Annotated in this window: 50 protein-coding genes, 3 tRNA genes and 1 pseudogene (1 of these 54 running past the window's edge); 26 read left to right on the top strand and 28 right to left on the bottom strand. The window is 62.9% G+C overall.

Annotation, left to right across the window (positions count from 1 at the left end; genetic code table 11):
- A protein-coding gene (locus tag QMK33_RS13460; protein ID WP_283565114.1) for a DUF5700 domain-containing putative Zn-dependent protease crosses the window boundary here: on the bottom strand, positions 1–649 show its 5' portion. 461 nt of this gene lie to the left of the window's left edge; only the first 649 of its 1,110 coding nucleotides appear in the window; its start codon is at positions 647–649; its stop codon lies off the left edge, out of view.
- 180 nt (positions 650–829) lie between these two features.
- Between QMK33_RS13460 and QMK33_RS13455 the strand changes: the two genes are divergently transcribed.
- Positions 830–2,716 (top strand): ABC transporter ATP-binding protein, encoded by a 1,887-nt coding sequence (locus QMK33_RS13455; RefSeq protein ID WP_283565113.1) that lies wholly within the window; start codon positions 830–832, stop codon positions 2,714–2,716.
- Between the two features lie 60 nt (positions 2,717–2,776).
- A complete protein-coding gene (locus QMK33_RS13450) occupies positions 2,777–3,295 on the top strand; it encodes a hypothetical protein (RefSeq protein ID WP_283565112.1) in 519 nt (172 codons plus the stop codon).
- A 17-nt stretch (positions 3,296–3,312) separates the two neighbouring features.
- On the opposite strand, the gene QMK33_RS13445 is transcribed toward QMK33_RS13450, so the two are convergent.
- Positions 3,313–3,642: a phage baseplate assembly protein V gene (locus tag QMK33_RS13445; protein WP_349361749.1), complete on the bottom strand. Its 330-nt coding sequence runs from the start codon at positions 3,640–3,642 to the stop codon at positions 3,313–3,315.
- A gap of 189 nt (positions 3,643–3,831) precedes the next feature.
- Between QMK33_RS13445 and QMK33_RS13440 the strand changes: the two genes are divergently transcribed.
- The 5 genes and pseudogenes from QMK33_RS13440 (at position 3,832) to QMK33_RS13420 (ending at position 7,949) form a co-directional block, all read left to right on the top strand.
- Entirely contained in the window at positions 3,832–4,008 is a 177-nt protein-coding gene (locus QMK33_RS13440; protein WP_283565110.1) for a hypothetical protein, read from the top strand.
- 232 nt (positions 4,009–4,240) lie between these two features.
- The gene (locus QMK33_RS13435; RefSeq protein WP_283565109.1) at positions 4,241–4,594 is read left to right on the top strand and encodes a hypothetical protein; all 354 of its coding nucleotides are present in this window, start codon (positions 4,241–4,243) and stop codon (positions 4,592–4,594) included.
- Between the two features lie 901 nt (positions 4,595–5,495).
- Positions 5,496–5,933, top strand: a pseudogene (gene tssD, locus QMK33_RS13430) (type VI secretion system tube protein TssD).
- Positions 5,934–6,248: 315 nt separating this feature from the next.
- Positions 6,249–7,403 (top strand): zinc-dependent alcohol dehydrogenase, encoded by a 1,155-nt coding sequence (locus QMK33_RS13425; protein WP_283565108.1) that lies wholly within the window; start codon positions 6,249–6,251, stop codon positions 7,401–7,403.
- A gap of 12 nt (positions 7,404–7,415) precedes the next feature.
- Complete coding sequence (locus QMK33_RS13420; RefSeq protein ID WP_283565107.1) at positions 7,416–7,949, top strand: hypothetical protein; 534 nt, start codon at positions 7,416–7,418, stop codon at positions 7,947–7,949.
- 179 nt (positions 7,950–8,128) lie between these two features.
- Here the strand turns inward: QMK33_RS13420 and QMK33_RS13415 are convergent, their stop codons facing one another.
- From QMK33_RS13415 to QMK33_RS13405, 3 genes are all read right to left on the bottom strand, one after another.
- Positions 8,129–8,743 carry a hypothetical protein gene (locus tag QMK33_RS13415; protein WP_283565106.1) on the bottom strand — a complete coding sequence of 205 codons (615 nt, stop codon included), beginning with the start codon at positions 8,741–8,743 and terminating at the stop codon, positions 8,129–8,131.
- A 122-nt stretch (positions 8,744–8,865) separates the two neighbouring features.
- A tRNA-Pro gene (locus tag QMK33_RS13410) sits at positions 8,866–8,939 on the bottom strand.
- 123 nt (positions 8,940–9,062) lie between these two features.
- Positions 9,063–9,136, bottom strand: a tRNA-Pro gene (locus tag QMK33_RS13405).
- Between the two features lie 219 nt (positions 9,137–9,355).
- On the opposite strand from QMK33_RS13405, the gene QMK33_RS13400 reads away from it, so the two are divergent.
- Entirely contained in the window at positions 9,356–9,817 is a 462-nt protein-coding gene (locus tag QMK33_RS13400; RefSeq protein WP_283565105.1) for a T9SS type A sorting domain-containing protein, read from the top strand.
- Positions 9,818–9,891: 74 nt separating this feature from the next.
- On the opposite strand, the gene QMK33_RS13395 is transcribed toward QMK33_RS13400, so the two are convergent.
- Complete coding sequence (locus QMK33_RS13395) at positions 9,892–11,688, bottom strand: ABC transporter ATP-binding protein (protein WP_283565104.1); 1,797 nt, start codon at positions 11,686–11,688, stop codon at positions 9,892–9,894.
- A gap of 157 nt (positions 11,689–11,845) precedes the next feature.
- Here QMK33_RS13395 and QMK33_RS13390 point away from each other — a divergent pair, with 157 nt between their 5' ends.
- From QMK33_RS13390 to coaE, 8 genes are all read left to right on the top strand, one after another.
- Positions 11,846–12,940, top strand: coding sequence for a Glu/Leu/Phe/Val family dehydrogenase (locus QMK33_RS13390; RefSeq protein ID WP_283565103.1), 1,095 nt, complete (start codon positions 11,846–11,848; stop codon positions 12,938–12,940).
- 140 nt (positions 12,941–13,080) lie between these two features.
- Positions 13,081–14,283: a transcription antitermination factor NusB gene (nusB, locus tag QMK33_RS13385; RefSeq protein WP_283565102.1), complete on the top strand. Its 1,203-nt coding sequence runs from the start codon at positions 13,081–13,083 to the stop codon at positions 14,281–14,283.
- A gap of 98 nt (positions 14,284–14,381) precedes the next feature.
- Positions 14,382–14,690 (top strand): YtxH domain-containing protein, encoded by a 309-nt coding sequence (locus tag QMK33_RS13380; RefSeq protein ID WP_283565101.1) that lies wholly within the window; start codon positions 14,382–14,384, stop codon positions 14,688–14,690.
- Between the two features lie 130 nt (positions 14,691–14,820).
- Positions 14,821–15,825 (top strand): isocitrate/isopropylmalate dehydrogenase family protein, encoded by a 1,005-nt coding sequence (locus tag QMK33_RS13375; protein ID WP_283565100.1) that lies wholly within the window; start codon positions 14,821–14,823, stop codon positions 15,823–15,825.
- Between the two features lie 63 nt (positions 15,826–15,888).
- Positions 15,889–16,398, top strand: a complete 510-nt coding sequence (locus tag QMK33_RS13370) for a DUF1573 domain-containing protein (RefSeq protein ID WP_283565099.1) — start codon at positions 15,889–15,891, stop codon at positions 16,396–16,398.
- A 96-nt stretch (positions 16,399–16,494) separates the two neighbouring features.
- Positions 16,495–16,821, top strand: coding sequence for a preprotein translocase subunit YajC (gene yajC, locus QMK33_RS13365; protein WP_283565098.1), 327 nt, complete (start codon positions 16,495–16,497; stop codon positions 16,819–16,821).
- 1 nt (position 16,822) lies between these two features.
- Positions 16,823–17,296: a hypothetical protein gene (locus QMK33_RS13360; RefSeq protein ID WP_283565097.1), complete on the top strand. Its 474-nt coding sequence runs from the start codon at positions 16,823–16,825 to the stop codon at positions 17,294–17,296.
- 59 nt (positions 17,297–17,355) lie between these two features.
- Entirely contained in the window at positions 17,356–17,949 is a 594-nt protein-coding gene (coaE, locus tag QMK33_RS13355; protein ID WP_283565096.1) for a dephospho-CoA kinase, read from the top strand.
- Positions 17,950–18,030: 81 nt separating this feature from the next.
- On the opposite strand, the gene QMK33_RS13350 is transcribed toward coaE, so the two are convergent.
- From QMK33_RS13350 to QMK33_RS13340, 3 genes are all read right to left on the bottom strand, one after another.
- The gene (locus QMK33_RS13350; protein ID WP_283565095.1) at positions 18,031–19,206 is read right to left on the bottom strand and encodes a hypothetical protein; all 1,176 of its coding nucleotides are present in this window, start codon (positions 19,204–19,206) and stop codon (positions 18,031–18,033) included.
- Between the two features lie 10 nt (positions 19,207–19,216).
- Positions 19,217–20,932: a hypothetical protein gene (locus tag QMK33_RS13345; RefSeq protein WP_283565094.1), complete on the bottom strand. Its 1,716-nt coding sequence runs from the start codon at positions 20,930–20,932 to the stop codon at positions 19,217–19,219.
- Between the two features lie 109 nt (positions 20,933–21,041).
- The gene (locus QMK33_RS13340) at positions 21,042–22,736 is read right to left on the bottom strand and encodes a hypothetical protein (protein WP_283565093.1); all 1,695 of its coding nucleotides are present in this window, start codon (positions 22,734–22,736) and stop codon (positions 21,042–21,044) included.
- Between the two features lie 103 nt (positions 22,737–22,839).
- Between QMK33_RS13340 and QMK33_RS13335 the strand changes: the two genes are divergently transcribed.
- Together QMK33_RS13335 and QMK33_RS13330 are read left to right on the top strand one after the other, a co-directional pair.
- A complete protein-coding gene (locus QMK33_RS13335; RefSeq protein ID WP_283565092.1) occupies positions 22,840–23,010 on the top strand; it encodes a hypothetical protein in 171 nt (56 codons plus the stop codon).
- A gap of 184 nt (positions 23,011–23,194) precedes the next feature.
- Complete coding sequence (locus QMK33_RS13330; RefSeq protein ID WP_283565091.1) at positions 23,195–23,950, top strand: LytR/AlgR family response regulator transcription factor; 756 nt, start codon at positions 23,195–23,197, stop codon at positions 23,948–23,950.
- A 13-nt stretch (positions 23,951–23,963) separates the two neighbouring features.
- Here QMK33_RS13330 and QMK33_RS13325 read toward each other — a convergent pair whose 3' ends face one another.
- Complete coding sequence (locus QMK33_RS13325) at positions 23,964–26,264, bottom strand: response regulator (protein ID WP_283565090.1); 2,301 nt, start codon at positions 26,262–26,264, stop codon at positions 23,964–23,966.
- A 711-nt stretch (positions 26,265–26,975) separates the two neighbouring features.
- Between QMK33_RS13325 and QMK33_RS13320 the strand changes: the two genes are divergently transcribed.
- The 3 genes from QMK33_RS13320 (at position 26,976) to QMK33_RS13310 (ending at position 29,075) form a co-directional block, all read left to right on the top strand.
- Positions 26,976–27,227, top strand: coding sequence for an antitoxin VbhA family protein (locus tag QMK33_RS13320; RefSeq protein ID WP_283565089.1), 252 nt, complete (start codon positions 26,976–26,978; stop codon positions 27,225–27,227).
- A 169-nt stretch (positions 27,228–27,396) separates the two neighbouring features.
- Positions 27,397–28,104: a Crp/Fnr family transcriptional regulator gene (locus QMK33_RS13315; protein ID WP_283565088.1), complete on the top strand. Its 708-nt coding sequence runs from the start codon at positions 27,397–27,399 to the stop codon at positions 28,102–28,104.
- A gap of 221 nt (positions 28,105–28,325) precedes the next feature.
- The gene (locus QMK33_RS13310; protein WP_283565087.1) at positions 28,326–29,075 is read left to right on the top strand and encodes a LuxR C-terminal-related transcriptional regulator; all 750 of its coding nucleotides are present in this window, start codon (positions 28,326–28,328) and stop codon (positions 29,073–29,075) included.
- Here QMK33_RS13310 and QMK33_RS13305 read toward each other — a convergent pair.
- From QMK33_RS13305 to QMK33_RS13295, 3 genes are all read right to left on the bottom strand, one after another.
- Positions 28,976–29,755, bottom strand: coding sequence for a TolB family protein (locus QMK33_RS13305; RefSeq protein WP_283565086.1), 780 nt, complete (start codon positions 29,753–29,755; stop codon positions 28,976–28,978). The genes QMK33_RS13310 and QMK33_RS13305 overlap by 100 nt on opposite strands.
- A 144-nt stretch (positions 29,756–29,899) precedes the next feature.
- On the bottom strand, positions 29,900–30,400 hold the full coding sequence (locus QMK33_RS13300; RefSeq protein WP_283565085.1) for a CsgE family curli-type amyloid fiber assembly protein: 501 nt from the start codon (positions 30,398–30,400) through the stop codon (positions 29,900–29,902).
- A gap of 464 nt (positions 30,401–30,864) precedes the next feature.
- A tRNA-Val gene (locus QMK33_RS13295) sits at positions 30,865–30,939 on the bottom strand.
- 272 nt (positions 30,940–31,211) lie between these two features.
- Here QMK33_RS13295 and QMK33_RS13290 point away from each other — a divergent pair.
- The gene (locus QMK33_RS13290; RefSeq protein ID WP_283565084.1) at positions 31,212–32,099 is read left to right on the top strand and encodes a TerB family tellurite resistance protein; all 888 of its coding nucleotides are present in this window, start codon (positions 31,212–31,214) and stop codon (positions 32,097–32,099) included.
- Between the two features lie 147 nt (positions 32,100–32,246).
- Here QMK33_RS13290 and ribD read toward each other — a convergent pair whose 3' ends face one another.
- The 3 genes from ribD to QMK33_RS13275 form a co-directional block, all read right to left on the bottom strand.
- Positions 32,247–33,308: a bifunctional diaminohydroxyphosphoribosylaminopyrimidine deaminase/5-amino-6-(5-phosphoribosylamino)uracil reductase RibD gene (gene ribD, locus QMK33_RS13285; protein WP_283565083.1), complete on the bottom strand. Its 1,062-nt coding sequence runs from the start codon at positions 33,306–33,308 to the stop codon at positions 32,247–32,249.
- Positions 33,309–33,455: 147 nt separating this feature from the next.
- Positions 33,456–34,232: a hypothetical protein gene (locus tag QMK33_RS13280; protein ID WP_283565082.1), complete on the bottom strand. Its 777-nt coding sequence runs from the start codon at positions 34,230–34,232 to the stop codon at positions 33,456–33,458.
- Between the two features lie 3 nt (positions 34,233–34,235).
- Complete coding sequence (locus QMK33_RS13275) at positions 34,236–35,300, bottom strand: DUF3103 family protein (protein WP_283565081.1); 1,065 nt, start codon at positions 35,298–35,300, stop codon at positions 34,236–34,238.
- Positions 35,301–35,841: 541 nt separating this feature from the next.
- Between QMK33_RS13275 and prmC the strand changes: the two genes are divergently transcribed.
- Positions 35,842–36,699: a peptide chain release factor N(5)-glutamine methyltransferase gene (gene prmC / locus QMK33_RS13270; protein ID WP_283565080.1), complete on the top strand. Its 858-nt coding sequence runs from the start codon at positions 35,842–35,844 to the stop codon at positions 36,697–36,699.
- 179 nt (positions 36,700–36,878) lie between these two features.
- On the top strand, positions 36,879–37,976 hold the full coding sequence (locus QMK33_RS13265; protein WP_283565079.1) for an alkene reductase: 1,098 nt from the start codon (positions 36,879–36,881) through the stop codon (positions 37,974–37,976).
- A 55-nt stretch (positions 37,977–38,031) separates the two neighbouring features.
- On the opposite strand, the gene QMK33_RS13260 is transcribed toward QMK33_RS13265, so the two are convergent.
- Positions 38,032–38,451 (bottom strand): SpoIIAA family protein, encoded by a 420-nt coding sequence (locus QMK33_RS13260; protein WP_283565078.1) that lies wholly within the window; start codon positions 38,449–38,451, stop codon positions 38,032–38,034.
- A 264-nt stretch (positions 38,452–38,715) separates the two neighbouring features.
- Here QMK33_RS13260 and QMK33_RS13255 point away from each other — a divergent pair, with 264 nt between their 5' ends.
- The gene (locus QMK33_RS13255) at positions 38,716–39,699 is read left to right on the top strand and encodes a hypothetical protein (protein WP_283565077.1); all 984 of its coding nucleotides are present in this window, start codon (positions 38,716–38,718) and stop codon (positions 39,697–39,699) included.
- 191 nt (positions 39,700–39,890) lie between these two features.
- Here the strand turns inward: QMK33_RS13255 and QMK33_RS13250 are convergent, their stop codons facing one another.
- Together QMK33_RS13250 and QMK33_RS13245 are read right to left on the bottom strand one after the other, a co-directional pair.
- Positions 39,891–41,483, bottom strand: coding sequence for an OmpP1/FadL family transporter (locus tag QMK33_RS13250; protein WP_283565076.1), 1,593 nt, complete (start codon positions 41,481–41,483; stop codon positions 39,891–39,893).
- Positions 41,484–41,578: 95 nt separating this feature from the next.
- A complete protein-coding gene (locus QMK33_RS13245) occupies positions 41,579–43,054 on the bottom strand; it encodes a hypothetical protein (RefSeq protein ID WP_283565075.1) in 1,476 nt (491 codons plus the stop codon).
- Between the two features lie 263 nt (positions 43,055–43,317).
- Here QMK33_RS13245 and proS point away from each other — a divergent pair, with 263 nt between their 5' ends.
- Positions 43,318–44,793, top strand: coding sequence for a proline--tRNA ligase (gene proS, locus QMK33_RS13240; protein ID WP_283565074.1), 1,476 nt, complete (start codon positions 43,318–43,320; stop codon positions 44,791–44,793).
- Positions 44,794–44,877: 84 nt separating this feature from the next.
- Here the strand turns inward: proS and QMK33_RS13235 are convergent, their stop codons facing one another.
- The 9 genes from QMK33_RS13235 to QMK33_RS13195 form a co-directional block, all read right to left on the bottom strand.
- Positions 44,878–45,840 carry a hypothetical protein gene (locus QMK33_RS13235; protein WP_283565073.1) on the bottom strand — a complete coding sequence of 321 codons (963 nt, stop codon included), beginning with the start codon at positions 45,838–45,840 and terminating at the stop codon, positions 44,878–44,880.
- A gap of 84 nt (positions 45,841–45,924) precedes the next feature.
- The gene (locus QMK33_RS13230) at positions 45,925–46,659 is read right to left on the bottom strand and encodes a hypothetical protein (RefSeq protein WP_283565072.1); all 735 of its coding nucleotides are present in this window, start codon (positions 46,657–46,659) and stop codon (positions 45,925–45,927) included.
- 797 nt (positions 46,660–47,456) lie between these two features.
- Complete coding sequence (locus QMK33_RS23500) at positions 47,457–47,807, bottom strand: RNA polymerase sigma factor (protein WP_349361747.1); 351 nt, start codon at positions 47,805–47,807, stop codon at positions 47,457–47,459.
- Positions 47,728–48,231 (bottom strand): RNA polymerase sigma factor, encoded by a 504-nt coding sequence (locus tag QMK33_RS13220; RefSeq protein ID WP_349361746.1) that lies wholly within the window; start codon positions 48,229–48,231, stop codon positions 47,728–47,730. The genes QMK33_RS23500 and QMK33_RS13220 overlap by 80 nt, the downstream gene beginning before the upstream one ends.
- Positions 48,232–48,408: 177 nt before the next feature.
- On the bottom strand, positions 48,409–50,196 hold the full coding sequence (locus QMK33_RS13215) for a hypothetical protein (RefSeq protein ID WP_283565071.1): 1,788 nt from the start codon (positions 50,194–50,196) through the stop codon (positions 48,409–48,411).
- A 39-nt stretch (positions 50,197–50,235) separates the two neighbouring features.
- On the bottom strand, positions 50,236–52,524 hold the full coding sequence (locus QMK33_RS13210) for a hypothetical protein (RefSeq protein WP_283565070.1): 2,289 nt from the start codon (positions 52,522–52,524) through the stop codon (positions 50,236–50,238).
- Positions 52,521–54,107: a BatA domain-containing protein gene (locus QMK33_RS13205; protein WP_283565069.1), complete on the bottom strand. Its 1,587-nt coding sequence runs from the start codon at positions 54,105–54,107 to the stop codon at positions 52,521–52,523. The genes QMK33_RS13210 and QMK33_RS13205 overlap by 4 nt, the downstream gene beginning before the upstream one ends.
- A 174-nt stretch (positions 54,108–54,281) precedes the next feature.
- Complete coding sequence (locus QMK33_RS13200) at positions 54,282–55,157, bottom strand: DUF58 domain-containing protein (RefSeq protein ID WP_283565068.1); 876 nt, start codon at positions 55,155–55,157, stop codon at positions 54,282–54,284.
- A gap of 76 nt (positions 55,158–55,233) precedes the next feature.
- Entirely contained in the window at positions 55,234–56,211 is a 978-nt protein-coding gene (locus QMK33_RS13195) for an AAA family ATPase (RefSeq protein WP_283565067.1), read from the bottom strand.
- Between the last annotated feature and the right edge of the window lie 104 nt (positions 56,212–56,315).

The following is a 56,315-nucleotide window of genomic DNA, read 5'->3' as shown; positions in this document are numbered from 1 at the left end:
ACAGCAGGCCCTCATCGGCCGGGTCTTCGGTGCCCGTGTTTATAGCAGTGCGTAGCTGGTGGTGCATTTCGTGCGCCTCCAGAATGCCCGGCCACTGGGAGTTGTCGCGGGCGCTGCGCAGGCTGAAAAAAATGCCTTCCGCCTGCGAGGTAGCGTCATTGCCCAGCGCCACGTAGCCGAGCTTGAGCCCAGCCACCCGCGTGTGGTTGCGGGCTGGCAGAAACTCGTAAGCGTAGGTGTACATCTTTTCCAGATAAGCCGGGTTTTTCACCGTTTCAGCCAAGAAGGTTTTGTACACTACCTCTTGCTCCTTATAGTCGTTGACGAGCACGTAATACCACGATTTGGCCGTGAGCTTGGTTTGCAGTATTGCCTGGTAACGAGGCCGATACACCACCTCGATGGCCCGCCGATACCGCCGCAGGCTGGCCGTGTCGGACCCCCATACCGAACTGGCGTACACCTTGTTGGCCGGCACCGCGAGCAGGGCCTGCCAGGCCTGGTCGGTCAGGGGCTCGTCGCGGCGCAGCGCGTCGGTCAGCTGCCAGTAGGCCGCGGCGCCGTCCGTGTCAATCGTTTGGGCCTGGGCCCCGGCCGCGGTCAGCAGCAGGCCAGCGAGGAGCAGCGGGCGTTGGGAAAAGCGGAGCATCGAAAAAAGATTGGGAATGAGCGCCGTAGCGCTGGCCGCCCGCCAGTGGAAAATACAGGCAGCGCTATCCGGCCATTTGCAGGGAAGACAAGCAAATGTATCGGCCGGGCCCCCGCCTCGCAAGCAATAGCGCGGCCAATTAGACTTTCCCCGCCCGACCTTTGTTACCAGCTACTGCTTATGGACCCAACTTCTGCTACCAAAACCGGCCAGGTTTTCGACTGGCTGGTGCTGCGCCGCCTGCTCACCTACGTGCAGCCCTACCGGGGCGTGTTTATCGGCCTCATTGCGCTCACCGTGGCCACGGCCGTACTGGGCACGGTGCGCCCCGCCCTCATTCAGCGCATGGTGGACGTGGACATTACCAACAACGACTGGAATGGCCTCAACCGCTCGACGCTGTGGCTGCTGGGCCTGCTGCTGGTGCACACGCTGGTGAGCTACCTTCAAACCTACTACGGCGGCTGGCTGGGCCAGTACATCGTGCGCGATATCCGCACCGACCTCTTCCGGCACCTGCTCAGCCTCAAGCTCAGCTTCTTCGACCGCACGCCCATCGGCGTGCTGGTTACGCGCAACATCTCGGATGTGGAAACGCTGGCCGACGTGTTCAGCGAGGGCCTCGCCGCCATGGTGGGCGATTTGCTGCAAATCGTGTTCCTCATGATTTTCATGTTCTGGACCAACTGGCAGCTCGCGCTCATCAGCCTGTCGGTTATCCCGCTGCTGCTCTTCAGCACCTACGTGTTTAAGGAGAAGGTGAAGGGCAGCTTCCAGGAGGTGCGCAACGCCGTGGCCAAGCTCAATTCTTTCGTGCAGGAGCACCTCACGGGTATGAACGTGGTGCAGATTTTCAACAACGAGGACCGCGAATACCGCAAGTTCAAGGCCATCAACCAGGAGCACACTAAGGCCAATATCAAGTCGGTGCTCTACTACAGTATCTACTTCCCGGTGGCTGAGGTGCTGGGCGCCATCGGCGTGGGCCTGCTGGTGTGGTACGCCGCCCAGGGCCAGATTGAGGGCAGCATTACGAAGGGCGCGCTCATCGCGTTCATTATGTATAATGCGTTGTTTTTCAGGCCAATACGCCAGATAGCCGACCGCTTCAATACCTTGCAGCTGGGCCTGGTGAGCACCGAGCGCCTGCTTAAGCTATTGGATAGCAAGGACTTGATTTCGACTTCCGGCACCCGCACCGTGCCGCAGCTGCAAGGCGAGGTCGAGTTCGACCACGTGTGGTTTGCCTACAACCAGCAGGACATCGAAGCCAGCCAGCAGGACAGCGAAGCCAGCCAGCCGGCCACCGAAGTCCCCGCGCCCGAGTGGGTGCTCAAAGACATCAGCTTTCACGTGAAGCCTGGCCAAACGGTGGCCTTCGTGGGGGCTACCGGTGCGGGCAAAACCAGTATTATCAACCTGTTGAGTCGTTTTTACGACATTCAGAAAGGCAGCATCAAGGTTGATGGGGCCGACCTGCGCGAGTATGACCTGAGCCAGCTGCGCCGCCAGATTGGCGTGGTGCTGCAAGACGTGTTCCTGTTTGCGGGCTCCATTCGGGCCAACATCACGCTCGGCAACCCCGACATCAGCGACGCCAAAATCTGGGAAGCGGCGGCCCTCGTGGGGGCCCAGCGCTTTATCGAGCGCCTGCCCGGCGGCCTCGATTATCCCGTGATGGAGCGCGGCGCCACACTCTCCGTGGGCCAGCGCCAGCTCATCAGCTTCGTGCGCGCCCTGGTGTACGCGCCCAGCGTGATTGTGCTCGACGAGGCCACCTCGTCCGTCGATTCCGAAACCGAAGAGATGATACAGGGGGCCATCGATAAGCTCATGGAGGGCCGCACGGCGCTCGTTATCGCCCACCGCCTCAGCACCATCCAGAAAGCCGACCGCATCATCGTGCTCGACCGCGGCGAAATCAAGGAAACCGGCACCCACGACGAGCTGCTGCGCCTCGGCGGCTACTACGCCCAGCTCTACCGCATGCAGTACAAGGGCAGTGAGAATCAGGGCAATGAGCAGTTAGCAGTGAACAAGGAGCAATTGCCGCTTGGTGATGGATAGCAATGCCTTGATAATCAATTGATAATTGCTCACTGTTTACTGCTAACTGCTCACTAAAAAATGCGTTTCTTCCTTCCCCTCGTTCTGCTGCTCACCGCCATCGGCATTGGCATTTACGCTTACCTGGGCGGCCTGCGCACCCCCAGCGTCAGCCTCGAAACTACCGCCGCGCCGGTGCTGCTGGCCGGCCAGCCTTTCAACGGCAAGGTCGACGATGCCCGCTTTGGCGAGCTGTTTCGCGTCGCCAAGCTGCGGCAGGATGCTAACCCCGCCCAGCCGCTGGCCAACCTTTACTACAACGACCCCGAATCGGCCCACGACTCGGTGCGCGCCTTTGTGGGCCTGCTGGTGCCCGACACGGCCGCCCAGCTGCCCACTGGCTGGCGCTACCGCGTGGTGCCGGCCGGCCGCCGCGTGGTAGCCGCCCGCGTGCAGGGCGTGAGCTTTCTGCTGTCGCCGGGCAAGCTCTACGGCGCCGCCGCGCAGGGCATTGAGGCGCGCAAGCTCACCAAGCAGCCCTTCTACCTGGAGCAGTTTGGCCCCAACGAAACGGATGAGCTGCGGGTGGGCGTGAAGTGAGCGAAGCCAAAAAAGCCTTACTGGTACTTGGGTCTGCCCAACTCTTTTGAAGAGCCTTTGAGGGGAAAGTGCTTAGTCTGCCGGGGGTTTTGGGGATGAAAGATGTTGTCCAGCACCAGGGCAAACTCGGGCTGGCTCTGCTCGTAGCCCACCAGTACCGGCGAGCCCACCTCGGGGGTGAACATTTGCCCCTTGCCGTTGCCCGCATGCGGCGTGCTCACCCGCAGCCAGCCGGTTTCGGCGTCGTTCTTCACGGGCCAGTAGTAGCACACCCGTGCCCGGCCCACATTCTGCGGTAGGCGGGCAGACGCCGCCCACGGCCAAGCACAGACTCCGAAGAGGGACAGGCCCCCCCGCTACCCCTTGGCCTGGTTGCTGCGCGCGTAAATGCCGTATTCTCGCGCTGGCTGCTCGGCCGCAGGCCCTGGCTATAGCACCGTGTACTGGTCCCGACGGTGCGCGTGGCGCATGCGCCACCTGTGGCGGGCCGCGTTAAGGCGGTTTCCATGTGCCGCTACTACTACTACAGCGCATTTATGCCCGCTGCCAGCACCGTAGACCGCGATAGCCTGCCCCAGGGCGAGGCGAATGAGCTGGTAATGGGAGCTTATTTAGTTGGGGGCGACTATGTGCGCAAAGCGGCCAACTCCACCGTGCGCACGGTGCAGCACGGGACCCATACCAGTGCCTGGCACTGCCCAATGGCTGATTGAGGCACCGCTGCCACTCGTAAAACCTGGTTGGGGTTTCGATAAAGCATCCTGCTGAAACCCCCGCAGGCTTAATTTCCATTATCCTGCTATTGATTTGATAACCAGGTAGTAAGTGCTTAATCTGAATTAATTTTATAGTAATTCAGCTGCAATAAGCTGAATTTGAGTAAGAAAGCTAACAGCCAGTAGCGGGGCCGCCTAAAGGCTCCCGCTACTGGCTCACTACGTAGGCATGAAGTTCTTTTTTATCTTCGTCGTCATAGCAGCGGTTTTTCTGTGGCTGGCGCCTAAATTGATTAGCGGAATCGGCTACCTCGTGAGCCCGCCCTATGTAGCCGTAGAAAAGCAAACGGCCCTGGCGGGCAAGGTAACGGTGTACAGCGCCAACCGGGGCAAGTACCTCTACGCACTCGAAGGCCGGCGCGAAACCTTCGACTTTGATGGTTTTCAGAATGCCGCCCTCGGGCCGGCCATTTTGCTGGGCCCTTACCTGGAAGACGGTGACTTCGTGCAGAAAAAAGCCAACTCGGATACCCTGCGGCTCACGCGCCACGGCCAACGCTCCGACTGGATGCTGCTGCCCTAAGCCGCTGGCCGGTAGCGTGAAGCCGGGCCAAACAATGGCAGGGCCTGCCATCTTCTGGGTAGCTCATGAGTAAGCCATCTGCCCAACTGGCAGCCCAAATATATGTATTAGTTTAATAATAATTAAGTTTTTATTCATTCTTAGGTCTTCGCTCTACGCCGAGCTGGAAGTTACCGGCCAGACCTATCCGGTTACGCAGTGCTAGTATGGGTTTGACCAGCCGGCCGATGAGCGGGCGCGGGTGTGCCATCGCCTTGAGCGCGTGTACCAGTTGACCCCTGCCCGACCCCGCCACGGCGGGTAGCCTGCCTGCCTTCTACGCTTGGGAAGGCCCCACGGCCGCCCCGCCCGTGTCGGGCCTCTACCCCGAAAAGCAGGCCAGCGGCTACTAGCTGCCCGGCCGGGCACCCCAGCTTTTTTTGCCCAACAGCCTCACCCGGCACCCCGATTTTACTAGGTACATCCAGGACGTTAGCGCCACCCACAAGTCATGGGAGAGTACCTGCCCGCATACCTGCGCCTGCTGCAACGCGCCCTGGCGGCGCTGGATAAGCTGCCGCGCCTCTACGCCCCTGGCTAGCATACCCCCGGCGACTGGGCCGCCCGCACCCTGTGCCAAACTCAGCAGCTGCGCCAAAGCCTGGCCGAGCGCCTGGCCCACCCGCCCGCACCCCTCACCGCCGAGGATACCAGCACCGTTACGGTAGCCATTGGCCACTACCTAGACAGCCACTGGGCCGACTACCAGCGGCTGCCCCGCCAAGCGGGCGCAGCTGCTGGCCCAGCACGCCGCCCTCGAAGCCATCGTCCAGGAGATAGCTCCCATCCACAACGCCCTGCGGTAGCACTGGCGGCGGCTCCGATAAGCCGTATAAGATATTGATATTCTGGTAATTATCTTATGTCGTTTGAAGCAGACCTCATTCTCGCCGGCGAATCCACGTATTCAGTGCGCCGCTTCAGGTGGGGCCTGCGCCAGAGTACCGATGCCGTTGGCCGCCGCTCCGAAGCCTGGGTGCAGGGCGGGCAGCTGGAAGTAGAGCTCGGCTCGGCCCCCACTGAGCTACTGCACCGCTTGGCCCTCGACGATACCACGAAGCTGGGCGGGTAGCTCGCGGTTTATATTGCTAGCAAGCGTGGGGCCAGCCGCAAAACCATCAAATTCAAAAATGCTTATTGCCTGGAGCTACACAAAAATTTTGATGGCTTGGGTTCGAACGTGAGCATGACGCGTAGCTTATCAGCCTACCAGATTAGTAGTGGCACCGTATCCCCCAAAATAATTGGCCTACCTGAGTGCGGCGCTGCCGGCCGGGCAGCTCTTCTAAGGCAAGGCTAACCGCGGCTTTGGCGAGCTGCTTTGCGCCGCCAAAGCCCGGCAACATGCCCGCGCTGCCCCGCGCCATCCGCGTTGCGGGTAGGGGAGAAGCGAGTAACGTGCTAAGCACCACGAGCTACGGGAAATACTTATGAAGCTGGCGGTTTATACGTAGGCAGGGCCAATGGGAATTCGGATTACTACGTAATTTCAGCTAATACGCGCTTATACCTCAACCCTGGCCAGCCAGAGCAAGTACCCTTAGCAGCACGACAGCCAGTAAGTCCTTGCTGCCTGTCGCGTTTATTTTACGCTGCTTATGAAAGGAGAACACTCATGCTAGCTATGGAATACCGCGGCCCGAAACGAATTCGGGTCACCCAAAAGCCGATGCCCGAAATTCTGCACCCCGAGGACGCCATTGTGCGCGTAACCCGGTCGTGCATCTGCGGCTCCGACCTGCACCTCTACAATGGCAACGTGCCCGACACGCGCGTCGGCCAAACGTTTGGGCACGAGTTTACGGGCGTAGTCGAAGAAATTGGCTCGGAAGTAACCAAGCTCAAAGTGGGCGACAATGTGCTGGTGCCGTTCAACGTGGCCTGTGGCAAGTGCGTTTTCTGCAAGCAGGGCTTGTTTGGCAACTGCCACGAAGCCGCGCCGCAGTCCTCGGCGGCCGGCGGCTTTTTTGGCTACTCACATATTACGGGCGGTTATAATGGCGGGCAGGCCGAATACGTGCGGGTGCCCTACGCCAACGTGAGCCCCACGATTATTCCGCCGGGCATGGACCTGGACGATGCCGTGATGCTGACCGACGTGGTGCCCACCGGCTACCAGGCCGCCGAAATGGGTGGTATTCAGACCGGCGATACGGTGGTGGTGTTCGGCGCTGGCCCCGTGGGTATCATGGCGGCGCGCTGCGCCTGGCTGTTTGGGGCCGGCCGCGTCATCATCATCGACAAGGAGGATTACCGGCTGGAGTTTGCCCGCAATTACGCAAAGTGCGAAGCCTACAACTTCCAGGAAATGTCTGACCCAGTGGTGTTTATCAAAAAGCAAACCGACTGGATAGGTGCCGATGTCTGCATTGATGCCGTGGGGGCCGAAGCCGCCGGCAACGCTCTGCAAACTATCACCGGCCGTAAAACGCTGTTGCAGGCTGGCTCGGCCACGGCCGTGCACTGGGCCATCAACTCGGTGCGCAAAGGGGGGGTGGTATCTATTGTGGGCGTGTATGGCCCCACCGATAACCTCGTGCCGATTGGCAATGTGCTGAACAAAGGCATCACCATCCGGGCCAACCAAACGGCCGTGAAGCGCCACTTGCCCCGCCTCATCGAGCACGTGCAAAACGGGATAATCAATCCCAAGGGCCTCATCACCCACCGCCTGGCGCTGGAAGACGTGGCCGATGGCTACCGCATGTTCTCCGCCAAGCTCGACAACTGCATTAAAACTGTCCTCATTCCTTCCACTGCCGGAATGTAAAGCGCTGTTATCATGGAACCTATCACCACCAACCCGTCGCAGCTTCCTGGCTGGAATATCGACGCCGACCCCGAAAACGACCCCACTTACCCGATGCGCACGCGCACTCCGGACGACCACAAAGGCTACACTTGGGAGCGCCCCACCATGCAGCCCGTCACCATTGAGGTGCTGCAATCCATCGAGCGCCCCGGCATTACGGCCGTGTTTGGCACCTCCGTGCCGCCTAGCGGCCTGAGCGGCGTCATCCGGCGCTTCGCCTTCAACTACAGCGAAAACAGCTACCTGCACTGGCTCCCGCTATTGGTTGCCGACCGCGTAAACGTAGTAGAAGGCGTGCTCGAAGACCTGGCGCACGGCCATGTGCCCAATATTTTTGCCGAAAAGGGCTACCCAGTTGAGTGGAAGTACGACAAGAAGGGGTTGATTCTAAAGCTGGCCGCATTTACGGCCGTTGTAGCGGGCGCTACGGTGCTGCTCACCCGCAAAAGCGACAAGCCCCGGCAGCATAAGCACGTTCGCCGCCCTGCCGCCGCCAGCCGATAGGCCTTCGCTGAGGATAATACGACAAGCGGCCCCGCCGAACAGCTGTTCGGCGGGGCCGCTTGTCGTATTATAATGTCGGAATAGCAGGCTTTAAGCCTACGGCCTCTATGAGTTGCGGAAGCAGAACCCCAGCAAATGCTGGGGTTCTGCTTCCGCTATCTTTTCATAAGCGTAATGTGCTAGCGGCCAAAATAATAGGTACCGCTGAAAAGTAGCTGTGATAAGCCAAAGTTGGCCCCGAAGGTAGACGAGCTGTACGTGTCTGACCCGTTAAAGCCATTGGCCTTGTAGCTGAGGCGAGAGTAGTTGAGGCCCCCGATAGAAGCGCCAATCGCCAGCTTCGGAATAGGAAAAAACACGAGGCCCGGCGTCAGCCCGGCGTAAAAGCCGTTTTGCCCATCGTAGGCCGACGAGCTTTTGACGTGCTGGTAACCACCGCCCAGCGTACCGGTGAAGCCAAACTGCTCGCTCACCATCTGGTAGTACTGCACAAAAGCCCCGGCCTGGAAATACCGCGCATCGTTCTGGTTGGTGCTTTGGTAGTTTGCATTGATACCAACAGCCAGGTTATCAGCTACAAAGAAGCCAACGGAAGGGGCTATCGAAAACTGGCTGTAGGTGTCAGTTACTTTGGTAGAGGTATTGCCGTTATAGATAGTGCCTGGGCGGTCCTGGCTGGTGCGCGAGTAGCCTACGCCGCCCCCCAGCTGAATAGTGCCGGCCTTAATAGCTGTTTGGGCATAGCCTGCCTGCGCCAGCCCAAGAAGCGCGGCAGTTGCAAAAAGTAGTTTCATCAAGAAAAAAGTAAAGGTGTGCCTGATTACGCCCAAAGGTATAGAAATAGTATAGCACCTTACTAAAAAAAGCATAAAAAAACCGGCTTCTCGTGGCAGAGAAGTCGGTTTTTTTAAGTCAGTCGGGGTGGCAGGATTCGAACCTACGACCTCTGCGTTCCGAACACAGCGCGCTACCGGGCTGCGCTACACCCCGAAAAGTGCGGGGCCGGGGGGCGGCACCGCTATCGGAAATTTCCAAACTTAGAAAAGCTACCCTAAAAAGAGCCCCCGACCCGAAGGTCGGGGGCTCTTTTTGTGGGGGCAACTTGTCCCTCGGTCGGAGTGGCAGGATTCGAACCTACGACCTCCAGCACCCCATGCTGGCGCGATACCAGGCTACGCTACACCCCGAGGGTTTTTGGAGTTGCAAAGGTAGGCAAACAAAAGTTGATTCTGCAACGCTGACCCACTTTAATTTCATAATTAAGCCCCCAAAAAAAGCTAACATCGTAATAGGCAACACCTAAAAAACAGTGGGTGGCCCCGCGAAGTGGCATGATGCATGGTAGTGTACCTTTACCATCCCAAGTAAAACTAGCCGAGCAACCTGCTCAAGTTCGCATAGCGCTTATGAAATTAGTACGAACCGTAGTGGCGGGCCTGCTGCTGGCTCCGCTCGGCCTGCTGGCCCAAACTACCAAGCCGCCCGTTCGCCGGCCTGCTACGCCCGCCGCCCGCCCCGCTGCGCCAGCTGCCCGGCCTGCCGCATCTGCCTCGGCCCCGGCCGCTGAGGTGGAGCCTGCCCAGGTGCCGTTGGCCCTGGCCCCGGTAACCCCCGCGCCCGACCCCAACGCCTTGAAAATCAAGGCCGATCAAAATCCCATTACCCATACCCTCACGGTGCGCTGCGATGCGCCCGGCCCCACGCGCTTCGAAATCAACGACAAGGAGGGCCGCCCCGTGCTCACCAAAACGGTGATGGTGGGCAGCAACCCCGTGGTGATGAACGTGGCCTCGCTGCCCGCCGGCCCCTACGTGGTGCGCTGCACCGCCGGCGAAAAGCGCGGCACCCGGCTTGTGCAGCTTCAGTAAGTGGGTAGGTGAGCAAAGGGAATAACGCCGTTCGATTGCGAACACGGCGTTATTCTCCTTACTCATTTACCCATTTACTCCGCCGTGGCTTCTACCTGAAGCTGGCGCTCGTAGAGGGCGCGGTAGAGGCCCTCGGGCTGGGCCATGAGGGCGGCGTGGGTGCCGTGCTGCACAATCTGGCCATCGTCGAGCACCAGGATTTCGTCGGCCAGCTTCACGGAGCTCACACGGTGCGAGATGATGAGGCTGGTGCGGTTGGCCATCACGCGCTGCAGGGCGCCCAGGATTGCGTTCTCGGTCTTGGTATCGACGGCGGAGAGGGAGTCGTCCAGGATGAGGATTTTGGGCTCTTTGACCAGGGCGCGGGCCATGCTCACGCGCTGCTTCTGGCCACCCGAGAGCGTGATGCCGCGCTCGCCCACCTTGGTATCGAAGCCCTCGGGGAAGCGGATGATGTTCTCGTACACGTCGGCGTCGCGGGCGGCCTGCGTCATGCGCGCCTCGTCGGGCTGCTCCAGGCCGAAGTTGATGTTGCTGCGAATGCTGTCCGAAAACAGAAACACGTCCTGCGGCACGTAGCCGATTTGCTCGCGCAGGCTCGTCAGCGAGTAGTCGCGCACGTCGGTGCCGTCGATTTTGATGTCGCCGCTCTTCACGTCGTAGAGGCGGCAGAGCAGGGCGGCAATCGTGCTTTTGCCCGAGCCCGTGTTGCCAATTACGGCCAGCGTCTGGCCCTGCCGAATGCGGAAGCTCACGTCGCGCAGGGCTTTGATGCCGGTGTCGGGGTAGGTGAACGTGACGTGGTCGAACACGATGTCGCCGCTGATAGGCTTCGTGATATTCTGGCGCGAAACGATGTCCGTTTTCTCATCCAGAAACTCGTTGATGCGGGCCTGCGAGGCCTCGGCGCGCTGCACCAAGGACGACGTCCAGCCGAGCGCCGTAACGGGCCAGCTGAGCAGGTTGACGTAGATGATGAACTCCGCGATGCTGCCCGTGGTGATGGTGCCGCGGATAACCTCCTGGCCGCCAATCCAAACGGTAACGATGGTACTGATGCCTACTAAAAACATGATGAGCGGGAAGAACAACGAGTTTACGAAGTTGAGGCTCAGCGACTTGTCTTTATAGGCGTTGGTGGCTACCTGAAACTGCTCGGCCGAATCTTGCTGCCGCACAAACGACTTGAGCACCCGAATGCCCGAAAAGGCCTCCTGCGTGAAGGTGGTCATGGCCGAGAGCGACTTTTGGATTTCGTCGGACTTGCGCTCGATTAAGTTGTTGACAAAGAAGATGCTGACCGATAAAATGGGCAGCGGCAACAGCGTGAGCAGCGTCAGCTTCACATTGACCAGCAGCATGAGCGGCACCACGAGCACGAACAGCAGCACGAGCTGCAAAAAATACATGATGCCCGGCCCCAGGTACATTCGCACGCGGCCCACGTCTTCCGAAATGCGCGACATGAGGTCGCCGGTGCTGTGGCGGCGGTAAAAGCTGAGCGGCAGGGACTGGTAGTGCTGGTAAATCTGATTTTTCTGGTCGTTTTCGACGAGCCGTGACATTACGATGAGCGTCTGGCGCATGAAAAACAGAAAAATGCCCCGCAGCAGCGCCAGCGCAATAATTAACATGCCGTAGAACAGCACGTTGCGCCCAAACAGCTGGTACACGCCCACCTGCGCCTGCGTGCCCGCATAGAGGTGGTAGAGGTCGAGGCCCTCATTAACCAGGTCGAAGGAGTAGCGCACCAGCTGGGCCGGGAAAATGGTCAGCAGCGTGCTCAGAATCACGAAAAGCACCCCGCCGAGGAAGTGCCATTTATAGCGAAAAATATGCGGATTGACGGCAGCTAAGGCGCGGGTGGGCATGGGCGGGGGGAGGGCAAGGGCCGGAAAACCGACCCGCAACCAAAAAAAAACGGGTACTTTTGTGGCCGCAACGCTGTTTGGGCTGGCTACGGCTGTCTAAACAAAGTTACGCCCCACTCTTCCCTCCCATTCCCACCCATTTTTCCCTTTTACCCCCATGGTACTCGACGCGCCCACCCAGGCCCCCGCGCCCATTTTTGAGCAGGTTGCCGAATTTCAGCACGAGCAAGTAGTGCATTGCTACGACCACGAAACTGGCCTCAAGGCCATTATTGGCATCCACAACACCGTGCTCGGGCCGGCGTTGGGGGGCACCCGCATGTGGCATTATGCCAATGAGGCCGAGGCCCTGCACGACGTGCTGCGCCTGAGCCGCGGCATGACCTACAAGGCCGCCATTTCGGGCCTCAACCTGGGCGGCGGCAAGGCCGTTATCATCGGCGATGCCAAAAAACTGAAGAACGAAGCGCTGCTGCGCAAGTTCGGTCGATTTGTTAATAACCTGAACGGCAAGTATATAACTGCCGAAGATGTCAACATGACCACCAAGGACATGGAGTACATTCGGATGGAAACCAAGCACGTGGCCGGCCTGCCCGAGAGCATGGGTGGCAGCGGCGACCCCTCGCCCGTAACCGCCTTCGGCACCTACATGGGCATGAAGGCCGCTGCGCAAAAGGCGTTTGGCTCCGATAGCCTCGCTGGCAAGCGCATTGCCGTGCAGGGCGTGGGCCACGTGGGCACCTACCTGTTGGAGTATCTCCAGAAAGAAGGCGCCCAGCTCGTGCTCACCGACTATTACGAGGAGCGCGCCTACGAAGCCGCCACCCGCTTCGGGGCCGTAGCCGTGGGCCTGGACGAGATTTATGACCAGGATGTGGACATCTACTCGCCCTGCGCGCTGGGCGCCACTATTAACGACGATACCATCGGCCGCCTCAAGTGCCGCGTTATCGCGGGCTGCGCCAACAACCAGCTGGCCGTCGAGAACGAGCACGGCCCTGAGCTGGTGCGCCGCGGTATTGTGTATGCCCCTGATTTTCTGATAAATGCGGGCGGCCTCATCAACGTGTACTCCGAAGTAGTGGGTACCAGCCGCCAGGGCGCGCTGGCCCAAACCGAAAAAATATACGACTACACCCTGCAAGTGCTCGACCGGGCCGAGCAGGAAAACAGCCACCCCCAGGCGGCTGCCATTCGCCAGGCCCAGGAGCGCATCGAAGCCGTGGGCAAGGTCAAATCGACTTATTAAAACGTCTGTCATTGCGAGGAGGAACGACGAAGCAATCTTTCCTTGCCGCAAGGCGTCACCTCAACGACAAGGAAGGATTGCTTCGTCGTTCCTCCTCGCAATGACAGACGTTTTTAGCTTAACAACTACTCTTTAGTAACATGCTCAACCGCCGTCTTCTCCGTATTAAAGTAATGCAGGCGCTCTATGCCTACCAGCAATCGGTGGCCGCCGATTTGCTGCTGGCCCAGGACCGCATTGCAGCGGCTTTTGAGCCCGACCTGAGCGCCAAGGTCACGCCCGACCGCCGCCTGCTCGAAGGCCAGCGCAAGCTGGGCGAGGCGCAGCTGCGCGAGTGGCACCGCACCGGCGAAATGCCCGAATCGGGCTCCGACGACCAGGAGGTGGCCGAGGCCGTGCGCAACGCCATGGCCTACTACCAGCAAATGGTGAAGAAGGAAAATACCTTCTACGGCGGGCAGCTGCTGCACGGGGCCGAGAGCATTCACGACCAGTACCTGCACCTACTGAACATGCCGCAGGCGCTGCTGGCTATCATTACCGACGATAACGAGCGCGAAACCCGCCGCCTCACCGGCCCGCGCTTCGAGGTAGAGGGCACGGCCCGGCTATTCGGCAACGCCGCCTTTGCCAAGGTGCACGAAAACGAGCAGCTGCTGCAAACCACCATCAAGCACAAGCTGCAGTGGGACGACGCCGAGGAAACCGACGCCCTGCGCGACGCCTGGCAGCGCGAAATGAAGCCCGACGCCACCGTGCAGGCCTACCTGGCCGGCAAAAACACGGGCCTCGTCGAAACCGACTATGAAACCGACATGGAGCTGCTGCGGCACCTTTACAAAGACTTCGTATTCAAGGGCGAAGCCCTGCCGCGCTGGCTCGAAAGCAGCGACCTCAACTGGGAGGAAAACCGCCCCATCGTGCGCAACCTGGTGCTCAAAACGCTGAAAATGCTGCCCCACGGCGCCGAGCCAACCCAGGAGCTGATGAACCTGAGCGCCAACTGGCAGGACGACCGCGACTTTGCCGAAACGCTGTACAACCAAACCCTGACCGACGATGCTAAGTCGGAAAAGCTCATCTCCGACTCGACGCCCAACTGGGACGTGGAGCGCGTGGCGCTGCTCGATAAAATCATCCTCAAGATGGCGCTTTGCGAGATGCAGCTCTTTCGCGGCATCCCGGTGAAGGTGACCATTAACGAGTACATCGAAATCAGCAAGGTTTACAGCACCCCCAAGAGCAAACAATTCGTAAACGGGGTACTCGACAAGCTGGCCCAGGACCTGGCCGCCAGCGGCGACATCCGCAAGTCGGGCCGCGGCCTGCTGGATAATCAATAGTAATGTAGGGTAAGCTTTAGCTTGCCAGACGCCTGGCAAGCTAAAGCTTACCCTACATATTTTACTCCTAACCCTCTCTTTTTCACATCCTTCCACCCATGGCTAGCAAAACAACCACCGGACTGCTGTGCTTCACGGGCGGTGCCCTCGCCGGGGCCGCCGTCACCCTGCTCTACGCACCCGAAACCGGCCGCGAAACCCGCTCCTGGCTCAGCTACCAGCTGGAAAAATACCGCTCCGTCCTCGCCGACCTCACCGAAAGCCTCGTGACGGGCCGCGACAACGCGCCCTCCTCGGCCAAAAGCGAAGGCCAGCGCGTAATCCAGGATGCCAAGAGCAAAGCCGAGCAGCTGCTCGGTGATGTCGACCAGCTCATCAGCCAAATTAACTCGCGGCGGGCTCTATAAAAGTGTGAATGAGTGAGTTGTGAAGGAGTGAATCACGAATGAGTGAACAAGTATCAGTAATTCGCTCACTCATAACTCACTCCTTCGCAACTCACTCATTTGCTCATTCACTCACTCACTTACTTACAAAATGCACCTCGTAACCCTCACGCCTGGCGACGGTATTGGCCCGGAAATAACCCGCGCCGTCCTCGATATTTTTGCCGCCGCCCAGGTGCCGGTTCAATGGGAAGAGCACAACGCGGGCGTCACCACGCTGGAAAGCGAGGGTGCCCTGCTGCCCCAATCGCTGTTTGACTCGCTGGAGCGCACCCGGGTGGGCCTTAAAGGTCCCATTACTACGCCGGTAGGCAAGGGCTTTCGCAGTGTAAACATTACCCTGCGCCAGAAGTACGACCTGTACCAGAACGTGCGCCCGGCCAAAACCACGGCCGGCATCGATACGCCCTTCAAAGGCATTGATTTGGTGCTGTTTCGCGAAAATACCGAGGGCCTGTACTCGGGCCTGGAAATGTGGGACGAGCGCCTGGGCATTGCCGACTCCATCAGCCGCAACACGGTGGAGGGCTGCCGCAAAATTTCGCGCGCGGCCTTCGCCTACGCGGCCAAGCACGGCCGCAAGCACGTGACGCTGGCCCACAAGGGCAACATTCTGAAGCAGGCCGGCAAGCTCATGATTGATGCCTGCAAGGAAGCCTCGGCCGAGTACCCGGAGGTGACGTTTTACGACGACCGCATCATCGACAACATGTGCATGCAGCTGGTGGTCAAGCCCCAGCAGTTCGACGTGATTGTGACCACCAACCTGTTTGGCGACATTCTCTCCGACCTGTGCGCTGGCCTCGTGGGCGGCCTGGGCGTGGTGAGCGGCGCCAACATCGGCGACAACATGGCCATTTTTGAGGCCGTGCACGGCTCGGCTCCCGACATTGCCGGCCAGGGCAAGGCCAACCCCACCGCCCTGCTGCGCTCGGCCCTGATGATGCTGGAGCACCTCGGCGAAAAAGAGTACGCCACCCGCATTGAGGCGGCGCTCAACGAGACGTTTCTGCACAAAGAGCAGTGCACCGGCGACCTCGGCGGCAAGGCTTCGACCACGGAGTTTGCCCAGCACATTATTGATAAGCTGAAGTAGAAAATAGAATCTCCCCCTAATCGTCCTACGGTGGCCCGCCGGGCCCCGTAGGATGCTGTGTTTATGCTGCGTTCCACCGTTTCTTATTTTGCCCTAGCGGCCTTGCTGCTAGCGGGTTGCAACCGCGACAAGCCTACCGAAGCCGGTACCCAAGGCATGAACGCCGCCGCCGACGAGGCCGCCGCCGATGCCAAGGCCAACCCCACCATCGACAACCCCAACGTGGCCAGCGACACTGAAGCGCCCAACCCCGACGCGCCCGTGATGGCGTTTGCCGAGGCGCAGTTCGACTTCGGCGACATCAAGCCCGATAGCAAGGTGCAGCACACCTTCAAATTCACCAACACCGGCAAAACGCCCCTGCTCATTGCCGACGCCACGGCCAGCTGCGGCTGCACCACGCCCAGCTGGACCAAGGAGCCCGTGGCCCCCGGCGCGACCGGCGAGCTGCAAGTGCAGTTCGACAGCCGCGGCAAGCAGGGCCTCATCAACAAGCAAGTGAGCGTGCGGGCCAACACCCAACCCAATACCAATACGATTTACATCAAAGGCAATGTATTGACTGAAAAGTAGTTGGCTAACAGAAGGCAGGGGTAGCGAAGTCGCCTGACCTGCCCCTTGCCGCGCCGCCCTACTTTCTGCCTACCTTGCCGCCTTAGCTTAAAAACCATGAATTTTCTTACCCTTTTGCTCCAGGCTGCGGTTGGTGGCAGCATCATGCAGTTCGTTTTTCCGGTGGCCATCGGCCTCGTGCTGTACTTCTTCATGATTCGGCCGCAGCAGCGTAAAACGGCCGATGCCAAGAGCTTCCGCGAGTCGCTGGTGAAGGGCACGCGCGTGGTAACCATCGGCGGCCTGCACGGCCTGCTGGTTGAGGTGGGCCCCGAGACCGTGCTGCTCGAAGTAGAGCGCGGGCAGCGCCTGCGCTTCGACCGTAGCGCCGTGGCTCGCGTAGCCGGCACCTCCATGCCTGCCGACGCGCCCGCCGCCAGCTAGTATGAGGCCTGCGCCGCCCTCCGCCGCGAGCGGCCGGGCCAGCCAGCTGCTGCGCCGCCTGCTGCAACCCCTGGCCGGCAAGGAGCCAAGCTTTTACCGCGCCGTAGTCGCTTGCTTCTTGATTGCCAGTACCTTATGGATGCTTCGGGAGCTGAGCAACAGCTACACTGCCTCGCTCGACTACCCCATGCACTGGCACTACAATGCCCAGCGCTACCACCCGGCCCGCCGCCTGCCCCGCACTGTGCCCATTGAGGTGCGCGGCAACGGCTGGCGCTTGCTCAGCCGGGCTGTAGGCCTGCACTTGCTGCCCGCCGAGGTGCGCCTGCGGCTGCCCGGCTCGCTCCCGCAGCGCTCGGCGCTGCGGCCGCCGCTGCGCCGGGCGCTGGGCACCGTGCGCCTAGTGAGCCTGCCCGCCGACTCGGCCAGCTACTACCTGGTGCCGGGCGGCGATTCCTCTGCTACTGTAGAGTGAGGGGTTGCTGCGCAAGCCCCGTAGTGCATTCTAGACTACTCATTTCCAATTCAAAAGCTATGCGGCGCATCGGAATTACGGGCGGTATTGGCTCGGGCAAGAGCATCGTATCGCGGGTGTTTGCGGCGCTGGGCGCGCCCGTGTACGATTCGGACAGCCGGGCCAAGTGGGTGATGGCCAATGACTTGGTGCTGCGCACGCAGCTGCAAGCCGCCTTCGGAGCCAAAACCTACGACGCCGCCGGCCAGCTCAACCGGCCCTATCTGGCACAAGTCGCCTTCAACGATGCGGCCCAACTGGCGCGGCTCAACGCCCTGGTGCACCCCCGCGTGGGCGCGGACTTTGCCACCTGGACGGCCGCGCAGGCCGCCGCCGGCCACGCCTACATCCTGAAAGAAGCCGCTTTGCTCTATGAATCAGGCGCTTACAAAGGGCTCGATGCCATCATCACCGTGTTCGCGCCGCCCGAGGTGCGCACGGCGCGGGTGCGCGCCCGCGATGCCCACCGCTCGGCCGCCGAGGTGCAGGCCATCATGGACAAGCAGTTGAGCGAAGACGAAAAGCTGCAACGAGCTGATTACGTGGTTTATAACGATGACTCGCAGCTGGTGCTGCCCCAGGTGCTGGCGCTGGCTGCGGCGTTTAGCATGTAGGGTAAGCTTTGGCTTGCCGGGCACCAGGGCCGTGCAAACGTGCAGGCGCCCGGCAAGCCAAAGCTTACCCTACAGCACAGCTCACCGGATAATCGGGTAGCGCTCGAAGGGCCGGTCCGCGAATAGCTTGCGGTAGGTGGCGTGGGTTTTCACGATTTTGGCCCCGATGCTGCGGGTGGTTACGAGCATGCGAGGGTTGAAATCGCCAATCCAGTTCATTTCGATGTTGGCGTAGCCGGCTTCGATAAAGCGCTTTTGCTCCCAGGTGAGCAGGGCCTGGTCCACGCCTTTGCCCTGGTAATCAGGGATTACGCCGTAGATAATGCCGAGGAGCTTTTTGTCGCGCCGCTTCAGGTAGCGCCAGCGCTGCCACACGAAGCGCAGCTTGCCCAGCAGGTTGAGGCGGTGGCCGATGTGCTTGAAAATCTGGTTGAGCTCGGGCAGACTCAGGAAGAAAGCCACCGGCTGGTCGTGATGGTAGGCGAAGGCCAGCAGGCGCTCGTCGATAACGGGCTTCATCTCGCGCACCAGGTGGCGGGCCTGCTCGATGGTCATGGGTTTGACGCCGGCGTGGCGGCCCCAGGCCAGGTTATACACGTGGTGAAAATCCTGGGCCATTTTTTCGGGCTCGGCCTTGCGGGCGTAGGCAAAGCGGTAGGCGCTATCGGCCTCGAAGGCGGCCAGCTTTTGGTGAAAGCTGGGGTGCAGCGGCATCTCGACCGGGCGGTGGCAGGTGTACTGTTTGAAGTAGAGCTGGAAGCCGTAGCTTTCAAACAGCTTTTGGTAATAAGCTGGATGCCAGAACATTCCGTAATTAGGCTCGCGGTCAAACCCATCGATGAGCACGCCCCAGAAGCGGTCGCGGTCGCCAAAGTTGATGGGGCCATCCACGGCCAGCATGCCGCGGGCGCGCAGCCAGGCGCAGGCCACGTCAAACAACTCATTGGCAGCCGCCTGGTCGTCAATGCACTCAAAAAAGCCCAGGCCGCCGGTGGGCAGCGTGGCATCGGTGACGGAGGCAGTGAGCGGGTTGACGAAGGCCGCAATGCGTCCGATTACCACGCCCTGCGCATCGGTGAGCAGCCAGCGCTGCGCCTCGCCCCCGGCGGCAAAAAGCTGATTCTTAGCGGGGTTAAATACGGCCTCCACCTCATTGTCGAGCGGGCCGATGTAGGCGGGCTCGTGGCGGTGCAGGCGGTGGGGCAGGCGGCAAAACTGGCGCTGCTGGGCAGCGGAACGAACTTCGAGCAAGGGCATGGGGGTAAAATTACGGCGCGGTACTGGCCTTAGCCGCCGGGTTGCGCTGGCGAAAGGCCGCCGCGGCCGGTGAGAGCGGCCCAGCCAGCGAATCGAGCCGGAAGATGGACAGTGCCTTCACCCGGCCGCCGGGCCGGTAGGCCAGCACCTCGGGCCCCAGGCTATCGGCATACGACTGGGGGTGCCAGCGGTAGATGGTGAAAAAGTAGCTGGCCTGCTGCCAGTTGCGCACAATGCGAATGCGCTGCTGCTGGGCGGGCGTTAGCAGCGTCCAGTTGTTGTGCAGCAAGCCCGATATCGGCTCGCCCACCGTAATAACGGGTGAGGCATCGTGGCGCAGTAGCCATTCGAGGCCGAAGAGGACGCTGCCGCCCCAGTAGTCGCGCTCGAAGAGGCGCTCGGCTGCCGGGGTGCTCAGGAAGCTAAAGTAAACTTGCTGATTGGGGTAGGCGCGCACCATAAACCACACCGTGCGGCCGGTTTCGAGCACTAAGAGTAGCATAACCGTGCCCGCCACCCAGCGCCAGGCCGCGCGTTGTTGCCAGGCCTGGCCCAGGGCGCGGGCCCCGCGCAAGGCCAGCAGCAGCAGGGCGGGGTACACAAAGTAGAGGTGGCGCCAGCCATCATACACCACGGCCTGCACGACCATCACGGCGGCCAGCGGCCCGAGCAGCCAGGCCAGCAGCAGGGTATCGAGCCAGGCCCCCGGGCGGCGCAGGGCGGCGCGGCCGTGGCGGGCCAGCGTGCGCAGGGCGGTGCCCAGGCCCAGCGCGCCCAGCGCCGAGTAGGGCAGCGGAATGGTGATGAGCATCCACACCGGCAGGTAGTGCCAGGGCAACGCATTGGCCGCTACCAGCTTACCAATGTAGAATACCAAGCCCGGCCACGGAAAGTGAGTCGTATGCCCCATTACGTAGAGGAGGCGGGTGGCGGGGTCGGCCCAGAGGTAGGGCCAGCCGACGAGGGTGAGGGCGGCGGCCACCAGGGCAAACAGGCCGAACAGGGCCAGCCGGCGGCGGGCGGGGGTGGGGGTGGCCAGCGGGGCGTATGCCTGCAGCAGCAGGGCGGCGGCGGTGAAGGCGGTGAGCAGCACCAGGCCCGTGAAGCGCACGTCGGCGGCCAGGGCGGTGGCGGCGGCGTGGGCCAGGGCGCGGGGCCAGGTGGGGCGCTGGGCCAGGCGCACGAGCGTGAGCATGGCCAGGGTGAAGGCGGCCATGAAGACGATGTCCTTGCCGTTGTAGAAGGCTTCGGCGAAGAAGCGGGGGGAGGCGACGAGGGCGGCGGCGGCGAGCAGGGGCAGCCAGCGGGCGGCGGGGTAGCGCAGGCGGGCCAGGCGGTAGAGGGCCGCCACGCCGGCCACGAACACCAGAAAGACCAGCAGATGCCGCAGGCGGTAGTACTCGGGCGCGTTGCCGGGGTAGAGCAGGCGTCCGAGCAGGGCAGCGGGCAGCTCAAAGGCCACGCCGTGGTCGAAGCCCTGCCAGGTGCTTTTGGGGTGCAGCGGCACGCCGGGGGGCGTGAGGCGCTGCACCACAGCGGGGGGCAGCAGAAATTCGGCGGCGTAGTTGAGGTTCACTACGCCGTTGTAGTGGTTGTTGGGCTCGTCCCAGGTGAGGCCGTAGCCGCGGTAGAGGCTGGCGCCCAGCAGCAGCAGGGCCAGCAGCAGGCCCCCCGGCAGCCAGCGCTGCCAAAGAGGACGCCCGGCCCCAGGAAAATAGTTAGCCATAAGGCCGCAAGTTACGGGCCCCTGCGCGCGGCCTAAAGTGGCTATGCTAGCTGGTTAGTGCATAAAAATCAGTTAATCAAATGGTTGCGATATATTGCGGAGCGCCTCGCTACTTCTGCTCGCGTTTGAGAAAGCCACTGGGTGGCAGCGGCAGCGGCCGGCGCAGCGAGTCGCGGCGGAAGATGGACAGTGTCTTCACCCGGCCGCCGGGCCGGTAGGCCAGCACCTCGGGGCCTAGGCCAGCGGCGGAAGTCGGTGGGTGCTCGCGGTAGAAGGTGAGGAAGTAGCGCGCCTGGCGCTCGTCAACCAGTATGTGTAAGCGGCTTTGCTGCGCCGGGCTAAGCATCAGCCAACTATTGTATAAGACCAAGGGCAGCGGCCCACTTACCGTAATAACGGGTGAGGCATCGTGGCGCAGTAGCCATTCGAGGCCGAAGAGGACGCTGCCGCCCCAGTAGTCGCGCTCGAAGAGGCGCTCGGCTGCCGGGGTGCTCAGGAAGCTAAAGTAAACTTGCTGATTGGGGTAGGCGCGCACCATAAACCACACCGTGCGGCCGGTTTCGAGCACTAAGAGTAGCATAACCGTGCCCGCCACCCAGCGCCAGGCCGCGCGTTGTTGCCAGGCCTGGCCCAGGGCGCGGGCCCCGCGCAAGGCCAGCAGCAGCAGGGCGGGGTACACAAAGTAGAGGTGGCGCCAGCCATCATACACCACGGCCTGCACGACCATCACGGCGGCCAGCGGCCCGAGCAGCCAGGCCAGCAGCAGGGTATCGAGCCAGGCCCCCGGGCGGCGCAGGGCGGCGCGGCCGTGGCGGGCCAGCGTGCGCAGGGCGGTGCCCAGGCCCAGCGCGCCCAGCGCCGAGTAGGGCAGCGGAATGGTGATGAGCATCCACACCGGCAGGTAGTGCCAAGGCAACGCATTGGCCGCTACCAGCTTACCAATGTAGAATACCAAGCCCGGCCACGGAAAGTGAGTCGTATGCCCCATTACGTAGAGGAGGCGGGTGGCGGGGTCGGCCCAGAGGTAGGGCCAGCCGACGAGGGTGAGGGCGGCGGCCACCAGGGCAAACAGGCCGAACAGGGCCAGCCGGCGGCGGGCGGGGGTGGGGGTGGCCAGCGGGGCGTATGCCTGCAGCAGCAGGGCGGCGGCGGTGAAGGCGGTGAGCAGCACCAGGCCCGTGAAGCGCACGTCGGCGGCCAGGGCGGTGGCGGCGGCGTGGGCCAGGGCGCGGGGCCAGGTGGGGCGCTGGGCCAGGCGCACGAGCGTGAGCATGGCCAGGGTGAAGGCGGCCATGAAGACGATGTCCTTGCCGTTGTAGAAGGCTTCGGCGAAGAAGCGGGGGGAGGCGACGAGGGCGGCGGCGGCGAGCAGGGGCAGCCAGCGGGCGGCGGGGTAGCGCAGGCGGGCCAGGCGGTAGAGGGCCGCCACGCCGGCCACGAACACCAGAAAGACCAGCAGATGCCGCAGGCGGTAGTACTCGGGCGCGTTGCCGGGGTAGAGCAGGCGTCCGAGCAGGGCAGCGGGCAGCTCAAAGGCCACGCCGTGGTCGAAGCCCTGCCAGGTGCTTTTGGGGTGCAGCGGCACGCCGGGGGGCGTGAGGCGCTGCACCACAGCGGGGGGCAGCAGAAATTCGGCGGCGTAGTTGAGGTTCACTACGCCGTTGTAGTGGTTGTTGGGCTCGTCCCAGGTGAGGCCGTAGCCGCGGTAGAGGCTGGCGCCCAGCAGCAGCAGGGCCAGCAGCAGGCCCCCCGGCAGCCAGCGCTGCCAAAGAGGACGCCCGGCCCCAGGAAAATAGTTAGCCATAAGGCCGCAAGTTACGAGCGCTCTACGCGGCCCGATTGGGGCAACAACCACTGGCGGCAGCGGCGCGTTAAAAGCGCAGCCTTCAGCCTCTGTTTCTCCTGCCATGAACCGGACCGACCTCACGACCATCATCAACCGCCAAAACCGCGTGGTGTACACGTTGCTGATAGTATCGGCGGCCATTGGGCTTGCCTGGGTGCTGTGGCGGCACCAATACCTGGCGTCCCACAGTAGCCCGGCTCACTTGGCGGTGCCAGCAGCCTCGGCCCGCTAAGCCTGCCGCGCGGCGCAGGCGCGCTCGTTGTGAAGCGCACTATGGTGCAATTGGTATTAAGTTTTTATTAAGTTGTACTTATCATACAAGGGGTCTGGCGCGGCTTTCGCACAGCAAGCGATTAATGCCGTGGCTTTTACGAACAAATTAAGGAGTATATTTCGGCTTGCTAACTGGTCTGGCTATGTCGATTATTACTCCTGTCAAGTGCGTTATCGTTGACAACAACGAGATAGACCTGTATTTGACGGAGCACCTAGTCGAGCTCAACAAGTCGCTGCACCTGCTGGCGTCCTTCACCGACGCGCACGCTGCGCTGCATTTCTTGCAGGCTCACCCTGAGGTAGAGCTGCTGCTGCTCGACATTGAGATGCCCGGCCTCTCGGGCCTGGAACTGGTGCAGCAGCTAGCCTGCCCGCACCCGGCGGTGGTTATTATTAGCACGCACCGCGACTTTGCCGTGGAGGCGTTTGACCTGCACGTGGCCGACTACCTGCTCAAGCCGGTGGCGCACACCCGTTTTGATGAGGCCATTGCGCGGCTACCGGCGCGGCCCGCGCTGGCCAGCGAGCCTGCCCCGGCGCCTCCCGCCCCACCTGCCGAGCTGGCCTGGAACCTCGACCGCGCCAGCCACGACCTGTTTGTGAAGGTAAACAACCGGCTGCTGCGGCTCAACTTCGACGATGTGCTCTACATTGAGGCCATGTCGACGTACTCGGTGCTGGTAACGGCCCGCCAAAAGCACATTGTGCACTACACCCTCAAAAGCATTGTGGAGCGGCTGCCCTTTGCGCACTTTCGCCGGGTGCATCGCTCCTACGTCGTCAACACCAAGCTCATCGATAGCATTGAGGACAACATGCTCACGCTGGCCGGCCACGAGGTGCCGCTGGCCAAGTCGTACCAGGATGAGCTTTATCACTCCCTGCGGAGCTTGTAAATCAATGCATTAGCTACGGAAGGTGGCTGGGTAATACCAGCAGGGCCGCGTCGAGGTGGTCGGCCAGCTGGTGCGCCGCCCGGGCAAAGGCCGCAGCTACGGGCCCCGTAGCCGGTGGGGCCGTGCGCAGGGTAGCCAAGCTGGCTTCGGTGTGCTGAATGCCCAACACCTGAATATTGGAGCGCAGGTGGTGTACCAGCGCGGCTACCTCGGGCCAGCGGCCGGCATCGGCGGCGGCGCGCAGGTCGGCCAGCAGGGGTGGGGTATTACGCAAGAACGCGCTGATAATCTTGGTGATAAGCGCCTGGTTACCCTGCGCCTGCCCTTGCAGATACGTAAAGTCGAAGCTGGCCGGCGCGGGGGCCGGCCGGTGGCCCACGAGCTTGGCGTGGAGGCTGTCTTCGCCAAACGGCTTGGTGAGGTAATCGGTGAAGCCGGCGGCCAAATACCGCTCGGCATCGGCCCGGAACGCATTGGCGGTGAAGGCGATAGTGGGCGTGGCCGCCCGCTGGGGGTTGGGGTGCCGGCGCAGCTGCTGCAGCACCTCCAGGCCCGTCATGCCCGGCATCTGGATGTCGAGCAGCACCACGTCAAACGGCTGGGCCGCCAGCAGGGCCAGGGCATCGGGGCCGTTGCCTGCCTCGTGCAGCGCGGTGCCCCAGTCGTCGAGCAGGTAGCGCGCCACGCTGCGGTTTATCTCATTATCATCAACCAGCAGCACCCGCAGGCCGGCCAGGCTGCCCGTGCGGCTGGCCGCTACCAGGGGCAGGCGGGGGCGCAGCTCGGGCACGGCCTTGGGCAGGGTGAGCACCAGCGTGAAGGTGCTGCCCGCCCCCGGCTGGCTGGCCACGGCCAGGGTGCCGCCCATTTGCTGCACCAGGGCGCGGCAAATACTCAGCCCCAGCCCCGAGCCCCCGTATTGCCGCTGAATATCAGCACTTTCCTGAATAAAGAACTCGAATATCAACTCCTGTTTATCGGCCGCAATGCCGCTGCCGCTGTCGGCTACTTCTACTTGCAGGGTGAGCGCGTCGGCGGTTTGGGCCAGCACCTGGCTGCGCACATGCACGTAGCCGCTGTCGGTAAACTTGAGGGCGTTGCCCACCAGGTTCACCAGTACCTGGCTCAGGCGGTGGCCATCGCCGAGCACCCAGGGGTAGGGCGCGGGCGGGCCCACGGGCATAAACTGGAAGTCGAGGCCCTTCTCGCTGGCCTGCCAGGCCAGCAGCGCCAGCGCCTCGCTGGCCACCTGGCAAAACTCAAACGGCGCGTGGTCGAGCTCCAGCTTGCCGCTGGTTATCTTGCTCATATCCAGCACATCATTGAGCACGCTCAGTAAAAAGTGCCCCGAAGTGCGCACAATGCTGAGCAGCTGCTGCTGCTGGCTGTCGAGGGGTGTTTTGGCCAGTTGCGCGGCCATGCCCAGCACCCCGTTGAGCGGCGTGCGGATTTCGTGGCTCATGTTGGCCAAAAATGTTTCCTTGGCGGCGGCGGCAGCCTCGGCCGTTTCCTTGGCGTGCTGCAAGGCCCGCCCGGCCCGGTAGCGGGTAGTGATATCTACCAGGTACACATTGACATAGCCCGCCGCCTCAAACGGCACCAGGCATGCCTGCATCAGGCGGCTGTGGGCCAGCGGCAGCTCGGTTTCGAGGGGCTCGTTGCTGCGCAAGGCGGCCTGCGTAAGGGTCAGCAGCTCGGCTTGCTGCAACGGGGCAGTGGCCAGCTCAGCCCACAGCCGCTCGGCGGCCGGGTTGGCGTACAGCTGCTCGCCGCCCAGCCCAAAGCGCATAACGGGGTTGGGGTTTTGGTCCGGAATGCAGGCCAACTCTTGCATGCGCTGAAAAAAATCGCCTCTGGTAGTAGTATCGCGGCAACTGAGCAGGTAGCCGCCGTCTACCGCCGGCAGGGCCAGTACTTTTAGCTCAATTACCTGAATGGCAAGTAGCTGAAACGACACGTATTGCCCGGTAGGATGGGCCAGCAGACGGTCAAACGCCGCTGGGTCGGCCAGGCACGCCCGCACCTGGGCCTCCACGAGCGCCGCGGGCTGGCCCACCCAGTGGGCTGGTGGCTGGCTGAGCCCAAACAAGGTGCAGAGCGCCGCGTTGACTAGGCGCACGCGCCGGGCCTCGTTCACGAGCAGCACGCCATCGCTGGTATCAGCCAGGCTTTCTTCTACTAAGCGGTGCGCGGCGGCGGTTTTGGCCTGCGCGGCGGCCAGCTCCTGCTCCAGCGCCTGAATGCGCTGGCGGGCCGCTACCTTGCCAATGGGCTCGTGGCGGGCGCGAAGGAGGCCGTCGGAAGAAGTGGGCATGAGTAAAAGATAAATAAAGCTTGTTAAGGTACCAAAACATTCAGCTGCCGAAGCAAAATAATAGCTAAAGCGGGCTTCTGAGTCAGCGAACGGTTAACCTGGGTAGCTAAACCAATTTGGGCAGATTCGCGGGGTATTTGTTGGCAGGGCCAGGAGCGGGCACCAACTGGCATCTTAAGGGTCGGCTTTTGGATATAGCATACTCCGATTCACCCTTTGGGAGTAGTGGCAAGCCCACGGGCCTACTACTTTTATAATGCTTCAGCCTGCCAAGGTAGTCATCGGCTAATCAGCGGCTTGCTTATAGATACTGAGGAGTACCAAGTGGGCTGCCCCGGCCCAGCGCTCTTCAGAATACGCCACTCTCTCTTTCCTGACTATGAAAAAAATGTACTTTCCCTCGGTAGTTCACTCTCAACGTGCTGCCCGCCCCGGTGCGGCCCCGCTAGCAAACTAGCGCGTTCCCGCATGCCCTGGCCTCAGCGCTAGCCCGGCCCATTGCCCGGCTGGCTAAGCTGCGGATAAGCGAAAGCTCATCCCATAAATATATTAGAACGGATTTTTAGGGCAGGTGGGTATAAAAGCTCCGGCTTACCTGCGCCCTGGGTTTGGGGCCGGTCCCGGTGGCCGCCCCCAAATAGTTGCCCTGTGGGTGGCCCCGCCGCCCGGCAGCTCGTTATGTTACCTCACTCTCCCTAACCTTCTGAAAACATGGCCTTAGCATACCTCAGCCCCACGCTGCAATTTGATTTTGCAGCTTCCGCCATCCTGTCGCTCGATGAGCAGCAGGCCTACGCCAACCGTCTGCGCGAAGTCGAAAACGCGCTGCTCTGCCAGGCCTTTGGCGGGCAAGTACCCCAGCCCGACAGCCAGCAGCGCCTGCAACGCTACCTCAACGGCGAGATAAGCCGGGCCGAAGCGTTCCAGCCCCTTTATCAGGCTACCGGCCATTGGGCCAACTAGCCCCACGGCGCACCCGCCACCCACTACTCGCTAAGAAGCTAAAAACCAATAAGAACCAGTTTGGTTTCTGACGGCTTGTCCGCGCTTTACCAACTGTTTTGCCCGCTCTTCTTTGCCTACCCCAACACCCGCTTCACGCCCCTACCTACTCACTCTCCTCCTCTCAACTATGTTACGACTTGCCACCCCCAGCTGCCAAAGCTGCCCGCATCGGCAGCACAACCAGCTCCACTGCTGCGCCCTGTCGGGCACCGACACCATTGGCCAGGAAAAAACCAGCCAGCGCTACGCCGCCGGCCAAACCATTTTTGGCGAGGGCACCCGGCCCGCCGGCCTCTACTGCGTGCACGAGGGCCGCATCAAAATCACGAAATCGGGCGGCGACGGTAAGGAGCAGATTATCCGCCTAGTAAAGAGCGGCGACCTGCTCGGCTACCGTGCCCTCATAGCTGGCTCGGCGCACGCCACCTCGGCCGTAGCCCTGAGCGATTGCACGGTATGTCTCATTCCGCGGCACGCCTTTGGGCAGCAGCTCAGCACCAACCCTCTATTCAGCAGCGCGCTAATGCAGCTACTGGCTACTAACCTCGGCGATACCGCCGAGCGCATGCTGCACCTGGCCTACAAGCCCGTGCGCGAGCGCCTGGCCGAGGCCCTACTGCTGCTGCTGCATACCTACCAGGCGGCGGGCGACAGCAAGCCCTTCACCATGGCCATCTCGCGCGAGGACCTGGGTGCCCTCATGGGCACCACCAAGGAAACTACCACCCGCATGCTCACCGAGTTTAAGCACGAAGGCCTGCTCACTACCCGCGGCAGCGCTATCACCATCTTGGCTCCCAGGCAGTTGCAAGAAATAGCTACGCTGTTCGACTAGCCGCTACCTGGCCCGCTGGTAGCGCCGCCCGGCCCGTAGTGGGGCGGGCGGCGCATGCGTGCCCACGCGCGCCAAATATGAGGACAATCACTTGAGGTAGTGAGCCTTATCAATGTAAGCCACGTGGGCAGTGGGCACCTTTGCAGCGGCTGCACGGCCGGGGCGGGGCTGCGGCCGGCCGCCGTGGCTATGCAGCCGCTCACGCTAGTGGTATTTTTTTCATGCTCAATAATTTGGAGAGCCCGGCTCCGACCTTGCCACCAGCGCACGCGGGCCTGCTGGAAGCGGTGCGCCAGGAAGCCGTGCAAATGGCTAATCGGCTGTTTGCCAGCCAGTTTTTAGTAGTGTTTGAGTTGTGGCGGCAACAGTGCTGCTACAGCAGCCCCGGCATTACCGAGCTGCTGGGTTACGAAGCCGATGAGCTGAGCCTAAGTCTGTTCTACGCCGCTATTCACCCCGACGACCTGCCCGCCGTGATACGGGCTTCGGCCCTGGCCAGCGAATTTTTGCAGCTGCACGGCCCAATGCCGGGTAAGGATGGGGGTGACCCCGTGCCCCCATGCTTCAGCGTCGATTACCGCCTGCGCTGCCGCGCCGGGCACTACCTGCATGTGCTGCGCCAAAACTTCATCATCGCCCAGGATGCCGTGGGCCACCCGCTGGCTACAGCCAGCCTTTTCACCGACATCACGGCCCACAAAAACACAGTGGATGTGCGCTTCAACCTCGACCACCCCGACTTTGCCGGCTGGCTATCCGTCCGCAAGGGCAAGCGCGAGGAAGACGAGCTCAGCAGCCGCGAGCAGGAAATCCTGGCCCTAATCCTGGCTGGTGAAACCAACGCAGAAATTGCTAAAAAACTGTTTATCAGCTACTTCACCGTGAAGACGCACCGCCGCAACATCCAGCGCAAAATCAAGTCTAAGAACGTGAGCCAGCGCCTAGCCCACCTGGGCGCCGGCATGGTATAGTCGGGCAGGGCGGCGTTGGCGAACTGCTTGGTGCGGGCGAGGCCAGTGGCTTCCACCGTCCAGGCATCGCCCGGCGTGAGGCCATCATTAGCTTGGCTGATGAAGATAAGGGAATAGCCATCGGGCGAGTAGCGCGGGTTCAGGTCGTTGGTGCCCACGGCCCTAGGAGTGCCATTGCCGCTGCCATTGCTACCGATAGCCGTCACGTCGAGTACGCCGGTGCCATCGAGGCGCTGCGTGAAAATGTGCGCGTCGAGCTGCCGACCGCTGGGACTGTCGAAGCCCGCCACGTCGCGGGTGTACACAATGCGCATGCCGTCGATGCTGAAGCTGGGCGAATCGAGCCGGCCCGGTAGGTTACCCATCAGTAGGCTGGCACCCGTGCCGTCTGCATTAAGTAGGTATAGTTCAGAATCATACACGTTTACGCCCACGGTTTGTACTACCAGCCGGCCGCCGTTTTGGGCCGTCCAGTCGCACTCTCTAAAGTGGCGGTCGGCGGGGGCAGTGGCTAGCAGCAGCAAGCCCGTACCGTCGCGGTTGACCCGGTAGGACTGGTTGTAGTGCGCATAAATAAGCTGGGCCCCAGCGGGCGACCAGCGGTAGCCGATGCCCGCATTGCTGTAGCCTTCTACGGCCAGCGTGGTAATGCGCCGCTGGTTCGAGCCGTCGCGGTTCATGGTGTAGAATTGAAACTGGCCCGTGGCGTTGGAGGTGTAGGCAATCAGGTCGCGGTTGGGGCTAAGCTGGGGAGCGGTTTCGGTGGTGGCCTCGCTGGTGAGGCGAAGGAGGTTGCCGCCGGTGCTGCGGGGAGCAGCTGGTAGTCAGGGCTTTTTGGCGGGTGGGCCGTGGTTGGCAGTTTCCACTTGGGTACTGGCGGCCTGCTGCTCAGCCAGGAAGCTCCGGGCCGTTTCGATGGCACTAGCTACGGCTTCTTCGAGCTGCTCGGTGCGGGTGGGCAAAGGCATTTCGAGCAGCTCGGTGTCGTTCACGCTCATAGATAGGAGGGAAGAATTACCCCGCAACGGTTTCTCCGTTAGCACAATAGTATATTCGCCCAGCCCCGCCGCCGCCGAGCTTTGAAAGGTGCCGCAGAACATCTCGTAGAAGTCGCGGCCTGGCTTAGTAATGGTTTGGTCCAGCACAAAGCCCTCGGCATCGGCCTCCATACCGGGCTGCACCCTGGTCTGCTGCATCGAATCGGCGCGCAGGAAAAGGCGTAATGCTTCCTCCATCTGCTTATTGGGTAGGGGCTTGTGGGCCGTGTCGGCCTGCACTACCGCTTTGTGCTGGGCGGGGCGTTGGCCCCAGCTTGGCCCCGCCACCAGGCTTAGCAGTAGTCACAGTAGCCAGCCCCATTTACCCATAGCCCCGCGGCTTGCTGCACGGCGGCAGCTAAATCGATGGGCAGAAGTAAGGGGCATAGCGCGGTGCAGTAAAATTCGCTTCACCAACTAGTTGCTTGGATGGCGCACGCGCTGCCAAAGGCAACTAGTTGGTAAAGTGATGGGTGGGAAGAGATTGGTACCCCAAAGCTCGTACTCCCTCGCGCGCAGCTAAATGCGTTGCATCCTGCTGAAAAGTAACCTTCCTCACTTTTTGCTAGAACGGCGGCCAGTGCCTGCCAGCGCGCTGAAGGAGCAGCGCAACTGCCGCTACGAAAGCCAGCCTAGGGCAACTTTGCTGACAAGCTCCCCGCCTCTTGAAAGCGCGGGCCCGATGCCGGGCAAAGAGGGCCCAAACGCAAAACAGCCACTCCGAAGTTAATCGAAGTGGCTGTTACTCAATGTGGGAGATACTGGGTTCGAACCAGTGACCCTCTGCTTGTAAGGCAGATGCTCTGAACCAGCTGAGCTAATCTCCCTTTTCCCGAGTGGCTGTGGCCGTTTGGGATTACAAAGATGGGGGGATTTTTTGGATTGGCCAAGCCAGGCGCTAAAAAAAGTGGTGGCAGCAGCCCATGAAATGGCGTAAAAAATTAGCAATCAGGCATAAAAAGTTTTGGAAAAAAGTGGGTGGTAGCGTGCAAGCGCTGATTGGGCAACGCCGTTGCCGCGTAGCCGTTAGCAAAACCGGGGTGGCCCATTGGTCTTCAACCCTGCTTTTTCCTTTTTACCTACTCTTTTTGCTTCTTTCATGGAAACCCAGTTGCTTCAAAACTATTCGGAACCCGAAAAAACCGCTTACCTCAGTGCCATGGCAGCCCTTGCTACGGCCGACCGCCAGGCCACGGCCCCCGAAGCCGAGTTTTTGCAGCGCCTGGCGCAGCAGGCCGGCCTCTCAGATGGAGCCATTCGCCAGGTGTTGTCTGCTGCCGATAGCGCCAACAACCAAACGGTGCAGCAGAGCCTCGACCAGCTTAAGAGTAGCGACCTGCGCTACTCGCTCATCACCGACCTCATCAGCTTTGCCCGCGCCGACGGCACATACTCGCCCGGTGAGGAAGAGATGGTGGGCAAGATGGCCGCCTACCTGGGTGTAAACCCCGAGCAGAAGCAAGCTCTCGAAAGCGTGGTAGACCAGGCCGCCAGCGTGCCCCACGATGCCCAGGACCCAGGTAAGCAAAGCTTCTTGAGCGGTATTGGCGACAAGCTGAGCAGCGTGGGCATCCCCAAGGGGGCCCTGATGGCCGGCCTGCTGGGCGTGGTAGCCCCCATGGTTATTTCGAAGGTAATGGGCGGCGGCAACAACAATAGCGGCCAGCCGCAGCAGCACAGCGGTTCGCTGGGTGGCCTGTTGGGCGGGGCTATGGGCAGCATGGGCGGCGGCGGCAGCTCGCTGGGTGGCCTGCTGGGCGGCTTGCTCGGCGGCGGCCTGCTGAGCGGTGTGATGGGCGGCGGCAACCAGGCCGCTACCAACCAGTACCCGCAGCAAGGCTCGATGGGCGGTGGCGGCCTCGGCTCCATTATGTCGGTGCTGGGCGGCCTGGGCGGGCAGCCCAATTCGCAGCCTGCCAGCGCGGGCGGCGGCGGCCTCATGGGCAGCGGCCTGGGCGGCCTGCTCGGCGGCCTGTTTGGCCGGTAGGCCATTGGTAAGTGCGTAAATGAGTAAGGGAGGGTGATGGCGTTCTTATCGCGGAACGCTATCATCCTCACTCATTTATGCACTGCTACTACTCGGAAGGCGATAATCGTTGCGTAATAAAAATTACTCATTTACTCAACTATTCATTTACCAATTTACGTACCGGAACAGGTCGTCGGGGCCGGCTTTTTCGTGGCTTTGCCAGCCGCGCAGGCCCAGGCGGGGGGCGGCTACGCCGCGCTCCAGGCGCTTGGCGCTGCGAAAAACCCTGATTTCATCCCAGAGGTTGTTGGAGATGAGCGCGTTGAGCACAGTGGGGCCCCCTTCTACCAGCACCGATTGCACACCGCGGGCGTGGAGGTCGGCCAGCACGGTGGGCAGCAGGTCGGGCGCGGGCGGCGCGCTGGCCGGCGCGAAGGGCAACGTAACGTAGGTGAGGTTGGGGCGGCTGGCGCGCTCGCGGTGCGTATAGATGATGGTGGGCTGCGAGCCGTCGAGGATGTGGTGGCTGGGCGGCAGGGCCAGGTTCTTATCGATGGTGAGCCGGATGGGCTGGGGCCCGGGCCACTCGCGGGCGTTGAGGCGGGGGTTGTCGTGCAGGGCCGTGCGGGTGCCTACCAATATGGCCGCCTCATCGGTACGCCACTGGTGGGTAAGAAGTTGGGCCTGCGGCCCGCTTATCTGCACCTGCTGAAAGTGCGGCCCCGCCAGGAAGCCATCGGCCGATTCGGCCCACTTCAGCACCAGGTAGGGACGCTGCTTTTCCTGAGAGGTAAAAAACCGGCGGTTGAGCTGGCGGCCGGCTTCAGCTAGCAAGCCGGTGCGCACGCGGATGCCGGCGGCGCGCAGCTTTTCCAGGCCCCGGCCGGCTACCAGCGGGTTGGGGTCGTCGTTGCACACGATTACTTCGGGCACGCCGTGGGCGATGAGGAGGTCGGCGCAGGGGGGCGTTTTGCCGTGGTGGGCGCAGGGCTCCAGGGTCACAAATACACGGCTTTGACGCAGCAGGGCGGGGTCGGTCACGCTGGCCAGGGCGTTCACCTCGGCGTGGGAGCCGCCGTACTGCTGGTGGTAGCCTTCGCCGATAATCGTGTTATCGGGGCCCACTACTACGCAGCCTACCAGGGGGTTGGGGCGCGCGTAGCCCCGGCCCAGGGCCGCCAGGTCGAGGGCGCGGTGCATGAAGAGCGAGTCGTCGGGCACGGACATAGGAAAAGGAAAATAACGCGGGTTAGAAGCGTAAAGCTATTCGCTGCGTAGGAGATGGCGGGTTATCTGCTGTTAAGAAGGTCACTAAAAAATGCCCTGCCCGCAGCAGCGGGCAGGGCATTGGGAAGGGCAACCGGCTAACGCGGGCTAGTAAGCCGGCGTTTCCTTGCGTTTGTAAAGCAGAAAGCCAGCGGTAAGCAGCCCCTGCCTGATTTGCTGCTTGTAACCGTAGGTCGTGCCGTCGAAGGTGAGGCGGCGGGTATAGGGTGTCAGGCTCTGTTCGAGGCGCGCATTAAAATCAAAGCGGCCCACGGTAATCCCGATGCCTAGCTGAGCTAACGTTTGCCAGGTAATAACGCTTTGGCTGAGAGAGTTATATAGTTTTGCAGAGGCTGGGTAAGCACCTGGAGTCTCTGTCAGTAAAGCTTCACGCTGGTTCCTGGCTACTACGGGGCCAAGCGTTACGTATCCGCGTCGGCCGAGGTGTAGGCCCGCCAGCGCCGAAACCTCCCAGCGCCGGATGTCGTGCCCAAAAACAAACCACGAGGCACCAAGACCAGTCGTGTTTTGTAAGTCGTAGAGAACTAGGTAGCATTGCCCTTGGGTAGCCGTGTAGCCCACTTCAGGTTGCACGAAGAAGCCGGCTCGCCCTATGCCCCAGCGCCCAAATGCCGCTAGCCGGTAACCCGTTTCATCGTATTTGGACCTATCACCATTGGTAGCAATAGCATAGTCGGGGGCCAGGTAAATACCTTCAGGGGTGGCCGGCGTCTGCGTTACGTTTAGGCTGCCCGACAAGCCGAATCCCTCCAAGTGCTGTGCGTTGCTACAAAGGGGAGCAAGTATAACTAGCATGATGGCCCACCATGGGCTAACACTTTGCTGCGTGCTTAACTGTGTGCGACGAAAAAAAAATTGCATCATAAGTTAAGGGCGGTTTTCCGTTACCCAACGAATTTCCGTCCGGCCACCGTTGGCAGAGTAATAGCCTTGGGAGGGGCACTCGGCGAAGAATATGAGGCCCTTTGCGATTTCATCATCATGATTAGCTACTTTATACGTAACCTTCACACTAGCAGATGGTGAGCCATCTTTGCTTGGATAGCCAAAGGTAAACTCTGCATCTGCGATGTCACCGAAATCTTCCTCAAGCCATACGTACGCAAGAACTTGTCCCAAAAATGCCTTGTCCCAATAAAACAGCCTAGCATCGCAGTGATAGGTGTCTTCAATGGTTCCGCGCCCCATTGTATAATGGTTGTCAACTACTGTCGAGCTTATAGTACCACCACTACCAATTGGCGAAATTAATTGTAGCCGAAGCTCAGGGTCGCCTAAAAACCAGGACTCATACTGACTCACATCGGCTAGCCATATACTACGTAAGAATTCCGTCTGCTTATCGGTGCGGCAAGGAGTAGCTGCTGTGCCCGTGGTGCCCAGCGGCGTGTAGCCGCCGCCGCCACCGCCGTCAGTTTCTTGCTGTAGCAAAAGGTTGGTGGTGTTACCGCCAATGGGTAACGTAGTGCTGACCGGGCCAGCAGTGGGCTGCTTGGCGGCGGCGGCCAGTGAGGTTACGCGCTCGCTAGGCCCTACCACCACCACTGGAAAGTCGGGGGCCTTTTGCGCATCGAGCCAATGCTCATTGCCGTCTTGGTTATAGGCTTTTACCCGCGTGGCCGTGCGCTCATTATAGCCCGCCGGAATAAAAACAACCAGGGGCGCATAGGTTGCCGCGTCCCACTTCGCGATGTTGACGGGTACCGAGAGGTTAAGCGTTGGGATGCGGTCTAGCAACTCAGGCATCGTCAGGGTATCTGAGCTGTTCCCGGCCACTGCGGCGGCTACGTGCTGGCCAAAATCGGTGTGCGCGGCTACAAAAGGCTGGTACAGCACATCGTAGTCCCCATCGACTTTTTTAAGGGCCTCGGCCTTCAATTGCTGCCGGGCGGCGGCATCCGTGCCCAGGGTGCGGGCCAGCGCTTTGGCCACGGCGGCTATCTCCTGGTTGGTTTTGAACTGGGCTGCCGTTTCGGTGGGCTGAGGCAATTCCTGCGCGCTTTTGTCGCGGTTACAACCCATTATACTAGTTGCCAGCACCAGCGCAGCTAGCCCCCCCTCATTAATCGTACCTTAGTTGTCATAAAATGTGGAAAAAGTTGGTAAAAAATGGTGTAGTGACAAAAAGGTCCGAAAACGTTCAAAGCCTCTGTTGCCGATGTGAATATAGACAAAAATGTTGAGAAATTTGAGTATTTATAATGTAATGGTGAAATGTTGCTAAGCAAAGAGCTGTCTGTCAAGAAAATAAAATTTAATTAATTAAATATCAATGACTTGTGTGTTTTACTCAATTTAATAGTATAGACTTGTTCCCGAATAAAAAACGTCTGAAAATCTCAGTTGCTTTCGGGCGCTGGATAACCATTCTTGCCAGATTAAGCTCCTCTCCGTTGATTTTTTGAGAAGCCACTGTTTCTAGCTTCAAATACCGCCTAGAAATCCACTGATTTCTTATTGAGGAACAAGTCTTATGACTACCCAACAGCTCACCACCGACCTGGCCGCTGCCCTGCTTGCCGTGTACCCCGAACCTGAGGCGCAGGCCGTGGCTACCCTGGTGGCCGAGTACCTGCTGGGCCTTTCGCCCTTGCAGCGCCGCATGCAGGCCCAGGCGCCGGTGCCCGGCCCCGTGCAGGCGCAGCTGCCCGCCCTGCAAGCCCGCCTACTGGCCCACGAGCCGGTGCAATACGTGCTGGGCACGGCCCACTTTGCCGGCCTGGAGCTGGAAGTGACGCCCGCCACCCTCATTCCGCGCCCCGAAACCGAGGAGCTGGTGCAGCTGGTGGCCCGCGCCCACGCCGGCCGGCCCGGCCTCCGCCTGCTCGACGTGGGCACGGGCAGCGGCTGCCTGGCCATTGCTATAGCAATGGAACTAGCTAATAGCCAAGTAGTAGCCGTTGATATTTCGCCTGGGGCGCTGGCCGTGGCGCGGCGCAATGCGGCCCGCTACGCGCCGGCCGTGGCGTTTGAGCAGGTCGATATTTTGCAGGCGCTGCCGGCGGGGGTGGCGCCGGGCAGCCTCGACATAGTGGTGAGCAACCCGCCCTACGTGCGCGAAAGCGAGCGCGCCCTGATGCGCGCAAACGTGCTGGCCTGGGAGCCCGCCACCGCCCTGTTTGTGCCCGACAACGACCCGCTGCTCTTCTACCGGCGGCTGGCCGAGGTGGGGCGCGCGCTGCTGCGGCCGGGCGGCAGCATCTGGCTGGAAATCAACGAGGAGCTGGGGCCCGAAACGGCCGCGCTGTTCGCCGCTACCGCCTTCGAGCCGGCCGCCGTGCTCAACGATTTCCTGGGCCGCCCGCGCTTCGTGCGCGCCGTGCGCCGCTAGCGCCGCCGGCTTCTGTGCCCTCTGCGCAAGCCTCTGCGCCCTCTGCGGGCTAAAAACCCCCGTGCCGCTCGCAACATAAAAAATTAATGTAGCAACACGAAACAAAAGCCCCGGCCAGCCGCTTATAAGCCACTCTCGCACCGAGAGTTCTTGTTTCTACTTCATTTTTGTATTGCCCCATGGCTGAGCAACCGCTTCTGACCCCGTATTACTCCGATAAATTAACCCTGAGAAACCGCGTGGTGATGGCCCCCATGACCCGCAGCCGCGCCGACAACCCCGGCACCGTGCCCAACGACTTGATGGCCGAGTACTACGCGCAGCGCGCCTCGGCCGGTCTCATCATCTCGGAAGGCGTGTTTGTGAGCCCCGAGGCCGTGGGCTACATCAACGTGCCCGGTCTCTACACGCCCGAGCAAGTGGAGGGCTGGAAAAAAGTGACCGCCGCCGTGCACGCCAAAGGCGGTAAATTCTTTGCCCAAATCTGGCACGTGGGCCGCATGTCGCACCCCGATTTGCTCGGTGGCAACCTGCCGCTCTCGGCCTCGACCCTCGACCCGCACAGCCAGGTGTATACGCCCACCGGCTTTAAGGATACCGTGGCCCCGGCGGCCATGACGGTGGCGCAAATCAAGCAAACGGTAGCTGATTTCGTGCAGGCTGCGCAAAACGCGCTGGCGGCCGGCTTCGATGGCGTGGAGATTCACTCGTCTAACGGCTACTTGTTTCACCAGTTTTTCAACGGCACCGCCAACCATCGCACCGACGAGTACGGCGGCTCGATGGAGAACCGCGCCCGCTTCTTCTTTGAAGTGCTGGATGCCATGCAGGCGGCCGGTGTGGACCTGGGCAAGGTGGGCTCGCGCCTCAACCCCTCGCTCGACGGTATGTTTGGCATGACCCTCGACGCGGAGACCATCCCCACGTTCGACTACATCGTGAAGCGCCTCAACGATTACAACCTGGCCTACCTGCACCTTTCGGAGCCCTTCACCGACGTGAGCCAGAACGAGTTTGCCGAGCCGCACATTGCCCAGCGCTACCGCCCCCTGTACCAAGGCACGCTCATCATCAACGCTGGCTTCGACCAGGAGAAGGGCAACAAAGTGATTGCCGACGGCAATGCCGACCTCGTGGCCTACGGCGTACTCTACATTGCCAACCCCGACTTGGTGGAGCGCTTTGCCCAAAACGCCCCGCTGGCTGAAGGCGACAAGGACACGTTCTACGTGCCCGGTGCTAAGGGCTACACCGATTACCCGGCTCTGGCTAAGTAATTGATTATGAAATAGTTGTAGCGGCGTTGGGCGAAAGCTCGGCGCCGCTTTTTTGTTAGGCCTGCTTCAGCAGCCAGGCCTGGGCCTCAGCTTCGTTGTCGAACGAGCGGTAGCGCATGGGCAGGCCTTTTACGCTGGTGGTGACGTAGGCCATGGCCAGGCGGGCGTAGAGGTTAGTGGCCAGCACCACGGCGCAGGCGCGGTAGCCGGCCTCGTGCACGGCCTGGGGCAGCCAGTGCTCGGCCACCCAGGCCTGCTCGGCGGTAGAGAGGGGGTGCATGTGCTGCTGGTTGCTGAGTACCCGGTGCTGGCTGTGGCGCTGCATGGCCCGGGTGAGGTGCAGCAGCAGGGCCTGGGTGTCGGCCAGGGTGCGGGGCTGCGCGCCCCAGTACGAGCGCACAAAGCCCGCGGGGTCGACCAGCACCCGGCCGGCGGCGTTCTCAAAAAAAACACTGGAAGACAAAACAGCGGCCATCGTATTTCAAAGGTAGCTGCTGGCAAGTGAGAGCCGCCTGAAGTTGCCTTATAATTTGTAATTAATTATAAACCAGTAAATTGTAAATAAACTTGCCCAAAATATAACGGCCCCGGCCCCTGGCGGACTCGCGCTAAAAGAGCCGCGCCGGGCCGGGACGGGGAATATCTGCGCGCCGCCCGGCGTTGGGGAGGTGGGGCGGGGCGGCCGGTGGGTGCGCCCGCGGCCCGACCTTTGTGCTTCTTCTCTTTTTAGTGCCTGCGTATGCGTTTTTTACTGGTAGTGGTGAGTGTGTTTTTGCTGGCGGGCTGCGCCCAGGTCAGCGGCCCGCTCAAGCTGTATTTCATTAGCTCGGCGCGCTTTACGTCGGGCAACCGGGCCAAAGTGGCGGCCGGCGACACCCTGGCCACGAGCCTGTATGCCGTAACCAGCGCCGTTAGCGGGCAGGCGGCCAAGCTCACCAATTTTCGGGCGGTGGTAACCTACTCGCCCCGGCGCGAGCCGTTTGCGTACCCGGCCGCCCTCAACCTGTTTATCGCCACGCCGCCCTCCGACGCGGAGGTAGTGTACCTCGACACCACGCTGAACGCGGCCAACTTCCTGTTTACGCCCGTGTTTGGGGTGCGCACCACGTCGGGCAGTGAAAACTGGACGTTTACCGCCACCGACGCGGAAGGCAATAAGTCGGCGCGCTCGTTCATTACCACGGTGCGCTACACCGACTCGCTCAAGCTCTACCACAACTACCTGCTGAAGCTGCGCGTGCCGGCCACCAAAAGGTCGGACCGCCGCTTTATCGACCTTAAATCGGGCATTGCGCTGCCCGCCTACACGGTACTGGGCAGTGTGGCCAACCCCACCTTGCAGCAACTCACCGACGTGGTGGTGCTGCCCAACGGCCTTAGCCTGGTTTCGACCGATTCGCTGGAGCTGTACCAGCCCTTCAGCAGCGCCCGCTGGGGCCCGGGCAACCGCAGCACAACCCGCTTCCGGCTGACTACCCTGCTGCCCGCCGACTTCACGGGTACGCAGGATACCACGGCCATCATCAACCAGTTTGCCGGGCCGGGCCGCGCCTACCTGCGTACACTGGCCGTCGGCCAGGTGTATGCTTTTCAGGCCCACCGCCTGCCCAGCAACAAGGCGGTGTACGGGCTGATGCGGGTGGTGAGCGTGCCCAACGGCACCACGGCCGTGGGCTTGCAGCTCGAAATAAGGCTGGCCAAGCAGCCCCTGCTGACTTTGTAGTTTGGGGCGGGCGGGCGGTTGTCCGCTCGCCGCTAGAACGAACGGCGCTTCCAACGAGCGGATAGCCGCCGCAAAGCCCGCCCCGTACTCATTCGAATAGCTGGGCATCAACCAAAAAGCGCCCCCACCTGCGCGGCCTGAAGGCTGCGCAAGTGGGGGCGCTTTTTGCGGCGCAAGCAGCGCGGGCGGGCCTAAAAAAGCAGGCCGCCGGTGAGGCTCGCCGTGAAGCGGTTATTAGAGTAGTTGACCATAGGCGGAACCAGGCGAGCCAATTGGTAGGGCTGGTACAACTCCTTGGAAGTGAGGTAGACACCGGCCACATCCACGAAAAAGGCCTTGGTGCGCACCCCGGCTCCGGCCGAGAAGTAGTTCTGGTTGCGGCTGGGCGAGTCGCCACCATTTTTGTAGGGGTCGGCGTAGTAGGCGTAGCCGGCGCGCACCCGGAAGATATCGAGGCGGGCTTCGGCACCCACGCGGGCGTTCACCACGTTGCGGTAGCCGTTGGCAATGCTGGCGTTGCCATCTTCGAGGCCAATGTCGCTGCTGCCGTCGGTGGTTTTGAACTTGGCCTGCGAGTAGCCCACGTACTCCACGTCGCCGGTGAGGAAGCCGACTTTGCCCAGTAGCACGGTAGCCCCGCCATTGGCCCGGAAGGGCGTGGTGATGCTGTAATCGAACGTGCCGGGAGCCGTGGACAGCGAGCTGCCGTTATTGGCGGCGTACTTGGTGTTGGCCACGAGCGAGGTGTTGTACACCTCATTTAGGCGGATGTAGGTAGGCGTTTGCACCGAGGCCCCGAGGCGCAGGGCGTCGGCGGCGCGCACAATCACGCCCAGGCGGGCGTTGATGCCGGTGCCCGTGGTTTTAAGGTAGTCGGTCGATACAAAATCCAGCTCGCCGCTTGAGCTTTCGCTGAACGTGCTGGTGCGCGTGCGGTTGAGCGATACCACCCCCACGCCGCCGCCAATGTAGAGGCGGTCGCGGTAGTTGCCGCCGTAGCCCAGGTCAAACTGCGAGAGCGAGCCCTTAGTCAGAATATCCTCGTTTTGGGTGATGGCCCCGTTGCGCACGGGCGTGGCGTTGCGGAAAATGGTTTTGCCCTGGGCCGAGCCCGTGCCGGGGTTATCTACCTTAATCTGGTCAACGAGGCCCGTGCCAAAGGCTAGGCCGTCGATGTTGGTGTAAGTGCCGTTGGTCTGGGCCTGGTTGAAGATGTCGTCCAAGTTGTTCTGGTAGCTGGCGCTGGTATAGTCGCCGTTGTTGTAGGGCTCGCGCAGGCGCTGAAAAAACGAGTGGTTATCGTCGGTCGTATTCTGGTAGCGCAGGGCCTGGTTGAAGTCGGCCAGGCGCGTGAAGCCCAGGGCAAACGAGCCGCCGCGCCAGTCGCTGCCGTCGTTGTCGGGCCGGCGGTTGGCAAACACCACACCCGCGCTAGCCATGTGAAAACTGTTGGCCGTTTGCGAAACCGACGGGTACGACCCACCCACGGCGGCCGAGTTGCCCACCTGCGTGGCGTTGGCCGTGCCAAAGCCCACGCCCGGCGTCAGGCTCACCTCCGACTTGGTGTAGAAGCCCAGGCCGGCCGGGTTGCTGGTGAGGTTGCCAAAATCGGCCCCCAGCGACACATTGGCCCCCGCCAGGCCCAGGCTGCGCGCCGTGCCGCTGGGGTTTTGCCGCATGTACATGAGGGCATCGCCCGCGTAGCCACCTTGCGCTTGGGCTGGTTGGCTCAAGGCCAAAAAACCGCCTAGCAACGTAGCCAGGCCCATAAATGTGTGCTTCATAAGAAAAAAGTATGGGCAAAAAAGAGCCGGCCCCTGAGACCGGCTCGGGTAAAATCAAGCGGTATTTACTAAATGACTAACTACTAGCGGGTTGCCTAGCGACGACCACGGCCACCGCCGCCGCCGCCCCCACCACCGCCAAAGCTGCCACCCCCACCGCCACCGCCACCCCCAAACGAGCGGGAAGGCTGCGACATTTGCTGCTGGGGCTGCGAGAAGCTGCGCTGCTCCATCGAGCGGCTGGGCTGGCTATAGGCGCGCTGCTGCATTTGCTGCTGCTGCATCTGGCCCTGGTTCTGGCCGTAGTTGGTGTTGGCTGAGCGCTGGCGAGCCCCGTTGCTATAGCCATTATTGTTCATGGGCTGGCCATTGGCGTTCATAGGCTGGCCGCCGTTGCTGCCATTGCCAAAGAAGCCTCCGAAGAACCCGCGGCGCGAGCTGCCGACCCCCGCTGCCTGCGGCTGCGGAGCCGCATTGGACTGGCCGGCCGAAGGGTTGGAATATACTGGCTGGCCCGTAGCATCACCCCCGAAGCTAACCGCCCGGCCGCCGCGGCCCGTGGGGCCGGCTGGCATGTTGGAGCCGGTAGCATTGCTTGGCAGGCCTACGGCATTGCCCGTGTAGGAGCCGCCGTTGCCCGTGTACACGCGCCCACCGTTGCTGTTGCCACCCCCGATGTTGACGGGGTTGCCGGCTGCGCCGCGGGGGTTCATTACGGCCCCACCGCGGTTGTTGCGCGAGCCATAGAGCACGGCACCCGCGCCGGGCGAGCTCACGCCCGCACCCCGCGTGTAAATAACCGGGCGATTGTAGCCCCCGCCGTACGCATCGTAGTAGCCGCGGCCGTAGCCCCCACCGTAGCCGTAGCCATAGGGCGAGCCGTAACCGCCATAGCCGCCATACCCAAATGGCGAGCCGTAGCCGTAGCCAAAAGGTGAGCCGTAGCGCCCAAAGCCGCCGTAGCCAAACCCGATGCTCAAGCCCGAGCCGTAGCCAAAACCACCATAGGGCGAGAAGAAGGGGTCATAGCCGAAGGGCGAGTAGCCGTAGCCGCCACCGTAGCCGAAGGGCGAAAAGCCATAGCTGCCACCATATCCCCCGCCATAGCCAAACGGCGAAAAGCCGTACCCAAACGCGCTGTTGTAGCCGTAGGGCGAGCCGTAGTACGACGGCGACACGGCGTAGGCCGTGGCGGGCGTGTAGTTGTAGGAGCTCACACCCGGCCCGGCGTAGGGCTGGCCAAAGCCACTGCCGCCGTAGCCCGACGAGTAATTATTGCTGTAATAATCGGTGCCCGTGGCCGCGCCCTGCGCCTGCCCGCCCTGGTAATCGGGGTTGGCATCGTCGGTGGTGGCGGCCGCCACGGGGGTGGTGTCATCGAGGGCGCGGGCCGGAATGGTGCCGTTGCTGGCGTACCCCGGGCGGGCCTGGTAGGCGGCCGTGGTGTGGTCGCTGGACGAGTAGTACACGCCGTCGTTCTCCGTGGAGGTCGTCAGCGCCCCGGAGGTGGCGCACCCGCCCAAAGCGAGCAGCGCCAGGGCCGGCAAAGTGGCAGTGAGCAGGTTTTTCATGACCAGAAAAAAGTAAGAAATCAGCCAGTAGCTGAGTGGGTTAGTAAAATAAGTGCGTGGCAAATGGAAGCTATGTGAAGTCCGGGCCCCTCGGCCCAGCCCAAAAAAACCTTTCTCCTCCAAACTTCCGTGCGGGTGCGCCCTACTATAACGTAATTTCGCCCCAAAACGGTGCCTTTCCTGCTAAAGTTACTGACACAAAACGCATACCAGAATCGGCCGGCCCCGGGCCTTCGCCGATATACTGGTTTTTAGATGCCATTATGAGTAAAAAGTTGCCTACCCGCCAGGAAGATTATTCGCTCTGGTACAACGAGCTGGTAAAGCGCGCCGGCCTCGCCGAAAACTCGGCCGTGCGCGGCTGCATGGTCATCAAGCCCTACGGCTACGCCATTTGGGAGAAGATGCAGCGCCAGCTCGACGACATGTTCAAGCGCACCGGCCACGAAAATGCTTACTTCCCGCTGTTTGTGCCCAAAAGCCTGTTTGAGGCCGAGGAAAAGAACGCCGAAGGCTTCGCCAAGGAGTGCGCCGTGGTCACCCACTACCGCCTCCAAAACGACCCCGACCGCCCCGGCAAGCTGCGCGTAGACCCCAACGCCAAGCTGGAGGAAGAGCTCATTGTGCGCCCCACCTCGGAGGCCATCATCTGGAGCACTTACAAGGGCTGGGTGCAGAGCTACCGCGACCTGCCGCTGCTCATCAACCAGTGGGCCAACGTGGTGCGCTGGGAAATGCGCACGCGCCTGTTCCTGCGCACCGCCGAGTTTTTGTGGCAGGAAGGCCACACCGCCCACGCCACCGCCGGCGAGGCCGTGGCCGAAACCCGCCAGATGCTTGACGTGTACGCCGAGTTTGCCGAGGAGCACCTGGCCCTGCCCGTGGTGAAAGGCGTGAAAACCCCCAACGAGCGCTTCGCCGGGGCCGAGGATACCTACTGCATTGAGGCGTTGATGCAGGACGGCAAGGCCCTGCAAGCCGGTACCAGCCACTTCCTGGGCCAGAATTTTGCCAAGGCCTTTGATGTGCAGTTTGCCAATAAGGAAGGCGTGCGCGAGTACGTGTGGGGCACCAGCTGGGGCGTGAGCACCCGCCTCATGGGTGCCCTCGTAATGGCCCACTCTGATGACGAAGGCCTGGTGCTGCCGCCCAAGCTGGCGCCCATCCAGGTAGTTATCGTGCCCATTTACAAAACCGGCGAGATGGATGCGCTCATCGAGCGCATCCGGCCCATTCAGCAGGGCCTCATTGCGCGCGGCATTTCGGTGAAGCTCGACGCCCGCGACACCGAGCGCCCCGGCGCCAAGTTTGCCGAGTGGGAGTTGAAAGGCGTGCCCGTACGCCTGGCCATCGGCAACCGCGACCTCGACGGCGGCACCATCGAAGCCGCCCGCCGCGACACCAAGCAGAAGCTGCAGCTACCCCTGGCCGACATAGTAGACAGCGTAGATAAACTACTGAACGACATTCAGTTGAATATGTACAACAAGGCCAAGGACTATAAAATAGCCCACACCACCTACGTCGAAACCTACGACGAGTTCAAGGCCGTGCTCGACGGCAAAGGTGGCTTCGTGGTGGCCCACTACGACGGTACCTCCGAAACCGAGGAGCTCATCAAGGAGCAAACCAAAGCCACCGTGCGCTGCCTGCCCCTCAACGAAGCCGACGAGGAAGGCGTGTGCATCGTAACGGGCAAGCCCAGCCCGCGCCGGGCGTGGTTTGCGCGGGCATACTAGCCTCGTTATCAATACCTAAGTAAAGAAGCCTCCGTGTCAGTACGGAGGCTTCTTTGCTTAGGTAATCCCTTCTGCCAAAAGAAACTAAAGCTGCCGGATAAGTCGCACGGCCTCTGCTTCGGACACGGCCACGAGTGGCGGCGTCACCACCAGGCCCGACTGGCTGGTGAGGCGCTGAGTGCCGTAATACAGTTGGCCCTGAACGGATTGCAGCACCACGGCTATCATTTCGACGCCGATGGGCAGCGAATAAGCCCAGCGCGTTCTCGCCGAGCCGGCCACCGGCGAGGGCAGGCGCGCCAAGCCGTTGTAGCCCACGGGCCGCAAGAATACCCGGGTATCACCGGGCTCTGTGGCCGGCGTAGCTACCTGCACCTCAACGGTGGTATTGTTGAGGTAGCGGTGCCAGAGCTGGTCAATGTTCCACCAGCCAATAGAATCGAGGGGTATTAAGGTGCGGTAAAAGCTGGGTACTTGGGCCCGCAGGGTATCGCGCAGTACCCAGCCCGTCGAGTCGGAAATGGGGCTGGCGAGCAGTTTGGCGGGCTGCTGCCACAAAAGCTGCGGGGTAATGTCTTGCTCTGCCCGAATGGGCGTTTGCAGGGCCAGGCCGGTGGCCGTGCCCAGCGGGGTAGAGGTGAACTTCAGGCGCAGGCGGCTTGCCCCCTGCCAGACTTGAATGCTGAACTCGCCGCCCGACACCAACAACTGCCGCGTAACGGCCACGGTCGTCGGCATGTTGGCCAGTACCATTTCGGGTACCGAGCGAATTTCTCGTACGCGCACCTCGGCCGTACCCGTAGCCGCTGCCCCACTGGGCAGAATAAAGCCATTGCCCGGAAAAACCAGGGTGGTGCCGGCTTGCGTGGTGAGCGTGGTGGTGGTGCCAACTGCGAGCGAAAACGCCTGCACAGGCGCACTGTTGCGGCGCGTAAAATCGGCTAGCGACAGGCTATCGGCCGGCGTTGGGTCGCACACAATGACGTCGGCTTTGCGGCAGCTGGCCAGCAGCAGCCCGGCCGCGGCTAGCAAGAGTAAGTGCTTCATAATAGGGTATTTACAAAATGGAAAATGGAGCATGAAACAAGGATTGTTTGCTAAGTGAAGCGGCCGGCCGGTCAGCTTCGGAGCCTAGCGAATATCCCAGGAAAAACCAGTGAGCAAGCCCACGTTAAAAGGTCGGCGAGTGCTGAAGCCCACGCCATTGGCCCCGGTAAGCGACGTAAGCACGTAGCGCCCGGTGGGCTGCACCACCCATTGCCAGCGCGAGGCTGGGCTACCCACCCGGTAGCGCAGGTCGAGGCCCAGGCTCAGGGCCAGGCTCCACGGCTGGTAGGGGTTGCTGCTAGCCGAGTAAGCCTGCTGCTGGCAGCCGCAGTCGCTGCCCTCGGTGCTGCGGCCGCCCTGGTACCAGCCCGCTTCGGTGCCCACCAGCAAGGCCTTGGCGAGCCGGCCGCGCGGGGCCCCCAGCGCGTAGCTGAGCTGCACAGGCAGCGTGAGCAACCGGTAGGTATCGCGCTGATTTAGATGCCGGGAGCCAGCAGAATCACCCAGCTGCAGTACCAGGCGCGTAGCGTATTTCTGGTAGCCTAGGCCCGCCGCCAGCGCCCAGCGGCCCGACAGCACCCGGCGTACCTGTACCTGCGCGCCCAGGCCGGCGGCGGGCCGCTCCAGGTGGGCCAGGTCGGGGTAGCCGCTGGTAGTAGCCGGCCGCGGCCCATTGGTGCGGTAGCTGAGCGTGGGGCCGGCCAGCGCCAGCAGCGCCCAGCGCCGCACCGGCTGGGTGGCCCGGCTCGAATCGGGCCGGGCCGCCACGGTGGCCGGCCGCGCAGTAGCCGGCAGCACGAGCCCGCTGTTGCGGGGCACCAGGCTAGCCAGCCGGCTCGGGCGGGCATCAAGCGGGCCCGCAGCCGCTAGCGCGGTAGCAGTAGTGCTATCAGTGAATTCGTTAGATGTAACTTATTCTCCTACAGTACGATGCGTATTTTTGTAACGTAGTGAATTGGATGTCAATTCCTTAGTGAATAATGGCTGGCGGCGCCTTTGCGGCCGGCCAAAGCTGGCCAGCTGGCCCTGACGCAGGTGCTGAATATTATGGTGCCGGTGGGCAGCTATAGTATGGCTCTTGTTCTTCGCTAATGAGGCCGCTACGCTCGCCTCGGCAGTGGTGGTTTTGCCAAAAGCCAGTTCCGAGTCTGCACATCCCGCTTTAGTAAGCCCAGCCGGCAGGTGCCATCGCGCCCGGCGTTGGGCTGCCACGGCGGCGGCAGGTAATAGGGTGCCACGCATGGCCAGGCTCTTCATGCGCCCGCCAGCCGTTGCCAAGTCGGCTATTGACCGCGACTTAACGGGAGCAAGCCCCCCGGCCGGCGTCCGTCGAGTGGTCTTTGCCGGCTCGCTGGTGCCGGTTGCTGCCAACGCTACTCCTTTCGCATCTTGAGGCGCTGACAGGGCAGATTGCCTCGCGTGTGCAGAGGGCGATGCTGGCTCTGCGCTAGCTGAGGGTAGTGGGGTAGATGGCGTAGAGGATAACTTGTTGCTAATGAGCGCGCGGGAATTTGGTTGCGGGGTGCGGGTGAGCGCACCATTGCCCGCCGCTGCTGTAGGTGTACTGGGCTCAGCGAAAAAAGACTGCTGCCGACTTACCAGAACGCCGGTCAGCCCTAAAGTAAGTAGCAGGACCAGCAAGAGCAGCAGGGGCCGCGAGCGCCGCCACCACGGCTGCGTAGCGGCGGGCAGGCGCTGCCGGATGCCCGCCCACGCACCGGGTGGCGGGGGCGCGCTGTAGTTGCCCAGGCGCTCCCGCAGCGCGGCCAGCAGCGGGTCGCTGGCGTCGTTGGGGTTTTCAGGAGTTTCCTCCATGGTTGACAGAGCTTGGATTGAGCTAGGTGCAGGCGCCGGGCCAGCAACTGGCGGGCGCGGGCCAGCTGCGACTTACTGGTGCCCTCCGCAATGCCCAGCAACTGGGCTATTTCGGGGTGCGAGTAGCCTTCGATAGCGTATAGATTGAGCACGGTGCGGTAGCCGGGGGGGTAGGGCCGCGAGGTGATTCAGCAGGTCGGCCGCCGCCAGCTCATCTAGGGCCGAAGGCTCGCCGCTGGGCAGGTCGGCGGCGTGGCCGTCGAGGTCGGCCGGGCCGTAGCCACCAGGGTGGCGCACCCGATGCTTCTCCAACGCGTGCAAGGAGGTGCGCACGGCCACGCGCCGCGCCCAGGCCTCAAATGGGCCCTCCCCCCGGTACTGGTCGAGGCGGGTGAAAAGCTTGACAAACGTGTTTTGCAGGGCATCCTCTGCCTCAGCCTGGCTGGGGCAGTAGCGCAGGCACACCCCCATCAGTTGGGGCGCCAGTAGATTATAAAGCCGTAGCTGCGCTGACTCTTCGCCCCGGCGGCAGGCCGCCAGCAGGGTATCAGAAATAGCAGAGGCAGGAGCAGTCATACGTGGGCAGCTAGCGATTGCCCGTCTGGTAGCAGCGGCATTCGGGGGCTTGACCGGGGCGAGCGCGCAGGGGTTGCGTTGGTCCAAAAAATAAGCCGGTGTCCTCGGCGGCGGCGCTTACTTCAACTCGGCTACTTGCCGGGAGTAACCACAGCCAGCCTTCCAAAGCAAACTTTTCTACAGCTTTTCTTCCAGCCACAAAAAGCCGGCGGCCAGTAAAAACAACCCGAAGAACCACCCCGCCGGCCACGGCTGCGGCACGGTAACTGTGGCCGTCGCAGCTACTGCGCCCAGGCGCGTAGTACGTTCAGCAAGAGCCTGTTGGCGGGCTAGTAGTTCGGGGCCGCGCCAAGCGGCCGAGTCGTACACGTAGAAGCTGTGCCGCGTGCGGCCGGGGCCGCGCAGCTGGTGCCAGCCGGCGCGGGCGGGCCAGTATTGCGCGGTGCTCCACTCGGGCAGGCGGGTATCCTGGGCCAGGGCCAGCTGCACGGCCGTGCCACCAGCCAGCGGCTGCACGGTGGGCAGGCTGGTGGGCATGGTACCCGCCAGGCGCAGCGTGAGCGGCTGCCGAGCGCGCGGCCAGCGGTCAAGGGTCTGCCAGGTGGCCGCGGGCGCGGGCGGCGGCGTGGCAGCGGTCAGCAATTGGCTCCAGAACGAGGCGTAGGCGGCCGCCTGGCCCTGCAAGGCCCAGCGGAAAGTTTCGGGCACCACTGATACTACCACCGTACCCAGGCCGTAGCGCTGGCTGGCGGCCACAAGCGCCGCATTCGGGCCCGTAATGAGGGGGCGCAAGGCCGCGCTCGCCCGCAGGCGGGCGGGTAGCAGGGCCCGCACCGGGGCCGGCGCATCGGGCCAGCTCAGCGGTTGGGGCGCGGCCCCGGCTGTTGGCAGCGGCTGCACCGCAAAGGCGGCGCGGGCCGGCACGGCGGCGGGCAGGGGCGTGGCATCGGCGAGCAGCACCAGGCCCAGGCGGCCCTGGTTGATGGCGGCGCGCAGGGCCTGGCCTTCGCCGGTGGGCAGGCTGGCCAGGGTGGCGGCATCGGCCACTACCACGGCGTAGCGGGCCAATAATGCGGGCGTGAGGCGGTCGAGGGCCTGGGCGGGCTGGTTGAGAAACTCGGTTTGCACCAGGCCGCGGCTTACGGTGGTGCGCAGGGCCACGGCCCGGCCAGCCGCAGACAGGCTGTTCTTCAAAAACTTGAATTCGAAGCCCGGCACGGCGGCCAGCAGCAGCACGGGCGGCAGCGCCTGAGCGCTGATTTCCAACGGAATGGGTTCAGTAATTGCGGGGTTGCCGGCGCGGCGCAGCACCAACTCGTAGCGCGCCAGGCCGGCCACTTTAGGCTGGTAGCGCAGGCGAAAGCTACCCCCGCCGGGCAGCCGCACCGAATCACGGCCCGCGCCATCGGCGTGCAGGCTTACCCAGGCGGGGCCGGGGCCAGTGGCTACGGTACCTTCTACCTCAACTCGCTGGCCCAGCGTGAGTTGCTGCGGCCAGTTGGCGGCCTGAAACCCGCTGGGCGCGGGCCCGGCGTGGCGCACCACGGCCACCCGGCCCAGCGCCGGCAGGACGCTGGCGGGCAGGCCCTCGCCCAGCAAGTGCAAGCGGCGCAGCGCGGGCCGCTGCTCGCCCAGGCTCAGCAAGCCGCCGAGGGCCTTGGCGCGGGCCGGCGGCGGGGTGCCGTAGGCCCACACCGGCGTGCCCGGCCCCAGGCGGCGCAGCAGCTGGCGCAACGTATCGGGCTGGTAGCCAGGCGTGAGCACGATGGCTTCGGCGCGGGCGGCGGGCACCTGTTGCAGCGGCGGGTGGGCCGTGAGCCACAGGGCCAGCGGGGCGGCCAGGCTGGCCAGCACGCGCAGCACCAGGCGGCGGCGGTCGGCGCGCCGCAGGGCGGCGGCCAGCAGCCCCAGGCCCAGCAGCACGCAAGCGCCGGCTAGTAGTAAAGAAGAAGTAGAAGTGAGCAAATTTAGTTTGTTAACTATTAATCAATAAGTTAGCTAAAATTACCGGCTCAGCTCCTGAAAGTATCGTCGGGCCAGTCGGTCGGGTGTGGCAGCTGGGGCTGCGGTGGGCACGGGGGCCGGCAGCAGGTCGGCGAGGGCGCGCTGCGCCGGGGCGAGGGCGCTGGGGCTGGGTACTTGGCCGGCGCGGGCCTCGGCCGCCAGTTGGCGCAGGGCGCGCAGGGCGGGGAGGTAAAAGCCCGGCTTTTGCAGGGCGGCCTGGGCCAGGGCCGCGCTGGCCTGGTCGAGGGCCGGGGCATCGGCGGGGCGGGCGGGTTGGCCGGTTTGGATGGCCAGCCAGCGTAGGGCGGCGCGCACGGCGGGCTGGGTGGCGGGGGCCGGCACGGTGGCTTGCCGGCGCGGAGCGGCGGCCCCTTTCAGCTCGCCGGTGAGGCGCAGCGTGGCCTCGGGGAAGGGCGGGAGCGTGAAGCCGGCCTTTTTCACGTAGGCGCGGGTTTGCTGCTGCACCTCCTTGAGCAGGCGCAGGGCGCGGTACTCGTAGGGGCGCGCGGCCGCGGGCTGGCCAGTGCGCAGGCGCAGCTCGGCGGCCCACATCTCGTCGAGCACGGCGTGGAGCTTGGCCTTCACGGCGGGCTCCAGGAAGTCGGCGGTTTCGGCGTCGTCGTGCTTGTGGATGTAGGGGTCCATGAGCGCGTCGGTGGCGGCGGTTTGGGAGGCGTGGCGGCCGGTGGGCGCCTCGGCGTGATGGTCGTGGTCATCGTCGGCCTCCTGGGTATGGGCAGCGGGCTTGAGGTCGGCGGTGGGGGCGTCGGCCGTGGGCACCTCGGCGGTGGGCGAGGCGGGCTCGTCGGCGGTGGGTGGGCCGGCCGTTACGCCGATTCCTTTTTCGGCCTCTTCCCCCAAAAACTTGCCGTAGCGCATCCGTAGCGACTGCTGGTCGAAGCCCAGCGCATTGGCCCGGTTGCTAAACTCGGCCGCCGTGAGCGTAGGCTTCTCTTTGATAAGCTTTTCGGTATCGATAATCACCTGGCGCTGACTGCGGAAGTAGGCCGGCGCGGTGTTCACGCCCAGGCCCACGTCGAGGGCGCTGGCGGCGGCGGCCGTGTCCTGCCACTGCACCAAAAAGGCGTCGGAGCGGGCCGAGTGGCCGTTGTTGTCGCGGGCCAGTAGGTAGAAGTACAGCTCGTCGCCGTAGGTGAGCCCGAGTTTGGGCAGGTTGAGCAGGCTGCCCACCGTGGCCTGGCCCGGCTGCCCGGCCAGGGCGGCGCTCAGGTCGCGGCGCACCTCCGTAAACTTCACCGCCTCGCCCTGGCCCTGCGCCACCGTGATAACCAGCTCGGCCCGCGTGAGGCCGTAGTCGTCGCGCAGCGTGGCCCGGATGGGTACCTCCGGCCGCGTGCCCACCGCCGCGATAAGCGTGTAAGGCTTAGGCGTTTGCAGGCGAATAGTCGGGGCCTGGTCGGGCCGCACGTCGATGGCGTAATCGTCCGAAGTCTGCCCCGCGTAGCGCATTCGGTACAAGGCGGAGGCGCTCAGCACCTGCTCGGCGGCAAACTGCGTGGGCTGGCCAGCCACGGGCCGCAGCTTTATCTTCTGGTCCCCAAGTTCGAGCGTGGGTGCCTCGTCCGCCGCCCGGTTCACGGTAGCCACCCAGCGCACCCGCGACCCCTGCGGGCACTGAAACGAGGCTGCCACCGGTGCAAAAGCCGCCCGCCGGGTGTAGGCCGGCGGCGTCACCAGCAGTTCCACTTTAGTGATGCGCGGCGCAGTGGCTGGTACCGGCCGGGCCGCGTCGGGGGCAAAGCGCAAGGCCACGGCCGCCGGGGCCATTGCCGCAGGCTGGCGCACCGGCAGCCACCAGGCCGCTACTGCACCCGCTAGCAGCAAGAAACTGACTAACAAGGAGTTTTTAAAGGCAACTGGCAGCAGGGGCGCTTGCGTAGCCGCCAGCCCAGCCAGCCGCTGCCCCACCCGCTGCTGCTGAAGCCGCCCCAGAAAAGGCAGCTGCTCAGGCGTTTGCAGCAACAGCCCAGCGCTGTCTTCCAGCTCGGGAAAAAGCCGGTCGAGCTGCCGCGCCGCAGTAGCCGGCCCGAAGTAGCGCAACGGCCACAGCTGCCAGGCGGCCACGGCCAGCACGGCTACCAAGCCCGCCAGCAGCGCCGGGCGGCCCGCCGGCCAGCGCGCTGCCAGCGCCCCCAGAAGCAGCAGCCCCGCCAGCGTGGGCAGCAGCACCGCCCCCGCCCGCCGCCCGGCGTAGCTGCGCCCGGCCGCCCGCACCTGTTGCCGGGCAGCCCCTAAGTCTATGGCAGTCTGAAGTTTTACCTGCGTCATACCGAAGTCGAAAGAGAAGAAGTCGCCGCCCTGCGCTGGGCCAGCCAGCGCTCCAGGCCAAATAAAAATGCCAGCGCCAGCACCAGCCACGGCCGCAAGTCAGTAAGCTGATAAGCAGCTGGTTGGGTGTTTGAATTAGTGGCCGATTGGATGCGAGAGGCCGGTAGCTGCGCCGGGTCGAGGCGGCGCTGGTCGTGCGCAGTCAGCCGGGTATCGGTACCCAGCTGCGGGTTGGTGGCCAGCAGGTCGAGCAGCAGCGCGGGTAATGCTGGGCTATCGGCAAAGGTGCTCCAGGCTGGGTTGAGGCGCGTAGTTAATTGATAGGCAGCGCCTTGGCCTTGCATTAATTCGGCCAGCACGGGGCGGCCCCGGCCATCGGCCCAGCGGGGCTGGCTGCCGGCGGGCATCGGCTGCCGGCCCCGCCGCGTGAGCAGAATGGGCGTAGCCCCGGCCGTGGCGGCGGTAGCCAGGGTGGCGGTGTCGGCCACGCCGGGGCCGGTGGCTTCCTGCCACAGGCGCAGCCCGCGGGGCACCTGGCGGCGCCAGGCGGCGGGTACGGGGCTGTCGCTCAGCCAGAACAGCCAGTCGGCCGCGGCGGCTGGGTCGGGCGGGGTGGCGCTCACGGTGAGGGCGAGGGGTGCGGCCAGGCCCACCTCGGCCGCCCGCAAAGCGGCGCGCAGGTAGCGGGCCTCCTCGGCGTAGCCGGCGGTGGCGTAGAGCATCACCCGCAGCGCGGCGGCTTGCACTGGTACCGGATGTTGGGCTTGGCTTGAATCGGTAGATATGGGCCGCAGATTGGCGCGGCCGCCGGCTACTTCGTAGCGCAGCGGCGGTAGGCCGGCCACCGTGAGGGTGGTGCCGGGTTGAGGCTGGCTGACGCGCACCGCCCGGAAGGTCGTCTGTTTTTCATCGCTCTGGCCCACCAGCAAACGCAGGCTGCCGGGGCTGGCGGCGGCGGCTTGCAGCCAGGTGGTAGCCGTGCGCGCCGGCAGCGTTTGCCAGGTGAGGTTGGCGGGTAGGGCCGGGTGCGCGCCGCCCAGGCCGCTCAGCGCCGCCGGTGTCACGGCGTACAGCGGCTGCCCGGCAAACGTATCGGCCGCCTGCTGGATTCTGGCCCAATAAGAAATAGTATTTAATTTATTGATTAGCAGATAATTATGATGACCTAAAGAGTCGGCCTGCCACTCGGCGGGCGTGATGGCGGGCAGCCCGGCCGCCAGCCAGCGCAGCACGTAGCCGCGCCGCCGCAGCGAATCGAGGGTGGGGCGCACGGCGGCCAGGCGGCTGCCATCGGCCAGCTCGGGGCTCACCAGCACCTGGCCCCGGCCGGCGGGGCGGGGCTGCCGCCACTGCGGGCCGGCCAGCGCCCCGGCCAACCCGGCCAGCAGGATGGCACGCAGCAGCAGCAGGCTCACCTGCTCGAGGCGCAGGTTACGCAGGCGGCGGTTGGCCCCGGCGGCCAGCCAGCGCAGGCTGCCCACTGCTACCTCGCGGCCCGGCCGGCGGTTCCAGAGGTGAATGGCCAGCGGCACGAGCAGGCCCAGCAGGGCAAGTAGCGCAGACGGGTTGGTGAGGGTGAGCAAATGGAGGACGTTTTATTGGCAAAAAGCGGCGCCCGTCCTTGCGAGCGCAACGCAGGGGAGCGCGGCAATCTTTCCTTGGTCGTTCGCTTCACAGGTTTACTAACCCCAGCGTGAAGGAAAGATTACCGCGCTCCCCTGCGTTGCGCTCGTAAGGACGGGCGGGTTTGGTGGCTATTAACTCATTTGCTGTCTGCGTTTTAAGAACTCGCGCAGGGCCGTGTTGAGTGGCTCGGCGGTGCTGAGCTGGTGGTAGTCGAGGCCCTGGCGGCGGGCGGCGTGGGCGGTGTCTCGCAGCCATTGTTGCAGCTGCTGCTGGTAGGTGGCGCGTTGCTGGTCGGCGTCGAGCTGAATGGTTTGCCCGGTTTCGAGGTCGCGGAACGTGACGGAGCCTTTGTAGCTGAAGTTCAGCTCGTTGCTGGCTACCAGGTGCAGCAGCAGCACGTCGCCGCTGGTGGCGCGCAGGCGGGTGAGTAGGCGGCTTATCTCGCCATCGGCTTCGTATAAGTCGCTCACGCACACGGTTAACGCGCGCTGGCGGCGGGCCGTGAGGGGGGCCAGCGTGGCGGCATCGGGAAAGGTGCCGGTGCCCTCGGCTTTCTCCAGTGCGTGGTAGAGGCGCGGCAATTGGCGGGTGTCGGCGCGGGCCGGAAAGTGCTGCAAGCCGCCGGGGCTCAGGATGGTGAGGCCCACGGCATCGCCCTGTTTTTGAGCCAGATACGCTAAAGCAGCCAGCAGCAGCCGGGCGTAGTCGAGCTTGGTGAGGCCGTTGTCGTCGCGGTGGTTCATGCTGGCGCTGGCGTCCAGCACGAGGTTGACGGTCAGGCTGGTATCGACCTCTGACTCGCGCAAATAGTACCTATCCGAGCGGGCGGCCAGGCGCCAGTCGAGGCGGCGCAGGTCGTCGCCGGGCTGGTAGGGGCGGTACTGGCTGAACTCCATGCCCGCGCCGTGCCGCCGGCTAGCGTGCGCGCCCGCCAAAAAGCCCTCGGCCGCCTGGCGGGCGGCCAGCGGCAGGTTGCGCAGGGCGTAAAGGAGTTCGGGGGTGAGCATGAGGTAGCGCGGACTTTTAGTCCGCGGGTTCAGTGATTTACCAGGGTATTATGCCCTCGCGGACTAAAAGTCCGCGCTACACCGCCACCGCCTTCAGTAGCTCGCGCACGGCATCATCGGGCGTGATATTCTCGGCCTCCGCATTGAAATTGAGCAGCACGCGGTGGCGCAGCACGGGCGGCGCGAGGGCCTTAATATCATCAAGCGTAGCGGCGAAGCGGCCTTGCAGCAGCGCCCGCGCTTTGGCGCACAATATGAGGGCCTGGCCGGCCCGCGGGCCCGCGCCCCAGCGGCCGTAATCCTGAATAAATTTCACCTCCGACGTGGCCGGGCGGGTGGCACGCACCAGCCGGTTCACGAACGCCAGCAGCTCGGGGCTGAGGCTCACTTGCCGCACCAGCTGCTGCAATTGCCGAATGTCTTCGCCGGCCAAAATGGGCTGCACCTCGGGCCGCGCCGTGCCGGTGGTGCCGCTGAGCACGGCCATTTCCTCCTGCTCGCTGGGGTAGCCGATGCGGACGTAGAGCAAGAAGCGGTCGAGCTGGGCCTCGGGCAGCGGGTAGGTACCGCTCTGTTCGATAGGGTTTTGCGTAGCCAGCAAGAAGAACGGCTTGGGCAGCGCGTGCTCCTGGCCGGCGTAGGTGACGTGGCCTTCCTGCATGGCCTCCAGCAGGGCGGCCTGGGTTTTGGGAGGCGTGCGGTTTATCTCATCGGCCAGCACGAGGCTGGCGAAGATGGGGCCGGGGTTGAACTTGAACGAGCGATGGCCAGTGCCGTGGTCTTCCTCCAACACCTCGGTGCCGAGGATGTCGGTGGGCATGAGGTCGGGGGTAAACTGGATGCGGCGAAACGGCAAATCGGTGGCCTGGGCCAGCGTGCGCACGAGCAGGGTTTTGGCCAGGCCGGGCACGCCCTCCAGCAGGGCGTGGCCGCCGGCCAGCAGCGCCACCAGCACCTCATCGAGCACGGCCGACTGGCCCACGATGACCTTGCCGATTTCAGCTTTAAGCGTTGGTAGCTTGGCGAGTAAGGTTGTTACGTCTTGTTCGGTCATAATAGTGATGGTTCATTCAGCGCCGTGTGGCAAGTTCCCGCTGAGGTGCGCAGTAGTTTTCGCTGAGGTACGCTGAGATTTGACGCCTGCGCTCAGCGTACCTC

Source organism: Hymenobacter sp. H14-R3 (assembly GCF_030063445.1).
GTDB lineage: Bacteria > Bacteroidota > Bacteroidia > Cytophagales > Hymenobacteraceae > Hymenobacter.
The sequence above is the reverse complement of the archived record's forward strand: the minus strand, read 5'-3'. Positions and strand labels throughout refer to the sequence as shown.

Bases quoted from the DNA above. Each gene is read 5' to 3' on its own strand.
- QMK33_RS13415 (WP_283565106.1), bottom strand. From the start codon at position 8,743: ATGAAACTACTTTTTGCAACTGCCGCGCTTCTTGGGCTGGCGCAGGCA.
- ribD (WP_283565083.1), bottom strand. From the start codon at position 33,308: ATGTCCGTGCCCGACGACTCGCTCTTCATGCACCGCGCCCTCGACCTG.
- coaE (WP_283565096.1), top strand. From the start codon at position 17,356: ATGCGGCGCATCGGAATTACGGGCGGTATTGGCTCGGGCAAGAGCATC.
- QMK33_RS13450 (WP_283565112.1), top strand. From the start codon at position 2,777: ATGCGTTTCTTCCTTCCCCTCGTTCTGCTGCTCACCGCCATCGGCATT.
- QMK33_RS13390 (WP_283565103.1), top strand. From the start codon at position 11,846: ATGGTACTCGACGCGCCCACCCAGGCCCCCGCGCCCATTTTTGAGCAG.
- QMK33_RS13260 (WP_283565078.1), bottom strand. From the start codon at position 38,451: ATGGCCGCTGTTTTGTCTTCCAGTGTTTTTTTTGAGAACGCCGCCGGC.
- QMK33_RS13310 (WP_283565087.1), top strand. From the start codon at position 28,326: ATGCTCAATAATTTGGAGAGCCCGGCTCCGACCTTGCCACCAGCGCAC.
- QMK33_RS13330 (WP_283565091.1), top strand. From the start codon at position 23,195: ATGTCGATTATTACTCCTGTCAAGTGCGTTATCGTTGACAACAACGAG.
- QMK33_RS13220 (WP_349361746.1), bottom strand. From the start codon at position 48,231: ATGACTGCTCCTGCCTCTGCTATTTCTGATACCCTGCTGGCGGCCTGC.
- nusB (WP_283565102.1), top strand. From the start codon at position 13,081: ATGCTCAACCGCCGTCTTCTCCGTATTAAAGTAATGCAGGCGCTCTAT.
- QMK33_RS13235 (WP_283565073.1), bottom strand. From the start codon at position 45,840: ATGAAGCACTTACTCTTGCTAGCCGCGGCCGGGCTGCTGCTGGCCAGC.
- QMK33_RS13420 (WP_283565107.1), top strand. From the start codon at position 7,416: ATGGAACCTATCACCACCAACCCGTCGCAGCTTCCTGGCTGGAATATC.
- QMK33_RS13345 (WP_283565094.1), bottom strand. From the start codon at position 20,932: ATGGCTAACTATTTTCCTGGGGCCGGGCGTCCTCTTTGGCAGCGCTGG.
- QMK33_RS13375 (WP_283565100.1), top strand. From the start codon at position 14,821: ATGCACCTCGTAACCCTCACGCCTGGCGACGGTATTGGCCCGGAAATA.
- QMK33_RS13400 (WP_283565105.1), top strand. From the start codon at position 9,356: ATGAAATTAGTACGAACCGTAGTGGCGGGCCTGCTGCTGGCTCCGCTC.
- QMK33_RS13290 (WP_283565084.1), top strand. From the start codon at position 31,212: ATGGAAACCCAGTTGCTTCAAAACTATTCGGAACCCGAAAAAACCGCT.
- QMK33_RS13255 (WP_283565077.1), top strand. From the start codon at position 38,716: ATGCGTTTTTTACTGGTAGTGGTGAGTGTGTTTTTGCTGGCGGGCTGC.
- QMK33_RS13195 (WP_283565067.1), bottom strand. From the start codon at position 56,211: ATGACCGAACAAGACGTAACAACCTTACTCGCCAAGCTACCAACGCTT.
- QMK33_RS13425 (WP_283565108.1), top strand. From the start codon at position 6,249: ATGCTAGCTATGGAATACCGCGGCCCGAAACGAATTCGGGTCACCCAA.
- QMK33_RS13395 (WP_283565104.1), bottom strand. From the start codon at position 11,688: ATGCCCACCCGCGCCTTAGCTGCCGTCAATCCGCATATTTTTCGCTAT.
- QMK33_RS13245 (WP_283565075.1), bottom strand. From the start codon at position 43,054: ATGAAAAACCTGCTCACTGCCACTTTGCCGGCCCTGGCGCTGCTCGCT.
- prmC (WP_283565080.1), top strand. From the start codon at position 35,842: ATGACTACCCAACAGCTCACCACCGACCTGGCCGCTGCCCTGCTTGCC.
- QMK33_RS13280 (WP_283565082.1), bottom strand. From the start codon at position 34,232: ATGATGCAATTTTTTTTTCGTCGCACACAGTTAAGCACGCAGCAAAGT.
- QMK33_RS13435 (WP_283565109.1), top strand. From the start codon at position 4,241: ATGAAGTTCTTTTTTATCTTCGTCGTCATAGCAGCGGTTTTTCTGTGG.
- QMK33_RS13340 (WP_283565093.1), bottom strand. From the start codon at position 22,736: ATGGCTAACTATTTTCCTGGGGCCGGGCGTCCTCTTTGGCAGCGCTGG.
- QMK33_RS13335 (WP_283565092.1), top strand. From the start codon at position 22,840: ATGAACCGGACCGACCTCACGACCATCATCAACCGCCAAAACCGCGTG.
- QMK33_RS13200 (WP_283565068.1), bottom strand. From the start codon at position 55,157: ATGCTCACCCCCGAACTCCTTTACGCCCTGCGCAACCTGCCGCTGGCC.
- QMK33_RS13250 (WP_283565076.1), bottom strand. From the start codon at position 41,483: ATGAAGCACACATTTATGGGCCTGGCTACGTTGCTAGGCGGTTTTTTG.
- QMK33_RS13440 (WP_283565110.1), top strand. From the start codon at position 3,832: ATGCCCGCTGCCAGCACCGTAGACCGCGATAGCCTGCCCCAGGGCGAG.
- QMK33_RS13380 (WP_283565101.1), top strand. From the start codon at position 14,382: ATGGCTAGCAAAACAACCACCGGACTGCTGTGCTTCACGGGCGGTGCC.
- QMK33_RS13325 (WP_283565090.1), bottom strand. From the start codon at position 26,264: ATGCCCACTTCTTCCGACGGCCTCCTTCGCGCCCGCCACGAGCCCATT.
- QMK33_RS13360 (WP_283565097.1), top strand. From the start codon at position 16,823: ATGAGGCCTGCGCCGCCCTCCGCCGCGAGCGGCCGGGCCAGCCAGCTG.
- proS (WP_283565074.1), top strand. From the start codon at position 43,318: ATGAGTAAAAAGTTGCCTACCCGCCAGGAAGATTATTCGCTCTGGTAC.
- QMK33_RS13265 (WP_283565079.1), top strand. From the start codon at position 36,879: ATGGCTGAGCAACCGCTTCTGACCCCGTATTACTCCGATAAATTAACC.
- QMK33_RS13350 (WP_283565095.1), bottom strand. From the start codon at position 19,206: ATGCCCTTGCTCGAAGTTCGTTCCGCTGCCCAGCAGCGCCAGTTTTGC.
- QMK33_RS13370 (WP_283565099.1), top strand. From the start codon at position 15,889: ATGCTGCGTTCCACCGTTTCTTATTTTGCCCTAGCGGCCTTGCTGCTA.
- QMK33_RS13315 (WP_283565088.1), top strand. From the start codon at position 27,397: ATGTTACGACTTGCCACCCCCAGCTGCCAAAGCTGCCCGCATCGGCAG.
- yajC (WP_283565098.1), top strand. From the start codon at position 16,495: ATGAATTTTCTTACCCTTTTGCTCCAGGCTGCGGTTGGTGGCAGCATC.
- QMK33_RS13210 (WP_283565070.1), bottom strand. From the start codon at position 52,524: ATGACGCAGGTAAAACTTCAGACTGCCATAGACTTAGGGGCTGCCCGG.
- QMK33_RS13455 (WP_283565113.1), top strand. From the start codon at position 830: ATGGACCCAACTTCTGCTACCAAAACCGGCCAGGTTTTCGACTGGCTG.
- QMK33_RS13320 (WP_283565089.1), top strand. From the start codon at position 26,976: ATGGCCTTAGCATACCTCAGCCCCACGCTGCAATTTGATTTTGCAGCT.
- QMK33_RS13305 (WP_283565086.1), bottom strand. From the start codon at position 29,755: ATGAACCGCGACGGCTCGAACCAGCGGCGCATTACCACGCTGGCCGTA.